The sequence below is a fragment of the Corynebacterium sp. HMSC078H07 genome (assembly GCF_001812805.1).
Taxonomy (GTDB): domain Bacteria; phylum Actinomycetota; class Actinomycetes; order Mycobacteriales; family Mycobacteriaceae; genus Corynebacterium.
Genome location: NZ_KV810511.1, coordinates 1 through 55,392, shown reverse-complemented (window position 1 = coordinate 55,392; position 55,392 = coordinate 1). Strand labels below are relative to the sequence as shown.

The window sequence follows — 55,392 nt, the reverse complement described above, 5'->3', positions numbered from 1 at the left end:
CGCGCGAGACGCTCACGCGCGAGACGCTCACGCGTCTCGCAGTGAGAGTTGGAATCGCGAAGCTGGGCGCATCGCGTCCAGTTCGCATAGCGAAGTGGTTGTGCCGCTATTCGTCAGCCCTGGCCTGTTGCTCGACCGCCTTGCTTCCCATTCCGACAATCCATCTAACCCACAGCACCGAAAGGTGCTTCCACCGCTGGGAGAGTCCCTAGCGGACATCGTGTCCCGACGTTTCCAGGAGGTGGCTCATGCGTAGCCTCATTCTCATCGCTCTTGCGGGTGCCGCTGCACAGCTCGTTGATGGCGGTATCGGCATGGGTTTTGGCGTCACCTCTACGACAATCTTGCTCCTTGCCGGCCTTGGGCCAGCAACGGCGTCGGCCGTAGTCCACACCGCGGAATTGGGAACCACCCTCGTCTCCGGTATCAGCCACTGGCGTTTCGGCAACGTGCACTGGCCAACGGTGCTCAAGTTGGGTGTCCCGGGTGCCATCGCAGCGTTCTTGGGGGCGACGGTGTTGTCCAACCTGTCTCTGGAATCCGCAGTACCGGTTACCTCCACCATCCTCCTTATTCTGGGTATTAACCTGGTGTGGCGTTTTTCTCGCCGTCGCCCGAAGAAGGCTTCAACCGCGCGGCCGCATTCCACCCCGTTTCTTACCGGACTAGGTATTGTCGGCGGCTTCGTTGATGCCTCCGGTGGCGGCGGTTGGGGGCCGCTTTCTACGTCGACGCTTATGGCAGTCGGCCGTGAACAGCCGCGTCGCATCGTCGGCACGGTGACCACCGCGGAATTCCTCGTGACATTCGGTGCGACCGCCGGATTCATCGTGGGCCTGTGGCACGAAATCGTGGCCAATGCTGCGGCTGTGGTGGCGCTTCTTATCGGTGGCATGATCACCGCACCTATCGCGGCGTGGCTCATTTCCCGCATCAACCCGACACTGCTGGGCGGCCTCGTCGGTACGGCTATCGTCACACTCAACGTGCCCAAGGCAATGGGCTGGGCGCTGCCGCACGGAGTGATCGTGGGCCTACAAATCGCCTCACTGGTGGTAGGCATTACCCTCACCGTGTGGTCCAATCGCCGCCGCAAGCGCGATGAGCGCGAAGAGAACTACGAAGGCCACCACTCGAGTCCGACGCGTGGTGGCAGCCGCGTCGTGAGCTCCACAGAGCCGACTGGCTCTGAAGACACGGCAGAAACGGCCCGCGTCGGGGCGTCGGCTGCACGCGCGGATTAGAGTCCGGCGACCTCGCCGATAACGATGACTGCCGGCGGTGCCACGGACTGCGCCTCCATCGTGGCGCCGAGCTCGGCCAGCTCACACCTGAAAGAACGTTCCTCAGCTAGTGAGCCTTCTTGGATGATGTGGACCGGGGTGTGGGGGCTTAGGGAGGCGTCGATAAGCGCCGCGGCAATCGCTGCGGCGTTTTTGACACCCATAATGACCGATAGCGTCGCCCCAGAGCGGGCAAGAGCTGCCCAATCCACCAGGGACTTAGAATGACCCGGCGGGAGATGGCCTGAGACTACCGTGACGGCATGTACCATGCCGCGATGCGTAACGGGAGTGCCCGCCAGCGCCGGCACCGCCACGGCGGAGGTTACTCCGGGGACGACCTCCACGGGCATGCCAGCCTCCGTGAGCGCGGTCAGTTCCTCGAATCCACGGCCAAAAACGTAGGGATCGCCGCCTTTAAGCCGCACCACGCGGCGGCCTGCCTGGGCCTGTTCGAGGAGGATCTCGTTGATTCGCTCCTGTGCAACTTGTGTGCGGTAGGGGATCTTGGAGACGTCGATAAGCTCCTTGGCGTCAACATCGCACAGCTTGTCCAACTGTGCGGTGGGGCCGAGGTGATCGGCCACAATCACGTCCGCAGCCTGCAGAGCCTGCATACCGCGCACCGTGATGAGGTCCCACGCGCCCGGGCCACCACCGACGAGGACTACCGGATGAATGCTCATGATCCCTCATCCTAGCTATGCTCGAGCCCATGACTTCCTATGACCCCGAAACCGTGCGCTTTTTCGACGTCGCCCACGAAGGCGCTCAAGCCCGCCTCGTAGCCTCCGCCGTGCCAGACCTTGCCCGGGTAGTGAGCGGCATGCGTCCGCGTTCCCTCGTTATCCTCGCTGCGGACCAAGTGTCCCGGGCCGCTGCGCATGTGGCCGTGGGGCTTGCGGAGCCAGCGGACGTTCCCATTGTGGTCAGCGAATCACTACCGCGTTTCATCGGTGCTCTCGACGTGGTCGTCGTGGCAGGGGAAAGCCCGTGGGCAGAACGCGCGTTGCACGACGCCGCACGGCGCGGCGCCACCACCATTTGCCTCAACGAAGTTGAGGACGCCCCTGACGACACCGTGGTGATAGACCAGCTGCCCACGGCAGAGGGAGTCTCCCCAGTTCGGGCTATCGTGGCGCTTCATGCGGTACAGGCGGTGCTGAGCGAGGACCCGGAGCTGGTCGCGCGCCGTCTGGAAGACGTGGCGGAAGCCGTGGATCGGGAAATCGAAGCACTGTCCCCGCAGCGAGATTCCACCACGAACCCAGGCCGTGCCCTGCGCGAGTTTGCGGAGGGTGGCCGCGTGGTTCACAGCAGTGGTCCGGACCCCTATGCCTTCTCTGAGGAGCGAACGCGCGTGCATCTAGGCGCGCTCGTTGCCCGCATGGCAGGCGCTATCTGGGCAACGCATGGGCTGGGTGGCTCGGTCGTGGATGCGGAAGGCCTCGGGCCGATTCTGGAGGACGCGCCGACTGATATCTTCCACGACCCCTTTGAAGATGGGGAGCCTTTGGTACCCTTGAAATTAATTTTATGGGGACAGGAAGAGGCGAACCTGCCCCATTCATTCGCTGCGGCGAGCGCCGACCCCTCCAGTGGGGATCTGGCCGGCGCGCTGCAGTTGATTACGCGGAGTTACGCCGCGACCGCCTATGACGTGAAATAGAGGATATCGATGAAGCTGCTCGAGAGCGCTGCCCGCAACTATTCCTGGGGTTCGCGCACACTGATTCCTGCCCTCCTGGGAGAACCTGAAACGCAGAGCCCCGTAGCGGAGCTGTGGTTTGGTGCGCACCCAGCTGACCCATCCACCGTGGACGGTGAACGTCTCGATGACATCATCGCGGCGGACCCAGCGAACCAGGTTGGCGCACGCGTGGCAGACGAGTACGGCGAAAACCTGCCCTTCCTGCTGAAGATTCTTGCCGCGGCTGAGCCGCTATCTTTGCAGGCGCACCCGTCGAAGGCGCAGGCGGAGGAAGGCTTTGCGCGTGAAAACGCGGCAGGTATTGAGCTGACAGCCCCCAACCGCAACTACAAGGACGATAACCACAAACCTGAGCTCATCGTGGCGCTGACAGAGTTCTATGCCATGGCAGGCTTCCGTCCTTTGGAGCAGACCCGCCGCCTCTTCACCGCGCTGGAGTGCCCCGAGCTTGACCACTACGTCAGCATGCTCGCGGATGACCCGGAGGCAGAAAGCGATAACCTGCGCGCGCTGTTCACCACGTGGATTACCATCCCGGGCGCTAAGCGCAAGGAGCTTATCGCTGCCGTCGTCGCTGCTGGTGAACGCCTCCGCGACCAAGGCACAGGCGAGGAGTGGATGGGCATGGTTATGGATACCGTGGCCGCACTCAACGAGCAGTACCCCGGCGATATCGGCGTGCTCGGCGCGCTGCTGCTGAACCACATCGTGCTGCAGCCGGGCGAAGCGGTGTACCTCAACGCTGGCGAGCTACATGCATATGTCTCGGGCCTTGGCGTGGAGATCATGGCCAATTCCGACAACGTTCTGCGTGGCGGCCTGACACCTAAGTTTGTGGACGTTCCGGAGCTGGTCAAGGTTCTGACCTACTCCGCCGCACAGGACCCGCGAGTGCCGCAAGTAGATCAATCAACACAAAGCCACGTCCACGGTGCTCAGGCATGGTCTTATCCGGTGCCGATTGAGGAGTTCGCGCTGGACCGCGTGGAATTGTCCGGTGACGACTCAGTGGACGTTGATTTTGACGGTCCCGTCATCGTGCTCTGCACCTCCGGCGCCGTTGATGTCAACAACGAGCACGGTGAAAGTGTGGCGCTCAGCGCCGGCCACGCCGCTTGGCTTCCTGCCGGCGACCCAGTTGCCACTGTGCGTGCTGCGGAGAACGGCGCTGCGCAGGTGTTCATCGCCCGCGTATAAACACGGCGATTAAGCGCGGAGATTACTCAAAATCTGCGGCGGCGGCGTTAAGCGCGGCCTGACAGCCCTGACAGTTCTTCCGGGGAGGAGGGCAGTTCCGGTGCCGCTGGAGCCTCGGCCTTCACGGGAGCTTTGTCCGCACCTGAGTCCGTTCGCGCACCTTCCGGGTCCGTGGACGCAATCCTGACGGATGGTTCCTCGTTCGCCGGCTGTTCCGCAGTGAGGGCGTCTGCTGCGGGGTCCTTCGCGGCAGGCTCAGCTGGTTCTGGCTGCTCAGCAGCAGGCTCCTCGGCTGCCGGGGCACCGTCGGTCGGAGCAGCGGGCTTGGGTGCCTCGTTAGTACGGGAGGCGTCTTGTTCACGCTCGCGTTCCAGCTCAGCGAGCTTATCCGCAATCTCCTGTTGCGCCTCTTGCGAGTCTTGAGCCTTCTCCTGCTCGGCAGTCGGTTCCCTGAACCTTACATCGCTGTGCGGTTCTTCCTGAGGCTTTGGGGCCTCCTGGGCGAGGCCCGCTGGCTGCGTGTCCCGAGAGTTTTCAGGGGCATCCGGAGCGTGGGTGTGCTCCGGAGCAGTGGACACCTGGGGTTCCGCGCTGCCAGGCTCAGCGCGGTTGTTGTGCTGCGCATCCGGCGCATCCTGCGGAGATGCAGTGTGCGGCGCTGGCTGAGCGGTGGGCTCAGTGCTCGGGGTGCCGTTATTGGTGGAACCTGGGGTCTGTGCGCCAGGCGAGGAAGTAGCACTAGCAGCAGCAGAAGATTCCGGTGAGCTATTGGGTACCTGCGGATAGTTCGTAGCCTGGGACTGCGCAGTGTCCTGAGGTTGCTGATTGTGTAGCGACGAGACGTTATCCGGGCGGTAGACAGCTGTGGGTTGAGCAGGCTCCGTGCGGTCCAAGACAGCGTTTGGTGCCAAGTAGGGATCTTCTGCGGGGGCTGCAATCTGCTCCTGGGACGTCTTCTGCTGCGGGGCGGAGGACGTGGTGGTGTAGGAATGCTCAGAAGAGGAAGTCTGCGGCGCCGAAGAACTGGTCTCAGCCGTGGCTGCCGAAGGTTCTGTGACAACGGAGTTCGGGGCGCTCGTGCGCCAGACCACCGTGCCAATGGCAACAGCGAGAAGGAGACCGGCCGCAATAAATACGAGGACTCGGCGTGGGGTGCTGGTCATCCTGAATCTCCTTTCCTCGCACAAGGTCACAAGTCGGTAACAACGATAGCATGAAACCTGGTGAACCCAAGGATTCACCTTATAATCCCTGCTCGTATACAGGCTTTTGACAGAAAAGTGCAGGCGGGCTTGTGCTCGCCGGTGCAGAGTTGTGCACTACCGTGGCCCTAGACACGGAACTGCGGAGACCTGCGTGACACTGTCCAAAGAATGGTAAAAGTGGGTAAGAGACCTCACCTAGCGGTGTGGTGCCGTGCCGGCGCCCTACGACCCCACAGTTTCAGATTTCAGCATCAGACATTAGGTAAAAGGAGAAACCAATGAGCTCATGGGATGAAGATATCTTCACTGACGAGGCTAACGTCGAGTTTCTTGACGAGCTGTCAGCTCTCGAAGACGAAGAGATTGTGGCTGCAGTCGATGATGCCTGCGCGCTAGCGGTCTCCGGTGAAGACCAGACCGAAGAGGAACAGCGCAACGCACTGGCAGCCGCCACCATCGCCGCCATCTGGGCAGGCGCTCCCTTCAGCGCCGGCGAAGTTGTGGAGGATTACCCCTTCATCCGCGACCTCGCAGGTTCTGGGAGTGAAAACCTCCACGAACATGCTTTGGAGCTGCTCGAAGGTGTCGAGGAAGACTATGATCTCGAAGCCTTCATTGAGGCACTGTCCTAGACATCCGTTGTTGAGGTCCGTATAGGTATGTGCGGACCGTTCATTTTTTAAGAGTTGTCACTCAGAGGGTTTCACTCAGCATGCTGATTAGTATTGAGGGCATTGACGGCGCCGGGAAAAACACCGTCACCCAACGCCTGCGGAAGGAACTTGACTGTGAGGTCTCAGTCATGAGCTTCCCGCGTTATGAGGACTCCATTCACGCGCAGCTGGCGCAGCAGGCGCTGTACGGAAAGATGGGTGATCTTACCGATTCTGCCTACGGCATGGCCACGCTGTTTGCGCTTGACCGCTTTGGCGCCAAAGAGCAGCTTCTCGTTGCCGCAGAAGACACGAGTTCTCTGCTTATCCTCGACCGCTACGTGGCTTCCAATGCTGCATACTCGGCTGCCCGAGTGGGCGAAGAATCCGTCGTTGACTGGATTTATGAGCTGGAGTTTGAGCGTTTGGGTTTGCCGGTTCCGCAACTGCAGATCTTCCTCGATACCGACGTTGCCGTCGCTGGCCAACGTGCCGTAGCCCGCGCTGCCGACGATGATTGCCGCACCCGGGACCGATATGAGCGCGATGCCGGGCTGCAAGCCCGCACGGCGGCAGCCTATAGGCGTCTCGCGCAGCAGGAGTGGGCAGGACGGTGGATCGCCACCGCGGATGCCGATATGATTATTCAATCTGTCAAGGACCTCGTAGGAGAACAGTAACGTGGCACCGAAAATCTTGGTTGTGGATGATGACCCGGCAATTGCCGAAATGCTCACCATCGTGCTTGAAGCCGAAGGATTGGAGCCTGTAGCCGTTAATGACGGCAATGAGGCCATCCCGGCTTTCCACGACCATGACCCAGACCTCATCTTGCTGGACCTCATGCTGCCGGGCATGAATGGTGTGGATATCTGCCGTGCCATCCGTACCGAGTCCTCCGTGCCGATTGTCATGCTCACCGCGAAGACGGACACCGTCGACGTCGTACTGGGCTTGGAATCGGGCGCGGATGATTACATCACCAAGCCCTTTAAACCGAAGGAGCTCATTGCCCGTATCCGCGCGCGGTTGCGCCGTTCGGATTCTTCCTCCGGTGAGATGATTGAGGTCGGGGACTTGCTTATCGACGTTCCCGAGCACACCGTCACCCGCAAGGGTGGCGAGGAAATTTCCTTGACCCCGCTGGAATTTGATCTCTTGCTGGAGATGGCCCGTAAACCTGGCCAGGTCCACACCCGTGAGGCTTTGCTGGAGTCCGTGTGGGGCTACCGCCATGCCTCCGATACTCGCCTCGTCAACGTGCATGTGCAGCGCCTTCGCGCGAAGATCGAGCACGACCCAGAAGACCCGCGGATTGTGCTCACCGTGCGTGGTGTGGGATATAAGACCGGCAAAGTCGGCGAGTAAAGGACAGCCGTTATTTTTGATGGGTTGAGGCGAGTCAGGGATGGCGTCGTCGAGCGCTGGCGTACATCCCTGCAGACACGCGTCATCGGCATGATGCTCGTGGCCTCTGCGGTGGTCATGCTGATTTTGGCGTACGCGCTGGTGTCGGTGTTGACGCAGCAGCTGGTAAGCCAGAAGGAAGAGACTGCTCTGCAGGAGCTCGACCGTGCGCGCGTGGCCGTGGAGCAGCAGATTGATGCCACGGGTACCGCAAACTCGACGCAGGTGCGTATCAACTCAGCGCGCGCAGCATTGGGGCAGATGTCGGCGCAACAAAACGACGCCCAAGCGGTCTACGAACCCGTTGTGGTGGTGGACAATCCTGATGGCACGGCGACAACCTCGCCGGAGGGCTACCGCATCCCAGATGGAATGCGTGAGCTCGTGGGCCAAGGGCAAATCGTGCAGCAATACGCCACCGTGGACCAACAATCGGGCGCGACCTATAACGCGCTGATGGTCGGCACGCCCATCGAGTGTGATATTCCGAATACGCAGGTTTACCTCGTGCTCTCGATGGAATCAGAGGAATCCACGATGGCACTGATGCGCGGTTTGCTCTCCGCTGCCGGCGTGGTCGTTGTGGTGCTGCTCGTGGGTATTGCATGGCTAGCTACCCAGCAGGTTATTACCCCGATTCGTTCTGCCTCACGTATTGCACAGCGTCTTGCCGCCGGCCACCTGCGCGAACGCATGGTGGTTAACTCCGATGACGAGATGGGCCGCCTAGCCTCCTCCTTCAATGACATGGCCGACAAGCTATCCAAGCAGATTGCGCAGCTGGAGGAATACGGTGACCTGCAGCGCCAGTTCACCTCGGATGTCTCCCATGAGCTGCGTACGCCGTTGACCACAGTGCGCATGGCCGCCGATGTCATTGCTGCTGATGCCGATGATTTCAACCCCTACACCAAGCGCTCCGCAGAGTTGCTCATCAAGGAGCTGGATCGCTTTGAAGAGCTCTTGGCGGATCTACTGGAGATTTCGCGTCACGATGCCGGCGTGGCGGACCTGTCCACCGCGTCCATTGACATCCGCTCCTGCATTGATTCGGCGATGAGCCAAGTGGAGCACTTGGCAGAAGAGCTTGGCGTCGAGGTCCGCATCAACGCACCAGCGGAGCCGGTGGCAGTGGAGTGCGATTCGCGCCGAGTTGAGCGAGTCTTGCGCAACTTGTTTGCCAACGCTATCGACCACTCTGAGGGAAATCCCGTCACGGTGGATGTTGCCACGACTGACGACGCCGTCGGAATCGCTGTTACCGACTCCGGTGTCGGCCTCAAGGAAGGCCAAGAGGAGCTTGTGTTTAACCGCTTCTGGCGCGCGGACTCGTCGCGCAAGCGCCATTCGGGCGGAACTGGGCTTGGCCTAGCTATTGCACGTGAGGACGCTATGCTGCACGGCGGTACTCTCGACGCCATCGGTTACTTTGGCGTCGGCTCGCGCTTCCGCCTCATTCTTCCGCGCACCCCAGGCCAGTCCATAGAGTCCGAGCCCATTGCCTTGGAAGTACCGGGAGCACCACAACCGGCGGCAGTGGAAGCTGAGGAACAGGCGGCGCTGCCGTATGGTGTGAGCGCTGCCGGCTTGGCCACGGACAGCATGTCCGGTGCAAAGAGCGCTCTGGACCGTGGTGGAAGCACTGTCACGGTGGATGCAGATTTCCCATCACACAACGATCCTGAAGTGGGCCCGGAAGAAGGCACCAAGGCCACTGGTGACGATGCTGGAATTGTCTGGCCCTCGGAACGCCAGTCCCGCCCTACAGTGGTAGAGGACGAGACGCCGTTTAACCAGGAGAACGTGCCCGATTTCGATGAGGAGGCCCAGCGATGATCCCCGCTCGTCGTATCTTGGCGGTACTCAGCTGTGTGTCGCTGACTGCTCTCGTGGGATGTTCGACGCTGCCCAGCAACACCGATCCCCAAGTCATCGGTACATTCGTCCCACACGAGCGGGCAGAGGATGCCATCGTGGAGCCGCGCACTGATAGCGACCCGGACCTGCTCATTCGTGACTTTTATTCCGCTGCTGCTATCCCGGCAGGTAATTATGCCGCTGCGCGTACCTTCTTGGCCTCCGATATTGCGAATACCTGGGACCCCACTAATACCGTCTTGGTTGTCGATTCCATCGACCTCGTGACCTCCAAGATGGAAGATGGAGCGCTGGAGTACTCGGTTCGCGGCAATATTATTGGCCGCCTCGCGGATGGCGGCGCCTATGTGCCCGATAACTCGCGGATTGAGGCGACCGTCCGCCTGCGCCAATTCGATGGGCAATGGCGGATTACGGATCTTCCCACCGGTGCCGTCATTGAGCGCACGGAGCTGCGCAACCGCTACCGCCCACAGTCCTTGTATTTCTACGATGTCACCCAACGCATGCTGGTGGCGGACCGGAGGTGGCTCTACACCGGCAGAGATTCCATCGCTGCCGAATTGGTGACGTTGCTGCTCCAGGGCCCATCCTCCGATATTGCCCCGGCTATTTCCTCCCTCGTACCCAAGGACGCCACGTTCCTTGGCCTCAATGAGGGGGTCTATGAGTTCAGTGGCATGTCAGGGATGTCGCAAGAAGAACGGTTAAAGTTCGCGGCCCAGCTGGTGTGGACGCTTAACAATGCGGAGCTGGCCAGCACCGTGCGGGCCACGATCGATGGCAGCCCCATGGTTGACGGCATGGAAGAGATGACCATCGATGACTTTGCAGAGTTTAACCCTGAGGTGGCTGCGCAGTCAGTGGCAAAGCTCTACGCCGTCAATGATGGCTCCTTGCTGGATGTTGCCTCGGACGGACCCGTGGAGCTTTCCGGGCCGGCTGGACAGATCCACGACATCCAATCTGCCGACATTTCCGATGAAGGCGTCGTGGCTGCTGTGCGCAAACGTTCTAAGGACGAGTCGCAACTGTCGATGGGCGAGATCGGCCAAGAACTCGGTGATTCCGTCACCGGGTCAACGCTCGCTCGCCCTACCTTCGAGGTGGGTGGCCAAGTGGCGTGGACCGTTGTCGATGGCGAGCATGTTGTTCGCGTGACGCGTTCGCCAGCCACTGGTGAACTCAGTACCTCGGAAGTGGATACCTCTGCCTTGGACGCTATCGATGGCGAGATTTCCGTTATTCGCCTGTCCATTACGGGCGCGCGCATCGCCATGATTATTGACGGCAGCATTTACACCGGTGTCGTCGCCCGTGCCACCTCTGGTGAGCGGCGCATCGTTAACGTCCACCAGGTTGGCCCTGAGCTCACCGGTTCGGCACTGTCCGTGGAATGGCAGGCCGATGGTTCGCTGCTGGTCGGCACTTCCGCTTCCAACTCGCCAGTATGGCGAGTAGAACAAGATGGTTCCGCAGCTACGACTTTGCCGACCGGTAACATCACCGCACCGGTGGTTGCGGTGGCCGCCTCACCCTCGACCTTGTACGTCACCGATGCGCACGCCCTCCTGCAGTTGCCGGCAGGAGGCTCGGAGAGCTCCTACTGGCGTGAGGTTGATGGTCTGCGCGGCGTGCGTTCCTCGCCCATCATTCCGCGTTAAATCCAGCCCTCTGCGTGCCTCCGAGGCCGCGGCTAGAGTAGGCAGCATGCCGAACAATTGGGGGATAGGGGAGCTTGCGGCCTCGCTCGTGGAGCTGATTTTGCCACGCCCTTGTGCCGGCTGCGGTGATGAGACCGAGGCGGGTGGGGCGCTGTGCCCGCGCTGCCAGGAACACCTGCGTGAGGTGCCGCGCCGAGTTGAGCGACCCATTCCATTGGGGTTTCCTACGTGGGCTTTAGGGCCGTATTCCGATACCCGCCGTGGCGTTATCATCGCGATGAAAGAACGCGGTAACCACGTGGTGCGTGCTCATATGGGTGCTGTGGTGGCAGCTGGTATCGATTATTTACGTGCGCGCGGCGATATTCCCGAGACAGCCCTGCTCGTCCCAGCGCCAACTCGGGCGTCCTCGGCGCGTGCCCGCGGTGGTGATCCGGTTACCGCACTGTGTGAGTCGGCAGCGTCGCGGCTTCCCGGCTGGCGCACGCTCCAGGCACTGGCTACGTCCGAATCGAGCGCGGACCAGTCGGAACTTTCCGCAGGTGAACGTGCGGATAATATGCGCGCGGCAGTGCTCCTTCGTCCCTGCGCGCAGCAGCTTCGGGGCCGCGCGGTGCTGCTTGTCGACGATGTCGTGACCACCGGTGCTACCTTGCGCGCGAGCGCCGCGCGGATTAGGGCCGTCGGGGGTGACGTGGTTGGAGCAATTGTGCTGGCAGATGCCTAGCTAGGCGCACTGGCCGGAGCGAGAAGAGGGGGCCGGTCGATCCGTTGGTTATGACCAGTGGTAGCATGAGGAGTGTCACAGGGAAGCGGATGAGAAGCCCTCATCACAGGCCTTCTCAAGGTCCGCAGAATGTGCGTCATTCAGTCCCCACGAGTAAAGGGAGGCATTTACATGTCCCAGCAGACCAACGCTCAAATCACCATCACGGGGCGTAACGTGGAAGTTCCGGAACACTTCCAGGAGCGCGTCGCCGGTAAGCTGGCCAAGATTGAGCGCCTTGATCCGACTCTGACGTTCTTCCATGTAGAGCTGATGCACGAGCCGAACCCGCGCCGTGAGTCCGAGGCTGAGCGCCTGCAAATCACTGCCACGGGCAAGGGTCATATTGCACGTGCCGAGGCTAAGGAAGACTCCTTCTACGCGGCCCTCGAGACGGCCCTGAGCAAGATGGAGCGCTCCCTGCGCAAGGTCAAGGTCCGCCGTGAGAACGTCAAGTCCGGCCACCGCGCCCAGAAGGGTACCGGCGAGATTGCCGCCGAGATGGTTGCTGAGGCTGAGGCGGCCCAGCTCACCAAGGAAGATCGCTACATCGATCCGTACGCAGAGACCGTCGAAGATGTTCGCCCGGGCCAGATTGTGCGCTTTAAGGAGCACCCGGCCACCCCGATGTCTGTCGATGATGCTCTCAGCGAGATGGAGCTGGTGGGCCACGATTTCTACCTCTTCATCAACGTGGAGAACAACAAGCCGTCCGTGGTTTACCGCCGTCATGCCTACGACTACGGTCTCATCTCTCTGACTGAGGAGAATGAAGAGAGCTAAGCTCTCGCGCCTTCCCGTCTAGTTGCGTAAGTCAAGCGCATACTGGTCGCCGAAGAGCCAAAGGCCCTCGCTGCACTGTGGACTGTGCGGCGAGGGCCTTCTTACTCTGTACTGATAGGCGGATTCCTAGAGGGAGAATTGGCTCGATAGGCGGACTTCTTGCTCGGCCACGAATTGGAGTGGAATCAGCGCGATAGCTAGCGGGGCGACGATGAGCAAATCCGTGCCGAAGTTTTCGGTTGGATGCGTATTAGGGGCGTGAGAGCTTTCAGCGATTTCTAATGCTCCGGTCATAATGGTGCTATAGAGCCACATGGCACTTCCGCCTTGTGGGGCATCGTCTTCGGCAGCAAAGGCGGCAGGGGCGGTGAGCGTGCTGACCGCCAGGGCGGTGGAGGTGGCTGCGGCTACGGCAAACCTGGAAAGCTTCATGGTTTAGTCCTTTTCGTGTAGGGCGTGGAGTGGACATTCCTCGGGACGAAGCGAGAGGAGCAAGATGAACATCGTTCACCTTTGTTAAGGAAATCGTTGTCCTCCACGGGATCGTTAACAGGGGGAACTGAGTGAACGTCGAACTCGCGGTGGAGTGGGGCAGTGTAGAGAGACTTTGGGCTAGCCCTGCAGCGAGGCTTAAAACCTAGTGAGTACAATGGCGACGAGTTAACTATATTGTCGCGACAAGAAGGACTATCTAGACGTGTTTGGACTTTCCAAGCTGCTCCGCGCCGGTGAGGGACGCACCGTAAAGCGCCTAGCCAAGATGGCTGATGATGTTATTGCCCTCGAGGATGATTTTGCCAAGCTCTCCGACGATGAGCTGAAGGCGAAGACGGAGGAGTTTAAGGAGCGCCTGAGCAAGGGCGAGAAGCTCAACGACATTCTGCTTGAGGCTTTTGCAACCGTGCGTGAGGCTGCCTGGCGCGTGCTGGATCAGAAGCACTACAAGGTGCAGATCATGGGCGGTGCTGCCCTGCACTTCGGCAACGTTGCTGAGATGCGCACCGGTGAGGGTAAGACCCTGACCTCACTGCTGCCGGCCTACCTCAATGCGCTTGAGGGCAAGGGTGTGCACATCGTGACCGTTAACGACTACCTGGCTAAGCGTGACGCGGAGATGATGGGCCGTGTGCACCGCTGGCTTGGTCTCTCCGTTGGCGTCATTCTTTCCGAGATGCGCCCGCCGGAGCGTAAAGAGGCCTATGCGTGCGATATCACCTACGGTACTAACAACGAGCTGGGCTTTGACTATCTGCGCGACAACATGGTCCGCTCGCTCGATGACACCGTACAGCGCGGCCACCACTACTGCATCGTCGATGAGGTGGACTCCATTCTTATCGATGAGGCCCGTACCCCGCTCATCATTTCCGGCCCAGTCGATGGTTCCTCCCAGTTCTACAGCGTCTTCTCCCAGTTGGCGCCGAAGATGCGTGAAGGCATCCACTACGAAGTAGACCATAAGAAGCGCACCATCGGTGTGTTGGAAGAGGGCGTCGAGTTCGTAGAGGATCAGCTCGGTATTGATAACCTCTACGCCCCGGAGCACTCGCAGTTGGTGTCTTACCTCAACAACGCGCTGAAGGCTAAGGAGCTCTTTACCCGCGATAAGGACTACATCGTCCGCAACGGCGAGGTCATGATTGTGGATGGCTTCACTGGCCGTGTCCTGGCTGGTCGCCGTTATAACGAGGGCATGCACCAGGCCATCGAGGCCAAGGAGCAGGTGGAGATCAAGAACGAGAACCAGACGCTGGCAACCGTCACCCTCCAGAACTACTTCCGTCTCTACGACAAGATTTCCGGCATGACCGGTACCGCCGAAACCGAGGCTGCCGAGCTGCACTCCATCTACGGCCTCGATGTGGTGCCGATTCCGACGAACAAGCCGAACCAGCGTATCGACCACTCCGACCGCATTTACAAGACTCAGGAGGCGAAGTTCGCCGCCGTGGTCGATGACATCTCTGAACATGTCGAGGCCGGCCAGCCGGTGTTGGTGGGTACTACGTCTGTGGAGCGTTCCGAGTACCTCTCCCAGCTGCTGAGCAAGCGCGGCATCAAGCACTCGGTGCTCAACGCGAAGCACCACGAACAAGAGGGCCAGATCGTCGCTCGCGCAGGTCGCCCCGGCACCGTGACGGTGGCTACCAACATGGCCGGCCGTGGTACCGATATTGTGCTCGGTGGTAACCCCGAAGTCATCCTCGACGAGAAGCTGCGCGAGCGCGGCCTGGATCCCTTCGAGGACGAGGAGAAGTACCAGGAGGCGTGGGACGCCGAGATTGATGCGGAGAAGGAGCGCTCCAAGAAGCTTGGCGATGAAGTTCGTGAAGCCGGTGGTCTGTACGTCCTGGGTACCGAGCGTCACGAGTCGCGCCGTATCGACAACCAGCTGCGTGGTCGTTCCGGACGTCAGGGTGACCCCGGTGAGACCCGTTTCTACCTCTCCATGCGCGATGAACTCATGGTGCGCTTCGTCGGCCAGTCCATGGAAAACATGATGAACCGCCTCAACGTGCCGGATGATGTTCCGATCGAGGCCAAGATGGTCTCTAACTCCATTAAGGGTGCGCAGGCGCAGGTGGAGAACCAGAACTTTGAGATGCGTAAGAACGTGCTCAAGTACGACGAGGTGCTCAACGAGCAGCGCAAGGTCGTCTACGCTACCCGTCACGACATTCTCGATGCCGGTGACATCAAGGACAACATCCGCTCCATGATCGATGACACCGTCTCTGCTTATGTATCCGGAGCGACGGCTACCGGCTATGTCGAGGATTGGAACCTCGATGAGCTGTGGAATGCGCTCGAATCCCTCTATGGTCCGACTATGTCGCACGAGTCGCTCGTCGACGGCACCGAGTATGGCTCCGCCGGTGAGCTTTCTGCGGAGCAGCTCCGTGACGCCTTGCTTGCCGACGCCAACTCGGAGTACGACAAGCTGGAAGACTCCGTCACCGCCATCGGCGGCGAGAGCCAGATGCGCAACACTGAGCGCATGATCATCCTCCCGATCATCGACCAGAAGTGGCGCGAACACCTCTACGAGATGGACTACCTCAAGGAAGGTATCGGTCTGCGTGCCATGGCACAGCGCGATCCTCTGGTGGAGTACCAGAAGGAAGGCGGCGAGATGTTCAACGCCATGAACGACGGTGTGAAGGAAGAAACTGTGCGCCAGCTGTTTATGTTGCGCAAGCAGTTCAAGGCTCAGGAAGAGGCTAATGCCGCTGAATCCGGCGAGGCTTAAAACCAAGCACACAACATCCTGAAAAGACGCTGCGGGGTAGGCTCCCCGTGGCGTGTTTTCATTGGAGGCACTTAGCTTTATACTGTCAGAATATTATTCGTTTCGTGTCTCGGAGGTTCTCATCATCATGCGCCGCTTCTCTATGCGAGTAGGTTTGTCCGTCTTTGCCTCCGCCACCCTGCTGGGCGGCGGCGCAGTTGCCTCCGCCTTTGAGGTAGCACCGGAAGAGCAATGCCAGCTGTCTTCCGTGCTCAGCTCTGAGGAGGGCTCCGGTGCTGAGGGGTCTGAGAGCCCGGCTGGCCTGAGCTCTCAGCACTCAGTTGCCACCGAGTGCGGTGCTATTGCCGACGCCCCAGCTGTCGCGGGCTCTTCCGACCCCGTAGCAGGTGCCGCTACCCACGCCACCATGTTCGGGGGAATCAGCTTGGCGCTTATTAGCGCCTCCGCCGCCTTCGCAGGAATTGACTGGACCCCGATCCTTATCAAGCTGGGTTCCTGGTTCTAAGCGGACTTACAGTGGGGTTCGGGGGCCCACTGTCAGCATGCGAAATGAACGTAAGTGCCGGCCGGACGCGGAGCCGGTAAAAGCGCGCTGCTGGCCGCCAATAACGGCGGAACCGAAGTATTCACCATTGGCCCGCGCATGCAAACTGCTGAGCGCGATGCGCCCGCGGCTCCTATCGGCGGGCTGAGCCTTCTTCCACGCCCGAATGTGCGTGGAGATTTCTGGCGCAAAACGTGCGCTGTCGAGATGGCTTAACGGCCGCAGGGATGCCGCAACCTCCACTACGATGACGACCAAACCGCGGATCTCCTCACGCGTCGCGAGGTCAGCGGCGGTAGGTTCGCTTTCATAGCGAATGCGCTGTGGAGCGGCGTAGAGCTGCAGATGGCTCATTCCGGGGATGGGGATATACACAAGAGCTAACCTTCCCAGCGGTGAGCGGCGCAGACAGGGGAGAGGAGAGCTGGACGCCTTTTCATTGTGCCACGCTGACAGCCTTGGCTGCTAGCTCGCTGCAGGACGCGGGTGGTAGGAGCGTTCACACTGTAGGTTCGCTATACTTTCGGACGATATACACAGCTCAACGCGAAGGGTGAAGGATAGAAATTATGCGTGGACTCATCGTTGATTTTGTAGGTGTGCTGGACGGCACCGAGGAAGACGTCAAGCGCTGGCGTGCACTGTTTGCCGCTGCCAAGTCGAATGGTGTGGCCACCGCTATTCTCTCCAACGATCCGGGCGGCCCAGGCGCTGAGCACATTCGCGAATGGGAATACCGCGGCATCGTCGACGCCGTAGTCCTCTCCGGCGAGATCGGTGCCGAAAAACCGGATCGTGCTGCCTTCCAGGCCGCTGCCGATGCTATCGATCTGCCTATTAATGACTGCGTCATGGTGGATGATTCCATCGTGAATGTGCGCGCCGCTGTGGAAAATGGCATGGTCGGTATGCTCTACACGGTCTTTGACCGCACCAGCGTTGAGGTCCAGGCCGTCTTCGACATTGAAGGTGAGTTCTAAGTGTCCTCAGACGTGCGTGTCTTCTTGCCCGCCACGTTCGCTATGCTCAGCGAGCTGGAGGAAACCGGTCAGCTCGCTGCACGCAGTGGATGGGGCTTTATGGTGACTCCGGCGCTGCGGGAGTTCTATACCGAAGGCGGAGATGAAGAGGAGATTGCTTATTCGGCCTTCCTTGAAGCCTCCATGGCCTCTCTGCGCCTGCTGGCCATTGGTGATGAGGAGAAATTCCCGCATCGCCGCGTCGTAATCTCGGTGGATGTCGATGAGTCTGTCATTACCCCGAAGCCAGATATGGGCGAGCCCGTAGTGGCACTGAACCCGGCCATCATTACCAAGGACAACCTGCAGGCGATTCACGTTGACATCGAGGAATCCGAAGCAGCTACAGCAAAGGCCATTGAGGCCATTGATAACGCCGACTTGGGCGATGAGGACGCTGAGCTCGCCGTTGGTGATGCCCTGGATAATTTCATGGCGTTCTACGACCCGACGGAGCTACCTTTCCTCGTCGAGCTGCTCTAAACTCAAGCTCATTCCGCTTTCTTCCCCCCTTGAAGCCCTGTCCAGCAGGGCTTTCAACTTTAAGGAGTTACCCCCTATGAAGGCTTCCCGTCTTTCTGCACTGATTACTGCTGCCGCACTGTCCACCGCTGTTCTTGGCGCCCCTGCCGCTGGCGCACAAGAAGCAGCCGCTCCCGTCAAGAATACGGTTGAGACGTCGCAAAGCAGCACCAACAGCACTGCATCCGATACGGAAAAGCAGGACCCGAGTCTTGCTGAGCAGCCCACCACGCCGTGGCTGCGCATCGTGGAAGGCTCCTCCCAAGGGCCGGCCGGTGTCATCATCGCGATTCTTTTCGGCATCATCAGCGTCGGTATGGCTATCTATCAGCAATTTGGGGAGTACCTGCCCAAGTTGGGCTAATTGTTGATAGTCTGCTTAGGTAAAACTTAGCTCGATCGAAAGGCTCTCACCAATGTCTTCCCCCCGTCTTCGCCGTGTGGTGGCTACCTCGACCTTGTCCGTCGCGCTTGTGGCTGGCGGTGTCGTTGCCCCGACTGCCGGTGCAGTGACCACCTCCATCAAGAACAATAAGTGCACCATCACTTTGAGCGATAAGGAATCGTCCGACCTGTCCAACGCCGAGTCCAAGGACAACGATGTGGATTCTGGCCTGCTCCAGGATGACTACGAGATCCTGCCGAAGGATGCCGAGGCCCGGGCACGTGCTGTTCAGAACCAGTCTGACGAGCTGTACCGCGACCTTGCAGATTTTGAGACTGAGGTCGAGCTTGGTGACGAAGACGCGGTAAAGCGCGCCAAGAACAACATCAAGGTAGCCGAGACCTTCCGCGACATCGCACCGGAGTACATTAAGGCGCTCAACGCGTGTGCGAAGAAGGAAGAGTTCAACAAGAAGAAGGATTCGGACGGCGACAACACCTCCTCCAACATCGATAAGGGTGGTGCAATCATCCTCGGTGTGAGTGGTGCTCTCACCATCATCCTGATGGCTCTGCGTGCTGCTGGCCCGTTCCTCAAGACTGTTCTGCCGCCTCAGTTGGCAGACATGATTCCGGCTTAAGGTTCAGGCTAAGCCCAGTCCACATTGGTGCGCAGGGCTGCTAGCAGAGTGCGGACGGCATCGCGGCGCCGAGCTGAGGCGGTGCCGTCTTCGATGTTGAGGTCCAATCCGCACTCGGGGTCGGCTGGGGGGCCGGCATGGGTACAGCCGCGGGGGCAGTCTTCGATGGCCTCCGCAAGGTCCTCAAACACCTCGATGACGTTTTCCGCATCGATGTGAGCCAGACCGAAGGAGCGGATACCGGGGGTATCAATAATCCAACCGCCGTGCGGAGTATCTCCAGAAGCAGGCAAACGCAGAGCGACTGACTGCGTCGAGGTGTGGCGGCCTTTGCCCACGGCAGAGACCTCACCCGTCTCTCGGTGGGCATCGGGGACGAGGCGGTTGACCAAGGTAGATTTGCCCACACCGGAGTGCCCGATAAGGGCGGTCACGTGGCCGTCGATAGCCTGGCAGACGTCCGTGAGGTCATCATCTACGCCGGCCTCCACGACGGTGACATTCAAGTCCTCAAATTCCTTGGCAAAAGGAGCGGGATCGGTGAGGTCGGTCTTGGTTAGACACAGAACTGGGTTAATATTGCCGGCGAACGCGGCGATGAGCGCGCGCTCCACAAAACCAGAACGCGGTGGTGGATCCGCTACGGCGGAAACGATGAGGAGACGGTCGGCATTGGCCACGACGATGCGCTCATAGGGATCGGTATCGTCAGCAGTGCGGCGCAGGACGGAGGTGCGCTCCTCTAGCTTCACGATGCGCGCGAGCGTGTCCTTCTTACCCGAGGTATCGCCCACGACGCCGACGCGATCGCCGACCTCCACGGGGGTGCGGCCCATCTCTCGAGCGCGCATGGCAGTGACAATGGGGCCATTATCGTCCAATGCGATTCCCCAGCGGCCGCGGTCCTTGGTGATGACCATGCCGAATTTGGCGTCCTTGTGCTGGGGGCGGTCCTTAGTACGCGGGCGGGAGCCCTTGCCTGGGCGAATGCGAACATCGGACTCGTCGTAACTGCGTGCGCGTCTAGCCACGGACCATGTCCTCCCACATCTGGGCAAAGCCAGGCAGAGTCTTCGACGTGCACTCGATGTCATCGACGTTCACGCCCTCGACAGCGAGGCCGATGATGGCACCAGCGGTGGCCATGCGATGATCCGCGTAGGCACGCCACGTCCCGCCATGAAGTGGGGCGGGGGTGATGCGGAGGCCGTCGTCAAGCTCGGTGACGTTGCCACCCAAGTTATTAATCTCCGCTGCGAGAGCCGCCAGACGGTCCGTCTCGTGGCCGCGCAAATGCGCGATTCCGGTCAGTGTCGAAGGAGTGGAGGCCAGCGCACACAGCGCCGCGACGGTCGGGGTGAGTTCGCCGAGATCCCCCATATCCAGGTCAACACCGCGCAGGCCAGCTGCACCTTCCTGGGGCCCGGCCACCGTGAGGTGTGGTTCCTTACGGGGAGCCTGTGGGACGTACTCGACGGTGGCGCCCATCTGCTCCAGGATGCCGCGGAAAGCATCGCCTGGCTGCGTGGTTTCCTCCGGCCAGTTCGGAATACTCACGCTACCGCCCGCAACGGCCGCGGCGGCAAGGAAGGGCGTCGCATTGGAGAGATCCGGCTCGATGTACCACTCACGGCCCCTGATGGGGCCCGGATGGACGACCCACTTGTTGTCCGCCGAGAAAGCGTAGACGCCGGCCTCACGCAGCATGGCAATAGTCATCGCAATGTGCGGCTGGGAGGGGACAGGTTCTCCCTTATGGAGCACGACGAGGCCATTGCGGTAGCGCGGAGCAGCCAGGAGGAGGCCGGACACGAACTGGGAGGATGAGGAGGCGTCGATCGTCACCTCGTACACATCCGGCACACCGCGTGGTGTGATGCGCAGAGGCACACTATCGCCTTCGACGTCGACGCCAATCTCACGCAACGCGGTGGTCATGGTGGACATGGGGCGCTTGCGGGCGTACGGGTCACCGTCGATAAGCACAGGCCCATCCGCCAAGGCGGCTACCGGCGGCAGAAAACGCATAATGGTGCCGGCCAAGCCGCAATCTACCTCCGCGCCGTGCAGCGAGCCCGGTGTGACGCGCAGGTGCGGTCCCCACTCGGAGAATCCCACGCCCATGGCTGTGAGGGCTTTCCTCATGAGGTCAGTATCACGAGAGACGAGCGGGTTGTAGATGATTGAGGCGGAGTCCGCCAACGCGGTAAGGATGAGGGCGCGGTTAGTCATCGACTTCGAGCCAGGGATCTCCTGCGTCCACGACAGGGGGCCGGTGGGTTGAGGCGCACTCCAGAAATCAGACATGTAGTCCATAATAGGGGGCATGTGCGGAAGATTTGTACTGTTTACCGAGTCCCTCCTCGACGAGGTCGGTGAGTGGGAATCCATCAAGGAGGTCCACGCGCCCGAGGGCTTGCCGCCCGCTCGCTACAACATTGCCCCAACTCAACCGGTGGCCATCGTCCGTGTTGAGGACACCACCGCGCGAGTAGAGCCGGCGCGCTGGGGACTTCTCCCTCACTGGAAGAAGGACCTGGATGGGCCACCGCTGTTCAATGCACGCGCTGAGACGGTGGCGAAGAAGCCCTCCTTTCGTGATGCCTTCAAGGCCCAACGCTGCGTTATCCCCTTGGATGGCTACTACGAATGGAAAGCAGGCGATAACCCGAAGGCGAAGAAACAGCCCTTTTACGTCACCGGTCCCGAGGGGCTGCTGTGGGCAGCGGGATTGTGGGCCACGGGCGTGGACAGGTTATCGGCCACGATGGTGACCACTGAGGCTACCGAGGAAATGGCGTGGCTGCACCACCGTTTGCCCAAGTTCCTGCGCAGGGAAGAGATTGCGCCGTGGCTCGCCGGGGAAGCCTTGCTCGAGCCGAGCACAGTCGAAGGATTCAACGCTCGTCCAGCGGATCCGGCGGTGGGAAACGTCCGCAATGACTATGCGGAGCTTATTGCCGAACAACCGCCGAGCACCTTGTTCTAAAAACTATCTAGCGTGCCTGAACTGGAATTCTTATTCGGCTAGGACGTCGGCGAAGGAGACGTCGAGGACCTGGGAGAAATCTTCGGCGTTCATTTCGATGTCGAGGCCGCGCTTGCCTCCGGAGAAAAAGATGGTGTCCCACAGAACCGCCGTTTCATCGATGACTGTGGGGAGGACGTGTTTGTGGCCGAGGGGTGAAATGCCGCCGGGGATGTAGCCGGATGACTTGGAAGCATCGGCGGGAACCGCCATGGAAGCTTTGGAAGCACCGAAGGCAGCGGCGGCCTTTTTGAGGCTGAGCTGGTGGGTTACGGGGAGGACGCACACGGCGAGCTGGCGCTTGGGGCCTTTGCCAGCGGTGAGGTCGATGACGAGAGTTTTGAAAATTCGTTCCGGCTCGACGTCGAGAGCCTTCATAGCCGCATCACCGAAATGGTCGCTGCCGCCGTCGAAGGTGGTGACGCGGTGCTCAACACCGGCTTCCTCTAAGACTTTGAGCGCGGGGGTAGCTGCATGCGGGGTCTTCTTTGCCATAGGAACCACCCTAGTCGGGGGCGCTAGGATAGTTTTCATGGCCACAGACACGACGAGCGCGAGCGAAACCTCAGAAAAGCAGCGCGAACAGCAGCGGTTGTTTGAGGAACAAGCCCTGCCGTTGCTGGACCAGCTTTACGGCGGTGCGATGCGCCTGACCCGCAACCCGCAGGACGCTGAGGATTTAATCCAGGAGACCTATTTGAAGGCCTACAGCAATTTTGGCTCCTTTAAGCAGGGCACCAACCTCAAAGCGTGGCTCTATCGCATCATGACGAATACCTACATCAACTCCTACCGCAAAGCGAAGCGCCGGCCGACGGAGTCTTCGGCGGATGAGCTGAGTGATTTCCAGCTGTACACTACTGCGGGCCATGATTCGACCGGCCTCGAATCCGCTGAGGTGGAAGCACTGAAGCAGATGCCGGACTCGGAAATTTCTGACGCCATGAACGATCTCCCCGAGGACTACCGCATGGTGGTCTACTACGCGGATGTGGTGGGCCTGGCCTACAAGGAGATCGCTGAGGTGATGGACACTCCGTTGGGGACCGTGATGAGCCGACTGCACCGTGGAAGAAAATTACTCCGCACCGCGTTGAAGGACGTGGCACGAGAAAAAGGCATTGGCCGCGACCACCCGGACATGAATTCGAAGACGGAGGAGAAGTAATGGAACGCGCAACAGGACGCAACTGCGGTGCGTGTAACTCCCCGCAGGTAAATGCGCTCTTTCGGGAGCTGCTCGATGAATCGACGAGCTACGCGCGGGCGCTGGCCATCCGCGAGCACATCGCGCAATGCGATGCATGCCAGGAGCGCCTAGAAAGCGAAGAAGTTGTGAGAGCTCTCGTTCGCAAGTGCTGTGGTGGGCAATCAGCGCCGCAGTCTTTACGTCAGCGGATTTCTGTGCAAATTACGCGTACTGAAATCACGTGGAGATAAGGGACGAAGGATAAGAGAGGATAAGCCTCCGCCTCGATGCGTCGCCTTCTACGGATACAGCAAAGGCCCGTTCCCGCCGTGTGTTCACGGTAGTGGGGAACGGGCCTTGAATGCTGACGTTATGCGTTAGGACGCTTGCCGCGGTTAGCGGACTTCTTACGGCGATCCTTGCGCTTACGGCCACGCTTGCTCATCGCGTACTCCTTCTGTTAAGGGTAAATGAACTTATTTAACTGTAGCGGCAGGGTATGCCGAAGCGGAAATCGGGGTCTGGTTAAGCAGACACGCGGGCACGGCTGCGGCTGCGGTTGCGACGCTTGATAGCGCGGCGCTCCTCCTCAGACAGGCCGCCCCAGACGCCGGCATCCTGGCCGGACTCGAGTGCCCACTTGAGGCAAGAGGACGCGACCGGGCAGCGGTTGCAGACCAGCTTGGCCTTTGCGATTTGGGTAAGTGCAGGGCCGGAGTTACCGACCGGGAAGAACAGCTCTGGGTCTTCGTCGCGGCAAACAGCTTCGTGGCGCCAATCCATGATTGAAATCTCCTAACAAAATTTTGACAGCAGTGGACTCACTAAGAACAGCTCACAGAAGTGATTCACAGCAGTGATGCACAGCAGTAAACTGCCCCGAGTGTTAGAGGGGAAGGTGAACCGGTCTGCGGTCAGTGGGGCCCTGTCTCGAGGTCGGGCCAGCGTCGCCGCCGCCATGGTTCACTTTTTGTTTACTCGGATTTTCCTCCGAGTTTCGAACTGGTTTAACAGCTCGTTGTTTTTGCTACCTGAGAATAATGACATGTTTACTCCAAGTCCGCTAGGGGTAAACGCCAAAAAGTGGCCAACGTCACTAAAATAGATGCTCCACTTCGCGCTTACGCTTCCGTCGGTGCGCTGTAAGAATCCTGTCAAAAAGTCTTCTACCTGCAGTATCGACTTTTCTAAGGTGAGTGTGGTGACCTGGATCGCGTCAAATCCAAATCTGAGGATATGCCCCCGTTATCGGCCCACCGGTTAGGTGAATGCCACGGAAAGAAAAGGAAGTAGACAGCAGAAGTAGACTAAACAGACGTGACTAAGAAGAAGAAAAACACCGGCAATCCGACGTCCTCCCGAAAGACCACCCAGGCGCAGTCGCAGGCAGCGCCGAAGGAGACCACGACTGCACGCGCGCCGCGCTCGGTTGTCGTGTCCGCTGGCATTGCTGTGATTCAATCCATCGCGGTCATCATGTTTGGCATCTTCCTTATTGTCCGCGAAGTTACCGGTGCTGAAAATACCTCGATGGTCTCCGATTCGGGCGCAGCTGGCTACGTGGGATTGGGCACGGCCATCTTCCTCTTCATCGTCTTCGGCTTCGTCATCGTGGCCTCGCGGGCCTTTGTGAAGGGGCGGCGCTGGGGGCGCGGAGCCATTGTTCTCGTTGAGTTCATCTTGGCGGCGATGGCGTTCCAGATGTTTAGCGGCGGATCCCCGGTCTTGGGTGCTGTGACCCTGGCCAGCGCGGCCGTTGTGCTCTACCTTCTCATGGCGGTGCCGGAGACGGCGCAGTGGGCAGAACGCAACTTTTAAGGATCCGTTTTACGTAGAAGCCCGTCAGTGCCGGCCGTGCTGTATGGCGGCAGTGGGTGTATGACTAGTCGGCCTTGAGCGCCACAGCCGTGTCGCCGCGTTGCTCAATAATCACTGTTCCTGCGAGCGTTAGCGAAATGGGGCCGGTGTAACCTTCGCGGTCCACGGGGATGGTGCGCTCGGTCTGACCGCTCGACCAATTCACCACGTCGATGCCTTCCTCAGTGGGGGCCAGGAGGCGTTCATCAAGCGCAATGCCGGTTCCTACAGCGTTATCCAGCACATGGTCTACCTTCAACTCAGTTGGGGTAAACAGGTAAAGGCGCTCACCATCAAACCAGGTCATGTGATGAGGGAGATCAGCGACGGCCGGTGCAAAGGGCGAGGCCGAATCCGTGATGGCCTGGGACGGTTCGACGTCCGTGGTGGATAGCTGCTCGCCATTAAAGTTGTAGGAGACAATGCGTGGTGAACCTGTGGGCAGGTAGACCGCGGCGGCTTCCTGTCCGAAGGCGACCAGCCGTGCGCCCGGATCATTAATCTCAATGTCCTTTGTAATTTCCGGCTTACGCGAGTCCTCCGGGGTAGCCTCCTGAATGCGCAGCCAGGTCGACGCGGGGGAATCAGGGCAAGACTCGGTAACGGCGAGTGTTTCGGTACGCGTCAGAGCAGAGGAAATGGCGCAGTCTTCGTGAGGCTGCATATTGGGCTCCTGCTTGGCGTCCACATCGCCGTATTCCACCGTGCGGACCAAATCTGAACGCCAGAGTTCGATGCGTTCGGTAGAGACAGTTCCTATCCGGTCATTAGAGGAAATTGGGACGACGTCCTCAGGGCTGCGTGCGCTGCGTGTATCTGAGTACTCGCCCGAAGCAGCATCAAGCGCTACGACATCACCGCAGCCCACACCCGTCCGATAGGAAGCTACGATCTTGTTCCACGCTGTGCCCAGTGAACACAGGTCGGCATCACGGCGCTCGTACGTCCATACCGTGTCACCTGCGGCATTAGTGGCGGTGAGGGTATCGCCCTCGTGTGTCACCACGAGCCCCTTCGACGACACTGCCCGCGTCTGACCTGGCACCAAGGTATTGGGCAATGAGAAGGACTGGGTCAGGGTAGAAGGTATGGAAGAGAGAGTTTCCGGGTCAGTATCGACAGCCGATTCGACGGCTGGGGTGAGCTCCGCTTTGTGAATCGGGGCGGTGACAAACGCGCCACCAATGGCGATGGCGCACACCGCGCTGATGACACCCACGGCCTGCCAATCCGCCTTAGAGGAACGCAGAATCGGGGCTTTCTGTGAAGGCTTTGAAGCCTTCGAAGCCTTCGAGGCCTTCTTCTGCGGCTGCGCGGAGCTGTTCTCCTGTGCCTCCGAGCTCATCGGCGTCCTCCTTGGCGGGTCGTGCGGGTTCGAGTGCGGGTACGGGTGCGGCGGGATGCGCGTGCGGAATCAGCGGCAGTGCGACGATTCGAGCTGGACCGGCGCGGTGCGCCCAGCACCTTGGTGGGTGGTCCGACGGATTCCTCAACGCCTTCGGGAATATCGAGGGCGGCGGCAAGCTCCGGCGAGGTGCTAAACCACTGGGGCGGTTCCGGCTGGTCCAAATCGAGCTCATCGTTGATGATCTGCCATTTGCTCAGCTCATCGTAGCCCACGAGGGTGACAGCAGTTCCAGTATGTCCCGCACGACCAGTGCGGCCGATGCGGTGCACGAACGTCATGGGATCATCAGGAACCTGGTGGTTGATAACGTGCGTGACGTCATCGACGTCGATACCGCGCGCGGCGACGTCGGTAGCCACTAGGATGTCCACGGAGCCCTCGCGGAAAGCAGTAAGGGAGCGCTCGCGCGCAGACTGATCCATATCGCCATGGACCGCGCCGACGCTGAAACCGCGCTGCGCCAGCTCATCTGCTACGGAAGCGGCCGCACGTTTGGTGCGGGTAAAGATAATGGTCCGTCCGCGTTCTTCTGCCTGCAGGATGCGGCTCAACACCGCAACTTTATCCATGCGGTGAGCCTGGAAGGTGATCTTGCGGGTAGAAGAGTGGGTCTGCTGATCGTCTCCGGATTCGGCGCGAATATGGACCGGTTTGGTGAGGAAGGTACGCGCCAGCGTGACGATGGGACCCGGCATCGTGGCGGAGAAGAGCATGGTTTGGTGCGGGTTTCCGTGCAGGAGCGTGAGGATCTTTTCGATATCCGGCAAAAAGCCCAAGTCCAGCATTTCATCTGCTTCATCGAGGACGAGGACACTGACCTTGTCAAAAGACAGGTGCTTCTTCTGGCACAAATCGAGAAGGCGCCCAGGCGTGCCGACGACCACATCGGCGCCGGCCTTAATCCGTTTAATCTGTTCCTCGTACGGCCGGCCGCCGCACAGCGTGATGACGTTGAGCGGCAAGTTAGCTGCGGCTACCTCGAGGTCACCACTAACTTGGATAGCCAACTCGCGCGTCGGAGCGATAACCAGCGCTCGGGGAGTGCCATCGAGTTCTGGGATATCGGCATCATCAAAGACCCGATCCAGCAGTGGGACGCCAAAGCCATAGGTCTTGCCCATACCGGTGCGGGCTTGGCCAATGAGATCCTGGCCGCTGAGCGCGATGGGAAGAGTCAGTTCTTGGATGGCAAAAGTGTGCGTGATTCCACGCGCGGCCAAAGCATCGCAGATTTCTGCGGCGACGCCAAGTGCGGCAAAGGTGGGCGATTCACTGTTATTCCCGCGCTGATCGCGGGAAGCGTTCGAGGATTTCGGGGAATGCACACCTTGATAGTAGAGGACGTAGCTATAGTGGGGCCATTAGAGCGCCGGAGCACGGGTGCTAAAACGCGCCTCTTCGGCAGGACGTTGAAGAATTATCGAAGGAGCATGCACAGCATGGACATCAAGTTTGGATTCGCCGATACCGCCCGCGAGCTGGTTATTCACGCTGAAGGTGACCAGGAAGAGCTGACTAAGACGATCAATGGTGCTTTGGCGGACAACTCCACTCTCGAACTGGAAGACGCTAAGGGGCGTAAGTTCATTGTGCGGACGGACCGCGTCGTCTACGTCGAAATCGGCACTGCCCGCGCCCATACCGTGGGATTCGCGGGTTAAGTACGCACGAGCTTCGCCAGCGGGTAGCCTAAATGGCCATGGACAATCCCGCGCACAGTGATCAGCGCCCGCAGCAGCATTCCCCGCACACCTCAGCGCTGACGCGTTTTGCACGCGACTACGGCTGGTGGCGGGTCGTGGCAATCCCCGTCATGGTTGTCATCACGGTCTGGGTTCTCGTTGATGTGCTCCGCTCGCCGTCAGCAGAGTCGCCTGAACCGACGGCAGGGGAGGAGCAGGCAACGAGTAGTGTTGCTGCCACTACATCCGCACGGAAGGGGCCCGACCCGGCAAACGCCAGCGCCGTTGAAGCAGCTAAGGATGAGCTTCCCGCAGGCGGGACCTTCACTGAGCAGGGCGAGGAAACCTACCGTGACGCCGGCCCGTCGACGATGCATGCGGGCAAGGGCGGAACACAAACCATCCGGTTCTCAGTCGAGATTGAAGATGGCGTGGATACTTCCACTTATGGGGGCGACAGTGCTGTTGTCGCGCTTGTCGACGCCACCCTGGCCGACCCCCGCGGGTGGACCGGCGCTGGGAACTACGAGTTCATCCACGTGAAAGCCGATGACAACCCAGATACTCATATCCGCCTTACGTCGCTAGGCACGACCGCAAAACTGTGCGGCGCGCAGTTACAATCAGAGACTTCCTGCCACACGACAATTACGGGCGAATCAGCGGTGTATCTCAATGAATCGCGCTGGGTACGCGGTGCAGTTCCCTTTGAAGGCGATTTAGGAAACTACCGCCAGTACCTCATCAATCACGAGTTCGGCCACGCTATCGGCTATGCCTCCCACCAGCCGTGCGGTGGCGATGGCAAACTTGCACCGGTCATGATGCAGCAAACACTGAGCCTGAACAATGCTGAGCTTTATGCCAAGGATTCGGAAGAGGTTTATCCGGACGAGGATGTGACGTGTGAGCCCAACCCGTGGCCGTATCCCATCTCAGCCGACCACGATCACGCTAAGCCGGAATAGCCCGACGAGAAAGACGAAGACGTACTCATGCCGCTGCCTCCCGAACCCGTTCTAGCCACCTTTAACGCTGAAACCCGACCCCGCTGTGTGACGGGCGGGTTGATGGGGTCTGCCTGGGATAATGGCATCCTCGTTGGGGATGTTGTCTTTGCTGAGGCCCGCGAATGGTCCGGCTGGTCTGCCAAAGTGCGTGACAAGCTCAGCGTCCCAGGGGTACGAATCGCTCGTCCTGTTCTGACCACTGATGGGCGCTACACTGCCGCCGGCTGGAAGGCTACGCAGTTCGTGCCTGGGCAGGTGCGTGGGCGTATTGATGAAGCGGTGCAGGTAGCGCTGCGGTTGGATAGCGCTCTCGCCACTATGCCGCTGCCGAGCCTGGGCCAGCGTGACGATATCTTTGCCCGCGCCGAACGTGCCGCGTGGGAGGAGACGGGCGAGGCATATTCCGATGAGGAGCTTTCCGAGCTTCCCCTGGTAACTGCGCACATGGACGTGCTGGGCACCACGATTTTTTCTGGGGCGAATCCGCCAGCACTAACCGATATCGTCCCTTCCGCGGCACCGCGCCCACAGGGCTGGTCTGCGGCAATAGCGATGGTGGACGGATTGATTGCGGATGCCGTTGATGCAGACATCTGTACTCGTTTTGAGTCGATTCCTGGTGTACACCAGCTCCTGCTGCGTGCGGTGGCCTACAGGCGATATGTGAACGTGCTGCACCCGAACTCCAAATCAACCGTTCGTTCGAACATTGAAAAGGTGGAAGAGTCCCTCGTGTCCGCCGCATCTGACAGACTATAAGGCGTGAAATACAGCAGCCAGTCCACCGCCCGCGCCGGCGTTATCCTTCCTCCCTCGCCCGACGTCCGCCTAGTTCCCCGAACTCGGAGCGCCACTCAGCGCTCCTGGTACGTGCCGCTGCCGAAGGAAGGCACGTGGCGCGTTCTGGGCACTGCAGGTTCAGGGGTGTCGAGCCTGCTTATCGATGTTGTCTTAGAACAGCTCACTAGCGGTGCTGATGCCTCCGGCATTCTCGTTGTTGCGCCGTCGAAAGAATCAGGCTCATTGCTGCGCCGTGAACTGGCTGAGCATCTCGATGATTATGCGGCACAGGCTTCCATGGTGCGCTCTGTGCACTCGTTGGCGTTCGCGTTGCTCCGCCGCGGCAGTGAAGAGGAGCTGCGGCTGATTACCGGTGCGGAGCAGGACGCTGTCATCCGGGAGCTACTGGCGGGCCATGCGGCGGATGGCCGTGGTTCGTGGCCCGCGGAGATGCGCCCGGCGCTGGAGTACGTCGGCTTCGCGCGGCAGTTGCGTGACTTGTTACTGCGCGCGATTGAACGCGGGCTTGGTCCAAATGACTTGGAAGAACTTGGCTCCCGCTATCAACGTCCCATGTGGTCTGCCGCGGGTGATTTCCTCCGTGAGTACGAGCGCACCCAGGCTCTTGCTGGTTCTCATTCTTACTCTGCAGCGGAACTAGTCAGCCAGGTTCTCTTGCGCCCCGAATTGCTGCAGGATCACCCATGGCACACCATCGTGGTGGATGATGCTCAACTGCTCGACCCTACCTCCGGACAGCTCATCTCTGAGCTAGCCACAACTGCCCGGCTGACCGTAATCGGCGGTGACCCAGATCAGGCAGTATTTGCGTTCCGCGGCGCCAATTCTGAATTTCTCACCTCGTGGGAAGCAGAAAATGAACTGCACTTAGAAGTACCGCACCGCAAGCCGTCACCTGCTTGTGTAAGCGTTGTTGACTCCCGTGGAACCCTGCGTGATGTTCTGGCTAATACTGTCCGTCGCCGCCACCTCGAGGACGGCGTGAGCTGGCGTGATATTGCAGTCATTGTGCGTTCTGCGGGAGACATTGGTCCAGCCCGCCGGAATTTGCTGGCCGCCGGAGTTCCGGTGCATATCAATCCAACAGATGTGGTTCTGGCAGAACAGCGCTTGGTCAAAGCCGTCTTGCTGGCGTTGCGTGCACTAGAAACCGATCTAGATCCGGTGGAACTTGAGGACCTTATTACTGGTCCCGTGGGTGGTGCCGATCCAGTGACCCTGCGCCGCCTTATCCGCGGCTTGCGCCGATGGAAGCCGGAGCAGCGTGGCATGGACACCTTGCGCGAGTTGCTTGAGGGCGATGTGCCTGACTTCGACAACCTCCTTACGGAACGCGAGGAAGCCATTCTTGCCCGCATTCGTGGCGTCCTGTCTGCTGGCCGCGAGGCTCTTCGTGCAGGAGCTGCTGTGGAGGAAATCCTCTGGGAGGTGTGGCAGGCTACGGGGCTCGATACCCGCCTCCAAGCCGCAGCCCTGCGCGGCGGCGCCGCCGGTTCCCAAGCGGACCGAGATCTAGATGCCATGATGGCTCTCTTCGATGCCGCTGGTGACTACGCCGAACGCCGCCCTTCTGCGTCGTTGGAGTCCTTCATCCTCCACATCACCGAACAAGAGCTCCCCACCGGCGTGCGTGATCGCCGATCTGCTCTGCCAGATGCCGTGGAGATTCTCACCGCGCATGGAGCTGTTGGACGGGAATGGGACACGGTCATCGTTGCGGGTGTCCAAGAAGGCGCGTGGCCCTCAGTGGGGGAGACCGGCTCCCTCTTCGGACAGGAGGACCTCATTGACCTGCTGGACCGCGACATCACGCCGGGCACACCGGTAAGCCATGTATCTGGTCGTTTAGCGGAAGAACGCCGCCTCTTCCACGTGGCTACTACTCGTCACCGCCACCGTTTGCTGGTTGTCGCGGTGGATTCTCCAGAAAGCGATGAAGTGGAAGAACCGTCCCGCTTCATTGAGGAGTTCTTGTCTGCCGGTGGCGTGGATGTACCCGGTGCACAAGCGCGCCGGGAAACCAGTCAGCGTTGGGCACGGCAAGCATTGCCGCGCGAGTTAGGCCTTGACCTTCCGGAGACAGGTTTGGTAACCTTACGAGGTGGTGCCGACATTGATGAGGAACTGGATCCGCTGGAGGTCTCAGTGCTCTCAGTCTCTTCCTTCGTGGCACAACTGCGTCGCTGCGCTACCGAACCAGAATCTGGTGAGGCAGAGCGTTCTCAGGCGGTTCGGCAGCTTGCGCGCCTCGCGGAAGCCGGTGTTCCCGGGGCACACCCGGATCAGTGGTGGGCTGCGCGCTCGGTGGCGTCTGAACAGCCGCTGACCGGTTCTAACAGCTTGTCGCCTTCCCGCGTGGAGGCGCTCATGGCCTGTCCACTGAATGCAGTTTTGGGCAAGCTCGCTGAAGAAGAGACAACAAATATCAACCTTGTACGTGGCAACCTTGCCCATGCCTTCCTCGAAGCATTAGGTCGCGGTGTTGAGCCAGGAACAGCGAAGAAACTCGTGGTAGAAGCCTTCGCGACGATGCTCGATGGCCCATTGTGGCGCCGCGATGCTGAGCTCGCTGATTTCGAGCGCCTCATCGACCGTACCCATAGCTGGTCGCTGTCCACCACGTTGGAACCGGTCGGTGTCGAGGTCCCCGTATCCGTCGACATTTCCCCGGAAGTGACTATCCGCGGGTATATCGACCGGCTCATGAAAGAAGGCGATGAGTACGCCGTTGTCGATCTCAAGACGGGTTCGCAGGCAGCAACGAAGGAAGCCGCACGAGACAACACCCAGCTGCTGACTTATCAGTTAGCTCTTGCCCACGGAGAACTCGTCACGGAGGACTCTGCTGATGAGGAACATGTAAAGGAAATTCGTACTGGTGAAGGTGTACCCCGCGCTACGAGCCGGTTGGTGTATCCACGCACCACAACAGCAAGCGTGACGGAACGCGTACAGACAGCTAAGCCGCCAGAGGAACTTGAGGAGTTTGCAGCTCAGCTGCCAGCCCTCGTCGCTGAATTGCGGGGGCCAGGCCTCACTGCCCGCGAGAATGACGGCTGTGATCGTTGCCCTATCCGCTCCATCTGCCCCGTCATGAACGAAGGAGGTCTGGTGACCAATGCCTAATCACCCTCAGAACCCCACTCACCACTTCAGCCCTGAGGAACTGGCTACCGCCTTAGGCAAGCCTTTTCCTCCTACTGAGGAACAAGCTGCCGTCATCGAGGGCCCACTTGGGCCCAAGCTCGTCGTTGCCGGTGCTGGCGCGGGCAAGACCGAGACGATGGCCTCACGCGTCGTGTCCCTAGTCGCCAACGGCCTGGTGCGTCCTGAGGAGGTCCTCGGATTGACCTTTACGCGTAAAGCGGCACAACAGCTCGAGCAGCGTATTCGCCGACAATTGTTGACGTTGCGCTCTTCAGGCATCCTTCGCCCCGGCAGCGCTGCTGCCGAAGCCGTGGAAAATATCGTGCCAAAGGTGTCCACCTATGACTCCTATGCAGGAGACCTTGTTCGTGAATACGGGCTACTCATGCCGGTTGAGCCGAGCGTACGCATCATCACGGAGGCTGAACGTTACGCCATTGCTCATGAGGTAGTGAGTAACTACGCCGGCTCTCTAAGCACTGATCACTCAGTGGCCACGGTGACTGCCACCTTGTTGAACCTCGCGCAAACCATGGATGGCGAACTCAAGGATCCTGATGCCTTGCGTGAGCACGAAGAGATTTTCCGTAAGACTGCGGAGGACCTTGAGAAGACTCAGAAGAACGGCAAGGAATTCAGCGACAAGGTGCAGGGCTACCTAGACACGCAGCGTCTTCGCTTGGAGTATCTGCCTCTGGTGGAAGCACTCAAGAAGGAGCAAGCTGAGCGAGGAGTCATCACCTTTGGTGAGCAGATGTCTATTGCTGCGACCTTGGCAAAGAACTTCCCGCTCTTGGGCGAGCAGCAAAGCGCGCGCTACCGCGTTGTGATGCTCGACGAATATCAAGACACCTCTCACGCACAACGCATCTTGCTGCGTTCTCTTTTCGGTGGCCCGCGCGAGGGTCTGTCGGTGACCGCAGTAGGTGACCCCATGCAGTCGATTTATGGGTGGCGTGGGGCCACCGCGGAAAACCTTGCGGCCTTTGTCACCGACTTTCCACAACCGGATGGTTCGGATGCTCCGAAGGACCAGCTCACCACATCGTGGCGAAATCCCTCAACGGTGCTGGAGCTGGCCAACGATGTAGCTGCGAAGCTCTTCTCTGAAAGCCCAGGAGAGCGCCCCGTCGATGAGCTTTCGCCCAAGCCGACTGCACCGGCCGGAACCGTCGAGTTAGGCTACTTTGCCACGGAAGCAGAAGAAAGAACCTTCATTGCGGAACACTTGCGCGAGCTGTATGAGGCTACTCCCGAAGGCGAGGATTTTAGCGCGGCAGTTTTGGTGCGCACCAACAAACAATCACCGCTCATCGCGGCAGCCCTCGATGAGGTTGGTGTTCCAAACGAGATTTTTGGAGTCGGTGGCCTTCTGTGGCGCCCCGAGATTCAAGACCTCGTCGCAGTTGCAACACTGCTGGTTCGCCCCCAGGACACTACCGCAGCTTTGCGTGTGCTCACGGGGCCGATGTGTGGCCTAGGCATCGCTGACATCCAGGCGCTTCACGCACGTCAACGGAACTTGGCCGGTACTACTGATGGCCGCCTACGGTGGGAAGGGGGTGACCCGCTGGAGTACCTCACTGCTCAGGTGGAGTCCATCACTGCTGAAGGGCCGGACCAAGTATTGGGACTCGCGGACGCCCTTGCTGATCTAGGCGAACGTGAACGCTACAGCGATGAAGGCCTCGAGCGAATGGAGGAGGTCGCCGCCAAGCTGCGTTACCTGCGTACATATTCGCTAGGCAAATCTTTGAATGACATTTTTGCTGACATTGAGCTCGTCTTTGGTGTGCGCACTGAGGTTCTCGCTGCCGGAAAGCCGGGAGGAACAACGCACCTTGATGCCTTTGCTGACCTCGTAGCCGGTTTCCATGGAGATAGTTTGGCCGCGTTGCTGGATTACTTCGAGCTGGCCAAGGAAAAGGAGGACGGACTCGCCTTGGGCGAGGTGCCGGTTGTGCGCAACCGCGTACAGATTATGACCGTGCACAAAGCTAAGGGCCTGGAGTGGGAGCACGTGTGCGTGGCACATGCAGACTCCTCGAGCTACAAAGCACAGGCAGAGACTTTCCTTTCGAAGATTGAGAAGGCTCCTGGCGATGATGACTACATCGAACTGCCCGATGATGCGGTGAAGCGCTCGGAATTCGGTAAAGCCTGTGAGGCCTTCAAGCAGCTTGACCGAGAATTTCAAGCAGAGGAAGCAGCTCGTCTTTTCTACGTAGCGTTGACGCGCACAGAGTCCTCGCTAACGGTGACGGGCTCCGGTACAAACAAAGCAAAAGGTGCTAACAAGAAGGGCCCGTACTCGTATTTACAGTTACTGGCGGACAAGCACCCAGAACTTGTTGTCCACTGGGAGGTACCGGCTCTTCCCGTCGAGGCTGAAGAAGACACGGAGCGTGAAGCTCACTTCCCGTCGCTGACTCCACAACCACAGGCCGTTGATGCTGCCGCTGCGGTTCGCGCCGCACTGACGGAGCTTCCAGCATTGCGTGATGGCGAGACGTTCGAGCTGTGGGAACAAGAGGCAAGCGCACTTATTGAAGAGCACAAGGCGCTGCAAGCTCCCGTGGTCGATGTTGAGCTTCCGAGCGAGTTGACGGCCTCCGACATGGTGGCCATGTCGGCTGACCCAATTCAGTTTGCACGCCGTCAGCGTCGCCCCATTCCCTTCAAACCAAATTCCTACGCCAAACGCGGTACCGCCTTCCACGCCTGGCTCGAAGACCGCTTTGGCGCACCGGCGCTCCTGGGTGAGGATGAACTACCGGGCTCCCACGATGAGCCAGATCATGACCTCGAATCCCTCAAGGAGGCGTTCTTGGCTTCCGAGTGGGCGCAGCGCACCCCAGCGCACGTTGAGGCACCTTTTGAAATCACCATCGGTGATTCCGTTGTGCGTGGGCGCATGGACGCGGTATTCCAGCAGCCCGACGGAACCTGGCTCATCGTTGACTGGAAGACAGGTCGGCGTCCCCAGGGCGCTGCGCTGACCTCAGCGCAGATCCAGCTTGCTGTTTACGCAGAAGCATGGCGCCGTATCCACGGTGTCGACTCGGTCCGTGCAGCGTTTTTCTATGTGCATGAGAACTTCCTGCTAGAGCCGGAAGACTTGCCTACTGGCGCTCGCCTCGCCGAGCTTCTGGACTCTGCAGTTTCCACCCCGCCCGGGTTAAGTCTAAGGTAGTCTCACGGTACATTCGCTCCATTTAAGGGAGGTTGGCGCTTAGTGGCCAAGCACTTAGGCAAACGCTTGAAATCGCGTTTCTTGCCGCAGATTGAGTTAACCTCGCAGCCTGACCATGCGTTGATTGACGTCATTACTCTCCCGCGTACGGAGAGCACCAACCCGTGGAAGCAACTGGCTCGCCGCGTCCTGTGGGCTTTTGGCCTTCTCGTCTTCGTCACTATCGTCGTCTTCTTCGACGGCGGTGGTTACAGCGAGGACCTGTCGCTGCTCGATGCCGCGTATTATTCGGCGGTCTCGCTGACCACAGTGGGCTATGGTGACATCGTTCCCGTTACTCCGCAGGCGCGTTTCATCAACCTTGCCATTGTTACCCCGGCCCGCCTGCTCTTCCTTGTCTTGTTGGTCGGAGCGACCTTGTCGGTGCTCACTGACCGAGCCCGTCGCACATTTGAAATCCAGAATTGGAGAAAGCAATTGCGTAACCACACTGTCGTTATCGGCTATGGCACGAAGGGCGCCGGTGCGGTGTCCGCTCTTATCGCGGACGATGTTCCTGCCTCCCAAATCGTGGTCGTCGATACCAACCGCGCAGCACTGGCTAACGCTGAGCACCACGGTCTTGTGACCATCTATGGTTCCGGCACCAAGCAGGATGTTTTGCGCATCGCCGGCGTGCAAAATGCCTCTTCCGTTGTTGTGACTCCCTCCACAGACGATACCGCGGTGCTGTGTACGCTTTCCGTGCGCGAGCTCAACCCCAAGGCTAAGGTTGTGGCTTCCGTTCGTGAATCCGAGAACCGACACCTTCTTTTGCAATCAGGTGCTGACTCAGTGGTGACCTCTGCTGAGACTGCGGGCCGTCTGCTTGGACTTGCCACCGTCACACCGACGGTGGTGGAGATGATGGAAGACTTGCTCTCCCCGAACGAGGGATTCTCCGTTGCTGAGCGCGCTGTGCGTGAGTTTGAAGTTGGGTCTAACCCGCGGCACCTTGCGGATATTGTGCTGGCGGTCCTACGCAATAACGAGCTACACCGTGTTGATACCGCCGATGCTTACGCCCTCAAACCAGGTGACCGCCTGCTCTATATCAAGCACGAAATGCAGCAGGCCATTGATGACACCGATGAGGACGAGGACGACGACAAGTAATGTACCTGCCAGTCACCGAGACCGGCCGCATCCCAGTTGATGCCCAAGGCCAGCCAGTCCTCGTGGCAGAACCTGCCGGTGACATTCTCGTTGAAGCCGGCGACGTTGACGCCTTCTTACTGGATACAGCAGCTGCCGAGAAACTCGGCACGTTGCAGGATGCCACGTTCTTCAATGGCCAGAGTGACATCCTCAAAGCCGTGCATGTGATCCGGAATCGTCGTGAAGCGCGCTTTGACCCACGCACGGGTGAGGAACTGCAGTATCCCGCTCCCGGCGTGGTGGGGCGCGCTGGTGACCGCTATGTCTTTCCCCGTCTTGACCCAGCGGTGATCGGCATTATTCACCACCCAGAGTCGGAGCGCATTCTTTTGGCGCGTAACCGCCACCGGCCAGGATTCTTCTCACTCATTGCCGGCTACGTCGAACCGGGCGAAACCCTCGAGGACGCCATGGTGCGCGAAGCGCTTGAGGAAACCGGTCGCCGTCTGCACTCGGTGCGGTACTGGGGCTCCCAGCCGTGGCCGCCCAGCGGGTCCCTTATGGTGGGCTTTTCTGCCGTCACGGAGGATGTCGAGGCCGTGTGCGATACTGACGAAGAGCTCGCAGAAGTACGGTGGGTGTCCCGCGCTGACCTGCCGAGCATGACCATTGCCCGCAAGGGCTCAATTGCACACACGATGATTATGGAGTGGTTCCACGGTGATGAGACCGGATCTGTCCCTGCTCGATGAGGACCAGCGTGCCGCCGCTACGGCGCCACGCGGACCGGTATGCATCCTGGCGGGCGCAGGTACGGGTAAAACCCGCACGATTACCTACCGCATTGCCCACATGGTGGACCAAGGCTTTGTCAATCCTCAACGAGTTCTCGCTGTCACCTTCACCACCCGTGCGGCGAGTGAGATGCGCGAGCGGCTTAATCAGATGGGTGTTGGGGGAGTGCAGGCCCAAACCTTTCACGCCGCGGCGCGCCGTCAGCTGAAGTATTTTTGGCCGCAAGTAGCAGGGGACTTGCCGTGGCAGCTCATTGATAACAAATTCAGCCTCGTGGGGCGCGCCGTGCGTTCACTGGGACTGGACAACACCAAGGACACTATTCGTGATTTCCTGGGGGAAATCGAGTGGGCCAAATCATCGCTCATTGGCCCCGAGGGCTATCCGGGCGTTATCGAGAGCACAGACCGCGAAGCTCCGGGTGATCCGCAGGCTGTCGCCGAAGTTTTCCGCCGCTATGAGGACATGAAGTCCACCCCGGATCTCATGTACCTCGATTTTGATGACCTTCTCATGCACATTGCCGGGGCTATTGAGAATGTGCCATCGGTAGCGGAAGTATTCCGTGAGCAGTACCGCACGTTTGTCGTGGATGAGTACCAGGACGTCACTCCACTGCAGCAGCGTGTGCTTGAAGCCTGGCTGGGGGACCGTGATGACCTCACAGTCGTGGGCGATGCCAACCAGACCATTTATTCCTTTAATGGCGCTTCACCGGAGTACTTGTTGGACTTCTCCCGCACGTACCCGCAGGCCACCATGATTAAACTGCAGCGAGATTACCGCTCCACGCCGCAGGTTACGCAGTTGGCTAATGAGGTCATTGCAAAGGCCACCGGACGTGCCGCCGGTACCCGGCTGGAGCTGCAGGGCATGCGCGAGCCCGGTCCGGAGCCCACCTTCAAGGCTTATGAATCTGAGGAAGTAGAAGCCAAGGAAGTCGCGGGCCAGGTACTGACCTTGCTTAACCAGGGCGTAAAAGCTTCCGAGATCGCCATCCTCTATCGCATCAATGCGCAGTCGGAACAGTTTGAACAGGCGCTTGCCGACGCCGGAATTGTCTACCAAGTGCGCGGTGGTGAGGGTTTCTTCCGGCGCCCCGAAATTTTGGAAGCTATCCGTGTACTCATCGCTGCGTCGCGCCGCGATGACCTCCCGGCGGATCCGGTTGCCGTTGCCCGCGCAGCCTTCGTAGAGCTGGGCCTGACGGCTACAGAACCACAGGGCGCTCAGGCGCGCGAGAGGTGGCAGTCACTGAGCGCACTCGTGGATCTCATCGCCCAGATCGTGGAGGACCACGAGGGCATTGATCTCAACGGCGTGCTGGGAGAGCTTCACCGCCGCTCAGAAAACAAGCACAACCCCACCATGGAGGGGGTTACCTTGGCCACCATTCACGCTGCTAAGGGCTTGGAGTGGGATGCGGTCTTCCTCGTCGGTCTTACCGAAAAGCTACTGCCCATTAACCATGCCATCAAGGCTGGCGATGAGCAGGTGGAAGAGGAACGCCGCCTGTTCTACGTGGGCATTACCCGTGCCCGCGAGCACCTGGCCCTGTCGTGGGCGCTAGCAAAGACCACCGGTTCGCGGGCATCGCGCGAGCGGACCCGTTTCCTCGACGGCCTCGTGCCGGGCATTGAGGAAAGCGAGTCGAACAATCGCCGTTACCGCCCGCGGCGCTGCAGGGTCTGCTCCAGCGAGCTCACCAGCCCTGCGGAAAAGGTATTGGGCCGCCACGAATGGTGCGAGTACGAAGGAGACGAGGACGTCTTCAACGCTCTGAGGTCATGGCGCGCCTCGGTGGCCAAGGACTCTAAAGTCCCTGCCTATGTCGTCTTTTCTGATGCCACCTTGCAGGCCATCTCGGAGGCACTTCCCTCCACTGAAGCCGAGCTGCTTGATGTCTCGGGCGTAGGCCCGACGAAACTGGAGCGCTACGGCGCGGAGGTTCTGCAGATTATCGCTTCAACACGCTAAGCACACTTACGCGCACAACAAGCGAGCAGAAGGCTTTAGCCTGAACAATACGGGCAGCGCGGATGTTCCAGCACGAAGCGGTGTTGTTCCATGCCGTAGAGATCAATCTCCTTGAGCTCCCCGGCAAGTGGCCGTGCTGTCGGAGCCCCAGGTGGGGAAGGTCTGCCCATGAGTCGGCGAATGGTGACCACCGCATGCATCACAACGGCGGTGCGCACTACGGGATCCCCTGGCCGTACGGCCGCATCTGCTCGCTGTGCCACCTCATGCCACTGCGCATCAGCATCAATACGGTGCAGGTGCGCGCACATGGGACAAGGACCTGCACCATTGACACGCGCCGGTCCAATGATGCCCCGGGCATCCAACATGGACACCGGCAACCACGTCGCCTTACTTCGCTGGAGCGCCTGCGCCCATTCCACGGCACCACCGAGCATGTCCACCGCCACGATAGGAAGATAGCCCGCCACGTTGTCGATGTAATCGGCGGCCGATTCGGTGTGGAGGGGAGTGCGGGGTTGGAAGTGGTCGCTCATCAGGGCATCGCGCAGCTCATCGGCCAACACTGAGTTGCCCAGCACCGCGATGCGTTGGAGTCGTGGCTCTGGCCACAAGATGTTGTAGCTTATAAGGTCCTCGACAAGACTGCGCGCAGCAGCAGGTGATAGCCCTGTACGTGCAATCAAATTCTCAATCGTCTGCCTGGTCAGCGGTATCCGTAGACGGTTGAGCACACCCGCCAATTGTGGGTGCGCCTCCAGCACCCCGACGCGCGTGGCGTCCATTCCGCATTGCACCATTCCCGGCTCGCGTTCGAGAACGACCACGTCTGGCGCCAACATATAGGTTTGTGCTGCCATATTTTTCTCCCCCGTCGCGCGGCATCCCTCCTAGCCGCGGTGGGTCTCTATTGCACCACAGGTAGAATGCCCTGTCATGTCGAGTAACCCCGAAGTCCGCGTCATTCGCTCAGCACGGCGCCGGCGCACCGTTCAAGCCCGCACTGTCGACGGCGTGCTGGAAGTACGTATCCCGGCATGGATGTCGGCGGCGGAGGAGGAGAAGGCCGTAGCGGACATCGTGGCAAAGGTGCAGAAGAAGCACTCATCGGCGCAGCTTTCCGACGCCTCCCTCCAAGCCCGCGCCCGCTCCCTTAATGCGCGTTTTCTCGATGGCCGCGCGACTGTGGGTTCTATTCGCTGGGTAAGCAATCAAAAATCCCGTTGGGGCAGTTGTACTACCTCAACGGGAGATATTCGCATTTCGGACCGGTTACAAGATGTACCCGAGTACGTTCTCGACGCGGTCATTATCCACGAGCTGACCCACACCTTCATTTCCGGTCATGGCCCGGAATTTTGGGAATGGGCTGATCGTGCGCCCAAGGCGGAGCGCGCCAAGGGCTATTTGGAGGCCTATCAGCGCTTCCGCTAATCCTCGCGGGAGTCCTTGCCGTCGGCGTCGTCACCGTCGGCGTCGTCTTCGCCCTTGTTCTCGTCAGAATCCTCGCTCTCCGCGTCAGTGTCCTGCGCAGAGTCATCGTTCTGCTGCTTGAGCATTTCCTCCAGCTTGGAGAATTCCTCTTCAAAGCCTTCGTCGGTGCTGTCATCGAGCAAGCCATCGATGAAGGAGGCAGGGTTGTCGATGTGCTCTGCAGTCGGCAGCAGGTCTGGGTGATCCCACGCGGAATCGCGCTTGTCTGGGCCCACGGCCACGGTGGCGCGGCGCCACAGCTCGGCAGCCGCCTCCACCTTCGGGGCATTGAGCTCAATGCCGACGACCTGGGAGAAGGCCTTTTCTGCAGAGCCGCCGGTGGAGCGGCGGTGTGCCCACGCCTCATTCATCGCCTGCGTCGACGGAATGCGCTCACTCAGGGCCTCAGTAACCACGTGCTCGACCCAGCCTTCGACGAGTGCCAGAAGGGTCTCCAGACGGGAGGCCGCGCCAGCGTTGCGCGAGGTGATGCGCGGGGAGAGGTCCATGCCCTGCAGTTTGCCCATCGCATCCTGAATAGCTTGCGGGTCACCGGATTCCAGGTTGAGCTCGCGTGTAGCTTCCTCAATGTGGGAAGTGTCGATGACCAGGCCCATGGCGTACTCCTCGACGGAGGACACCAGGCGTTCGACCAGCCACGGCACGTGCTTGAACAGGCGCTGGCGGGCAGCCTCACGGGCGCCGATGTAGACGAGCACCTCCTGGCCCGGAACGTTGAGGTTGCGGGCGATGGCCTGAATATTGTGCGGCAGGAGGGCCGTGGTGCCAGCGGGGGAGACCGGCAGGCCAAAGTCGGAGCCAGTCAGTGCCTGGGAGGCGAGGTCACCAAGAGCGTGGCCCAGCTTCATACCGAAGTTCATGCCGGACATCGAATTCATCATCGAGGTCATGGGGCCCATCATGTCGCGGGCTTCCTCCGGCAAAGACTCGAGCTGTGCGTTGTTCATGTGCTCCGCCACCGGGGTGACCATGCGCTGCCACATCGGCAGGGTTTCCTCGAGCCACTGGGCAGAGTTCCATGCGGTCACGGTACCCGAGGCCGTGGGAAGGTAGGTGGCGTCATCAAGCCACAGCTCGGCCAAACGTACCGATTCTTGGACGGCGGTGCGGTCTTTGTCGTTGACCTCTTTATCACCGGAGATCTGCTGCAAGGAAATGCGCTTGGCCAGGTCATAGTTGACGGGGCCAGCGCCTTCCGGGGAGTTCATGGAGGAACCCATACCGGATAGCATCTGACCAAATTGGTTGAGAAGATCGCCTAGGCCACCGCCACCGCCAGCGCCACCCGCGCTGAAGCCGAAGGCGCCGAACGGGTTCTGGTCGCGACGATCTTTGTCGTCGTCATCATCATTGTTGGGGAAGGAAAAACCGAATCCGTTGCTCATGCGCCCCAATCTACCGGTTTCCAGGTCACGGATTCTAGGTTCTCGGCAACGCTGAGAGCGAACAGACCATCAAACGTTGTAGGCTGTTTCTCCGTGAATCAACAGCAGAACCCTCGAACTCGCCGCCTCCGCACCCTGACCTGGGGAGCGATTCCGGTGGTGCTCACGGGCGCTCTGCTCAGCGTGGACCGCATCCCGGGAACGGACATTACCCTGACGGTTCCCTATGCTGCAGAAGGTCCGGGGCCCGTCGTGGACACGCTCGGTGAGGTTGAGGGTATGCAGGTCGTCGACGTGGAGGCGCCGGAGACGTATCAGCCCACCGGCCAGCTCAACATGACGACGGTATCGGTGCGCACCAACATGACGATGGCGCAGGCGTTGGGGCGTTGGCTGTTTACGGATGACACCCTCGTGCCTATCGAAAGCATCATCCCGCAGGGCAAGACCGATGAGGAAGTACAGGAGGCGAACCAGCAGGCCTTTACCCAGTCTGAGTCTGCTGCCACCGTCGCCGCCATGGACTACCTCAACGAACCCGTGCGTATCGAGGTAGCGCAGGTGCTTAACGACGCCCCCGCGGCCGCCACGCTTCACGACGGCGACATCATCACCGCCGTCAATTCCGAACCCGTCACCGAACCCGGCGAGGTCCAAGCGAAAGTCCGGGGCCTGTCTCCCGGCGATGACGTCACGCTCGATATCACCCGCGACGGCAAGGAGCGCACCGAGAAAGTCACTCTCGGCGCTCACCCAGAGGACAAGGACATTCCGCTTCTTGGCATCCTCATGACGTCGGTTCCCACCGAAGACATCACAGTGGATTACAACCTGCAGGACATCGGTGGTCCTTCGGCTGGCATGATGTTTACGCTGGCGGTGATTGACAAGCTCTCCAGTGAGGATCTCACGGGCGGAAAGTTTGTCGCTGGTACCGGCACTATCGGTGAGGACGGCGAGGTCGGCCCCATCGGCGGTATCGTCCACAAGGTTCACGCAGCGCAGGAAGCGGGTGCCGAGCTTTTCCTCGCGCCAGCCGATAACTGCGCCGAGGCAGTCAGCCGAGATACCGAGGGCATGGTGGTGGCCAAAGTTCACACACTGGATGATGCCATCGAGGCGATGCAGGACTTTGCCGACGGGAAGCCCGTCGAGACCTGCGAAGGCTAAGTACGTAGGACTAGCACTGCCCAAACTCGCCGCCCAGAGTGGAACTCGTTCACACCCAAGATCCGTAGCGCCGTTCAATGAAGTCGAGCTAAACCCAAGACGCTTCAGACATTACAGGGTTCAATAATGGGATTCCTAAGGCATTGGCAGCTATGTTAATATTGCAGCGGTTTCTTTTCTAGAAGCACACGCTTTTTCATTCAAGAACGCGTCTCATCGAATTCGAAGGTACGCAATTAACCCTCTGTCGAATTTAAGGATTCTTTAATAATGATTAAAAAGATTGCCACAGGCATTTCGGCAATTGCTCTTGTTGCTACCCTTGCGTCATGTTCATCGGAGGAAAAGCTTCAGGAAGTTGACGTTAATGGACTTACCATTTCTGCAGCTTGTGAAAAGGTTCGAGAAGCAGGCTGGAGAGTGGATGCAGTGCAAGGGACGGAGAACGACCAAGAATCGTCTGATTGTTCCGACAGCGAACGCAAAGTGGCGGAGGCATGGTTTTCTGATGAAACAGTGACCCTGTACTTTGCAAACGCCCCTGTTGCAACTGCCGAAGAAGCCCCCATCGATGAATCACCTGTAGAAGAAGAAACCCCCGCCGAGGCTCCCGCCGCTGAAGACGGTTCTCAGGAAGGTTCCACTCATGGTTACCAAGCCATCTACGACGAGTATTCTGCTCGGCTTCAAAACGAATGCCCTAACCTCTCTATGACCGAATGTGCAGAGCTCTCGAACGAGGGAATCTCCGAGATGGCGAAATATATGTATACCGCCAAGGGCAAGGATGGTCAGTACCAGACCTATGAGGAGTGGTCACAAAAGCTATACGACGTTTACATGTCAGTTCAGCTCTAATTAAGCAGAGTGACTTCTGGACTTGCCCCGAAAGTTGGACTGGTTTAATTTGAGGCAGTTGGAGGCTCAAGAGTCTGATTCCGGTATTGCTTCAGAGTTAGGCCCTTGAGTCGCTTTTGGAACCGTTCGTTGTTGTACCAGTGAGTGCAGTCATTGATCGCGTTGTAAAACGCCTCCAAGCTGGTGAATGTTTTACCGTTGTGTAAATGAACTCAATTGTGAAACGAACCCGGTATTCATCTGGGCAAGTTCGGAACTTTTGGCAGGTAGGGCAGTTTCGAGTGCCTCTTGTCGAGCCCCGGTCCTGCGGTGACATCAATGGGCGGGCAAGCCCGCCGGCGCCTGTGAAGGATCGGCCGCACCTCAACTCACCAGGGCAGCGGTAAAGAGTGAGCCTAAACCAGGCCCAGCTCCTTGAGGCGCTCCTCCGGATCATCCTGGTCAGTGGAGATCATCTGCTGCATGATGAGGCCTTCGTCGTTATCCACGACGGTAAGGATGGCAGTGTTGCCCAGCATCGACCAGCCCACTACGCGGTTGCCGCTGTCCTCAACGACGCGCGAGCTACGCAGTTCCGTGAGCACCTGGGTGGTCTGGGAAGCCTTGGCTTTCGACTTGAAGAACTGGAATTGGCCCACCTGGGAGCCAGAGCAATTGAAGGAATCCGTCACACCGTTCGGGTCGCAGCGGTCAAACTCCTCAAAGATCTCCTCGGGAACCAAGCCGCCGAAGATGGCATAGGCTTTGTCAACCGAAGCCTCAAACTTCCCGTCCGATGCGGAGCTCGGTTCAGCGGAGTCAGACTCGTCCGAGTCAGCGGAGTCGGATTCTGACTCAGAAGCCGACGCATCCGCCGCCGAGTCCTTGGAAGACGTGGTTTCTTCAGCAGAGCTGGTCTCGCTTTCCTCTTCGGACGTCGAGGTCGCGGCCGCGGAGTTGGGCGCCTCTGCGTCTGTGGAGACAACAGGTGAGCTAGCCGGCGACGGCTCGGGGGATTCTTTATCCCCACATGCGCTTAAAAGCGCGCCGGCGGCGAGCACGGCTGAGGCAGCGGCGGTGAGGCGGGTGGTCAAACGCACGGTGGGGTGGCTCCTCTACGTAGCGGTACTGCTGAAAAACTCGATAATGCTTAATGCTATCTGCCCAGTGTAGACGATTAAATAACCTCGTCTGGATCCTGCTCCAAACCGTAGCGCAGGGCAGCGATGACGCCCGGTGCTACGTTCGGCCCTCCGCGCAGTTGAATGTCGTCCTCGGCGAAGGGGCCAGCTGCTTCCAGCTCTTCCTCCGTGGGGCGCAGCTGCAGGAGGGTCAGCTCAGCGCCGTCCGAGCCGTCCTCGCCTACGCCGTCGCGCAGGACACCGGAGAAGAGGCGGGCCGGGTGGGCGTCGCCAAGCGCGGCGTCCTCCGTGTCTTTAAACATGATTTCTTGTGCCAGGATGACTCCGGCAATCTCGCGCGGCCACGCCAAGCGCGCGACGTACTCGGCTAAGTGCTCCGAGCCGGGCTCAATGCCCTCCGGTAGCTCTTGGACGACCAGAGTAAGCGGCGACTCGTCGTCCACATCACCCAACTGGGCAGCGACTAGCTCGGTCGGCACAAGCGCAAACAGAGTCGGTGGGGCATCCCAGCCCTCGGCATGAATGAAGTCGACGGCCTCGCGCATCGCCTTGTTGAGCGCGCGGTTGGCAGCTGGCTGGGAATTGGGTTGGGAACTCATAAGCGTCCTTGTTCGTTGACGGTGGTAGTGCTTCTCTAGACTAGAAGCTTGATACCTCTATATTCGCACGAGACCTGATTGGAGCTGGAGTTGGCTTCCGGACTGAACCGACCCACCGCCCCGATGAAACGTCCTCCCAGAGTGCTCTCCTGGGTCGTCGCCATCATCGCTGTCCTCTTGTTCATCGGCCCTATGTTCGTGGGCTTCTACACGGACTGGAAGTGGTTCGGCGCGATTGATTACCGCGGGGTCTTCACCAAGACCCTGATTACCCGGATCATCCTCTTCGTAGTCTTCGGACTCGTTGCCGCCGCTATCACCTACGTCGCCGGGCTATTGGTATGGCGTGGCCGGGGTAGTTCGCTAGACATGGCTGACTTGAACTCGCCGGTCTACCAGTACCGCAAGTCCATTGAAAGCACCATGGGGGTCTTCCTCAAGACCATCCCGGTGCTTATCGGTGTCGTCTCCGGTCTGCTGGGCCAGGCCAACTGGCGCACGGTCATGCTCTTCCTCAACTCGCATGACTTCGGATTCAATGACCCGCAGTTCAACCACGACTTGGGCTTCTACGCCTTCCGTCTGCCGGTGTGGTCCATGCTGGTCAATGCATTCTCGATGCTGTTTGCGGTGTGCTTCCTCATCGCGCTGGTGGGCCACTACATCCTAGGCGGAATCCGTATTGGTAACCGTGCTGCTGGTGTTCGTGGTTCGCTGTCGAAACCTGCGCGTACCCAACTGGCAGTGACCGCCGGTATCTGGATGCTGCTGCAGGTGGCTGGCTACTGGCTGGAGCGCTACCAGCTGCTCTACAACCAGCACTCACTGTTCACCGGTGGTTCTTATACCGATATCAACGCCTACCTGCCGGCAAAGATCATTCTCATGATCATCGGCATCTTTGTGGCGGTGGCGATCTTCTCCGCAGTGGTGATTAAGGACCTGCGCATCCCGGGTCTCGCTGTGGTGCTCATGGTGCTGTCCGCGCTGGTCATTGGTCAGGGCTGGCCGCTTATCATGGAGCGCTTCTCCGTCAACCCGAACCGCCAGGCAAAAGAAGCTGAATCTATCTCCCGCAATATCGAGTCCACCCGCTTTGCGTATGGGCTTACTGAAGACAAGGTGACCTACGAGGAGAACTGGGGAGCAGGAGACGTTTCTGATGACAAGGTGGCTTCTGATGACTCCACCATCTCTAACCTCCGCCTGCTGGACCCAGACATTCTGGCGCCGACGTTTACTCAGATGCAGCAGCTGAAGAACTTCTATGGCTTCCCGGAGACTCTGGCGATGGACCGCTACGAGATTGACGGCGAAATCCGTGACTTCGTTGTGGCTGCCCGCGAGCTGGATCCCAATGAGTTGCAGGAAAACCAGCAGAACTGGATTAACCGCCACACCGTGTATACCCACGGCAACGGCTTCATCGCAGCACAGGCTAACAAGGTGGATGAGGTAGCCCGCGATGCAGGTTCTGCTCGTGGTGGTTTCCCCATCTTCACGGTGGCTGACCTGCAGACTCAGTCCGGTAAAGACGCTGAGGGCGAGGGTGAGACTCAGAACGCTGAAGAATCCTTGGGCATCAAGGTGGACGAGCCCCGCATCTACTTTGGTCCAGTGATTGCGGGTGCGCGCGATGGCATGGACTACGCCATCGTGGGCAAGACCGGTGACCAGCCGGTGGAGTATGACACCGATACCTCCACGTACACCTACGAAGGTACTGGCGGTGTGGATATTGGCAATATCGTTGACCGCACTGCCTTTGCCCTGAAGTACCAGGAGCTGAACTTCCTGCTGTCCGAACGCGTCGGCTCCGAATCCAAGTTGCTCTATGACCGTGACCCGCGTGAGCGCGTGGAAAAGGTCGCCCCGTGGCTCACTACGGATTCCTCCACCTACCCGGCTGTTATCGATGGCCGCATCAAGTGGATCGTGGATGGCTACACCACACTAGATTCCCTCCCATACTCGCAGCGCACTTCACTGACGGAGACCACCCAGGACACGCAGAATCCCAACGGCACCACGCAGCGCCTAGTCAATGACCAGGTGGGCTACATCCGTAACTCGGTCAAGGCGACTGTCGACGCCTACGACGGCACCGTCGATCTCTACGAGTTCGACACCGAAGACCCCGTTCTTAAGGCCTGGGAAGGTGTTTTCCCGGGCGTCGTCAAGCCAGAGTCGGAGATTTCCGACGAGCTGCGCCAGCACCTGCGCTACCCGGAAGACATGTTCAAGGTGCAGCGCAACCTGCTGGCCAAGTACCACGTGGATGACCCAGGCGTGTTCTTCAACAACGATGCCTTCTGGTCTGTACCGGAGGACCCGACCGCCGGCGAGTCCCAGGGCCTGAACCAGCCGCCGTACTACGTGCTGGCCTCAGATCCGGAGACCAACAAGCCGAGCTTCCAGCTCATCACCTCCTACCGTGGTCTGAACCGTCAGTTCCTCTCCGCACACATGGCGGTGTCCTCTGACCCCGACACCTACGGTGACATCACCGTGCGCGTGCTGCCGACGAACACCCAAACCCAGGGCCCGAAGCAGGCGCAGGACGCCATGATGTCCTCCGACCAGGTGGCTCGTGACCGAACATTGTGGCAGGGCTCGAATGACCTGAAGAACGGTAACCTGCTGGCGCTGCCGGTGGGCGGGGGAGAGATCCTCTACCTCGAGCCGATTTACTCGCAGCGCAAGGGCCAGGAATCCGCGTTCCCGAAGCTGCTGCGCGTGCTCGTATCCTACAAGGGCCGCGTGGGCTATGCCCCGACAATTGGTGAGGCCCTGGAGCAGGTCGGCATCGACCCGAAGGCTGCCCAGGACATCACGGAGATCGAGGGCGACACGGGCGAGAAGACCGACAAGGATGACAAGGAGAAGTCTGACGGCGACCAGAAGGACGCCAAGGATGACAAGGATTCTGAGGCATCCGGACCGGCTTCCGCTCCGAAGGCATCCAGCGAAGGCGAAGCCATCGACGCCATCAACAAGGCTCTCGACGGCGTGGACAAGGCCAAGGGCGGCTCCTTCGAGGAGTACGGCAAGGCCCTAGACGAGCTGGACAAGGCAGTGGAGGACTACCGCTCGCTGCAGTCCCAGTAAGTCGAAACCAGCGCCGGGAATCAAGCCTGGCGCCTCAGTGTGAAATGGCGCCTGCCCAGGGGATTTGGGTAGGCGCCATGGTGTCTGTATAGTTACATCCGTCGCCAGCACACGGGATAGTGTGCAGAGCGCTTGATGTTTGGAAGTACATCTCGACGCGGGGTGGAGCAGCTCGGTAGCTCGCTGGGCTCATAACCCAGAGGTCGTCGGTTCGAATCCGGCCCCCGCTACCAGCTTCCAAGCCCCTACCAGTGGAAACGCTGGTAGGGGCTTTAGTTATTTCTCTTAAGGAGCCCGGATTCGGGGGGTTAAGGGGGGTTAAGGGTCAAAAAGTGTGTCTGGCTCGGCGTGTCGCTGGGGCTAGATTTGGCCTTTTTGGATGCCGATTGAATGGGTGTAGTTGGTGTCGATAGCGTTGTCGTAGAGGGCTGGTCGTCCTGTTTCGTGGTCGGCGTGGTTCTCGTTGTGGGTCAGGGTTTGTACTTTGGCGAGTTGGTCCTGTCCCCAGTTGGATTGCCTGGCGATTTCTACGGGATCGTCGGGCAGTTCAGTTTTTAGGTAGAGCCACCACTCCAGCATTCGGCGTTGGTGTTCTCCTCGTCGTCCGCGATGAGCTCGTGCTAGTAGCTTCAGCTGGGAGTTGATTCCGCCTTCAAGGCTGTTGGTGGTGGCTTTGATCCGGTTAGTATCAATGACTTCTTCGGGCGGGTTGAGATAGACAAACAGCAGGTTGCTGCGCCAGAGGTGGTTGAGACTGTTGTAGGCCTTGCGCACGCTGGCATGAGTCCAGGTGTGAGTCCAGCGACCGGTGACTTCGAAGCACTCCAATCAGCTACACTGACCCGAGCAGCATAGCTAACCCCCGACGTGTCTACTTTCCGGGGGTCAGGCCCGGCAGGGCGCTGATGGGCAAGACGACGTACCGCGTCGCCTTTGAACCGGGGCTCGACGAGAATGTCCACGCTGCGGTCATCGGCATCGCTATCGCGCTGGATATGCGCAGAGAGAAGATGCGCGACAGCTAGGTGCGGGATACGTCACTTGGCGAGCGGGGTGGGGCGGTTGGTGCTACAGTGAGCGCTGTCTGAGAACTATCTGAGAGGACGGCACTGTCATGCGCATTTCCCGTAAGCCCTTGTCCCTGATCGCCGTGTGCGGCGCCGCAGCAATCGCTCTGGCAGGCTGTTCCGAGCCGAGCACCGATGACTCTGCCGCAGGCGGAAACGGCGACAGCACCGCAGAAAAGTCCGGCGAGAAGACCGTCATCACCGTCTACACCTCCGAGCCGGAGGAGAAGGTCGATGAGATCAACCAGGCGTTCACGAAGGCGAACCCGGATGTCGAGGTCGAGGTCTACCGTGCGGGCACTGGCGATCTGAAGGCGCGTATCGACGCGGAGAAGTCCTCCGGCAAGGTCGAGGGCGACATCATCTGGGCCGCTGACGCACCGACCTTTGAAGGCTTCAAGTCCGAGGACCTGCTGGCCAAATTCGATGATGTGAAGACGGACGGCGTGCTCGAGGAGGTCGTCGACGCTGACGGCTTTTATGTGGGCACCCGCCTCATCCCGACGGTCATCGCGTACAACACCGATGTCGTCGACCAGGCTGATGCTCCGGCCTCCTGGGCGGACCTGACGGACGAGAAATTCATGGACAAGATCGTCATGCCGGACCCGGCTGTCTCCGGCGCCGCGGCATTCAACGCGACGGTGTGGATGAACAACGAGAAACTCGGCGAGACCTGGGTGGAAGACCTGGGCAAGAATAAGCCGATGATCGCGGCCTCCAACGGCCCGACCTCGCAGGAGATCGCCGGCGGCGGCCACCCGGTCGGCGTCGTCGTGGACTACCTGGTGCGCGACCTGGCGGCGAAGGGCTCTCCGATCAAGGAGGTCTACGCCACCGAGGGCTCCCCGTACATCACCGAGCCGATCGCCGTGTTCAAAGATTCTGAGAAGAAGGAAGCAGCCCAGCGCTACATCAACTTCATCCTGTCGGAGGAAGCGCAGAAGATCGCTGTCGAGCAGAACTACCTGCCGGTAATCGACTCCGTGGGCACCCCGGGCGGCGCACCGAAGCTCGAGGAGATCGAGCTCATGTCTGTCGACGATGAGACTCTGTCGAACGACCGCGAGCGTTCCGTCGAGTTCTTCCAGAACGCAGTCAAGTAAATCAGCGGGAAGACTGTCCCCAGCCTTCCTCTAAATCTGTCACGGTCACTCAAACGGGACGAGTCGAAACATAGTGGGCACACGTATTTCTTCCGGCGGCGTCGCTTTCGCACGGCTGGGCATCTGGCTGCTGGCGGCAGCGATCTTCATCGCGCCGCTGGCAATGGTCATCTCACTCGCGCTCGGTGGCAACCAGTTTCCGGTCTTGGTGGAGCAGGGCCTAGCCACGGCGACGTGGAATTCGGTGTACACGACATTGGCGTCGTCGATAAGCGCTGTGCTCGTTGGAACCGCTGTCGCGGTCCTGCTGGAACGAACCGATATTGCGGGCGCGGGCACGCTGCGGCTGTTTCTGCTTTCGCCGCTGCTCGTGCCGCCGTTCGTTGGCGCGATCTCGTGGCTGCAGCTCTTCGGGCGTAATCAAGGGCTCAACGCGGTGTTCGGGCGCCCGCTGTGGGACATGTACGGCGCCGACGGCATCATTTTCCTGATGATGCTGCACTCGTACCCGCTGGTGTACGTGATTGTGGCGGCGGCGCTGCGGTCGATTCCGTCCGACCTGGAGCTCGCCGCACGCGTCGGCGGGGCCGGCACGTGGACGGTGCTGCGCACGGTGACGATTCCTTTGCTGGGCCCGGCCTTGCTGAACTCTTTCACGCTGACGGCGGTGGCGAACCTGGCGGATTTCGGCATTCCGTCGATTATCGGTTCGCCCGTGCGCTTCGAGACGCTGGCCACGATGGTCTACCGTTTCATGGAATCCGGCACGGTGAGCAATCCGCTGCAGGTGGTGTCCACCGTGGGTGCTGTGCTCATGCTGTTGGGCATCGGCGCCGTCGTGGCGGACTACCTGGTGTCCAGGCGAGCGTCGTCGACGGTGAGCGGCGGCGGGACGATGAAGCTCTCGCTCGGCAACGCGAAGTGGCCGGCGACCGTGGTGACGTGGATCATCGCATTGGCGATCACCCTGGGGCCCGTGCTGGGTTTGGCGCGTCGCGCGTTCCTGCCTGCCCCGGGCGTGCCGCTGACGTGGGAGACGATCTCCCTCGACAATTTCTCGCGCACGCTGGCGAATCCGCGCGTGCAGGAAGGCTTCATCAACTCGGTGACCCTGGCCGCCGGGGCGGCGCTGCTGTGCGGGCTCTTCGGCTGGGCGATCGGGCTGTTGGTCACCCGCACCCAAGCGCGGTCGAATACGGCGCTGAGCTTGGTCACCCTGCTGCCGTCGGCGCTGCCCGGATTGATCATCGGCGTCGGCTGGGTGATTGTGTCGCGCTACACGGACATGTACAACACCCGCTGGGTGATTCTGTTCGCCTATGTCTGCGCGTTCACGTCCATGGTGCTCCAAGCAGTGCGCGCGCCGTTGCGGAAGGTTCCGGCGGCGGTGGAGGAGGCCGCGCAGGTTTCTGGTGCGGGTCGGCTCCGTGCGATGTGGGATACCTCTGGCCGGATGGCGTTGCCCGCGGTCGCCTCGGGCGCTGTACTCGTCGCAGTGACAGCCGTGCGCGAGCTGACCATCTCGATCCTGCTCGTCGCTCCCGGCACGACCACGATCGGTGTGCAGCTGTTCAATTTGCAGCAGTCCGGTAATTACAACCAAGCCTCCGCACTCGCGCTCATGTTCGTGGCGATCGGCATCGCCGCCCTCGCGCTGACCGTGCGCAATCCCGCTAAGGAGTCATGATGAGCGACATCGATATCGTCAACCTCGGCGTCACATTCCCGGACGGCACACGCGGCCTTAACGACATCACGCTGCACATTCCCAGCGGCGAATTCGTCGCGCTCGTCGGACCGTCAGGCTCGGGAAAGACGACGCTATTGCGCACCATCGCGGGATTTATCGACCCGTCCGAGGGCACCATCGCGTTAGGCGGTGAGGACGTCTCGGCAACACCGCCGGAGAAGCGTCACATGGGCATGGTCTTTCAGCAGCATGCCGTCTGGCCGCACATGAGCGTCGCGGACAACGTCGCGTACCCGCTGCGCCGCGCGGGTGTGAAGCGCAGCGAGGTCGCCAGCCGCGTAGAGCGCACACTTGAGACCGTCGGCCTCGCGGGGTACGGAAAGCGCAAGCCGTCGACGTTGTCGGGCGGCCAGCGGCAGCGCGTGGCGCTCGCCCGCGCGATTGTCGCGGAACCGCGCGTTTTGCTTCTCGACGAAGCACTGTCCGCCCTCGACGAACCTTTGCGCGATGCGCTGCGCCGCGAGATCGTCTCGCTGACCCGCAACAATGAGCTGACCACGGTGCATGTCACGCACGACCGGAAAGAAGCCATCGCGATCGCTGACCGCATCGCTGTGCTGCGCGACGGAACACTCGAGCAATTCGACGCGCGACACGCAGTGGTCACCCAGCCCGCAAGCGCATGGGTGGCATCGTTCATCTCCGACGCCACGCTTCTCGACGGCACGGTGCGCGGGGGAGAGGTGGTCGTCGATAAGCCGGCTCTGACGTGGAAGCGTGGCGAGGTGAGCTCCATCAGCGACGCAGGAATGCTTGACGACGGCGCGGCGGTCACCGTCGCTGTCCTTCCCGATGCAGTCAACGTCGTGTCCTCCGCTGAAGGCGATGTGGAGGCGACCGTGACATCCGTGCTGTTCGAGGTCAGCAGCTATTCGGTGAATCTCGAGGCTGGTGGCGTGGAATTTCGAGCCCGCATGGCGGCTGATCCGAAGCCTGAGGTCGGCGATACCGTTGGCCTGCGCATCACCACTCCGTTGGTGTACCCGAAATAGATGTTCTGACCAGCCGATTTGGTTCTTTTCCGACTGTCCTTTAAATTTATCAAGTCGCAATCAACAGCGAACGCGCCCCGTTCGTCTAGCGGCGTAGGACGTCGCCCTCTCACGGCGGTAACACGGGTTCAAATCCCGTACGGGGTACAAAGAAATACCGAAATAGTCCGGCACCACGCAGTCTTCACGGCTCAGTGGTGCCGGACTTTTTGGGTTTGCGGTCGGAAATCGGGAAACCTAGGCTGAGCGTCGAGCCAGGCTTCAATGTCGCTGACGCGGTAGAGGATCTGTTTACCAGACTTGAAGTAGCGAGGACCACGACCCTCAGCACGCCAATTACACAGGGTGCCACGCGACAAGCCGAGCATCTCAGCGGCGGCAGTAGGTTTCACGGCAAGACGGGGGATATCTGCACGAGTACTCACGATTAACTCCAGACATGAAAAATTCACCCCAGCCGGCACCGTTGTGCTTAGGGGCTACTTCATGTCCGGTTCTAAATCGTTATTCCGCTTACTTCGAGGACGGGACCTCGCTGGCGATACCCAGAAGGCTGGTAACCATTCTAGCCCATTTGTCAGATGCGAGTTTTTGGTACCGGTGTTCTG

The 55,392-nt window shown here is 60.0% G+C and carries 51 protein-coding genes, 2 tRNA genes and 2 pseudogenes; 37 read left to right on the top strand and 18 right to left on the bottom strand.

The genetic code is table 11. From position 1 onward, the window contains the following. Positions 1 to 248 precede the first annotated feature (248 nt). Complete coding sequence (locus HMPREF2875_RS10195; protein ID WP_070672852.1) at positions 249 to 1,244, top strand: sulfite exporter TauE/SafE family protein; 996 nt, start codon at positions 249 to 251, stop codon at positions 1,242 to 1,244. On the opposite strand, the gene cobA is transcribed toward HMPREF2875_RS10195, so the two are convergent. Further along, positions 1,241 to 1,969 (bottom strand): uroporphyrinogen-III C-methyltransferase, encoded by a 729-nt coding sequence (cobA, locus tag HMPREF2875_RS10190; protein WP_070672850.1) that lies wholly within the window; start codon positions 1,967 to 1,969, stop codon positions 1,241 to 1,243. The genes HMPREF2875_RS10195 and cobA overlap by 4 nt on opposite strands. 29 nt (positions 1,970 to 1,998) lie before the next feature. Between cobA and HMPREF2875_RS10185 the strand changes: the two genes are divergently transcribed. Beyond that, entirely contained in the window at positions 1,999 to 2,952 is a 954-nt protein-coding gene (locus HMPREF2875_RS10185) for an exopolyphosphatase (protein WP_246817091.1), read from the top strand. Positions 2,953 to 2,961: 9 nt separating this feature from the next. After that, complete coding sequence (manA, locus tag HMPREF2875_RS10180) at positions 2,962 to 4,191, top strand: mannose-6-phosphate isomerase, class I (protein WP_070672846.1); 1,230 nt, start codon at positions 2,962 to 2,964, stop codon at positions 4,189 to 4,191. Between the two features lie 47 nt (positions 4,192 to 4,238). Here manA and HMPREF2875_RS10175 read toward each other — a convergent pair whose 3' ends face one another. Then, entirely contained in the window at positions 4,239 to 5,354 is a 1,116-nt protein-coding gene (locus HMPREF2875_RS10175; protein ID WP_070672844.1) for a hypothetical protein, read from the bottom strand. A 320-nt stretch (positions 5,355 to 5,674) separates the two neighbouring features. Between HMPREF2875_RS10175 and HMPREF2875_RS10170 the strand changes: the two genes are divergently transcribed. The 7 genes from HMPREF2875_RS10170 to hpf all read left to right on the top strand — a co-directional run bounded on the left by HMPREF2875_RS10170 (position 5,675) and on the right by hpf (position 12,547). Further along, positions 5,675 to 6,028, top strand: a complete 354-nt coding sequence (locus HMPREF2875_RS10170) for a DUF4259 domain-containing protein (protein WP_070672842.1) — start codon at positions 5,675 to 5,677, stop codon at positions 6,026 to 6,028. Positions 6,029 to 6,108: 80 nt separating this feature from the next. Next, entirely contained in the window at positions 6,109 to 6,729 is a 621-nt protein-coding gene (locus HMPREF2875_RS10165) for a dTMP kinase (RefSeq protein WP_070672840.1), read from the top strand. 1 nt (position 6,730) lies between these two features. Beyond that, positions 6,731 to 7,417, top strand: coding sequence for an MtrAB system response regulator MtrA (mtrA, locus tag HMPREF2875_RS10160; protein ID WP_070672838.1), 687 nt, complete (start codon positions 6,731 to 6,733; stop codon positions 7,415 to 7,417). A 69-nt stretch (positions 7,418 to 7,486) separates the two neighbouring features. Continuing rightward, positions 7,487 to 9,292, top strand: a complete 1,806-nt coding sequence (gene mtrB, locus HMPREF2875_RS10155) for an MtrAB system histidine kinase MtrB (protein WP_305764046.1) — start codon at positions 7,487 to 7,489, stop codon at positions 9,290 to 9,292. Beyond that, entirely contained in the window at positions 9,289 to 10,998 is a 1,710-nt protein-coding gene (gene lpqB / locus HMPREF2875_RS10150) for an MtrAB system accessory lipoprotein LpqB (protein ID WP_070672836.1), read from the top strand. Before mtrB ends, lpqB begins: the two co-directional genes overlap by 4 nt. A gap of 46 nt (positions 10,999 to 11,044) precedes the next feature. Next, positions 11,045 to 11,725, top strand: coding sequence for a ComF family protein (locus tag HMPREF2875_RS10145; RefSeq protein ID WP_070672834.1), 681 nt, complete (start codon positions 11,045 to 11,047; stop codon positions 11,723 to 11,725). 171 nt (positions 11,726 to 11,896) lie between these two features. After that, on the top strand, positions 11,897 to 12,547 hold the full coding sequence (gene hpf, locus HMPREF2875_RS10140) for a ribosome hibernation-promoting factor, HPF/YfiA family (protein WP_070672832.1): 651 nt from the start codon (positions 11,897 to 11,899) through the stop codon (positions 12,545 to 12,547). A 126-nt stretch (positions 12,548 to 12,673) separates the two neighbouring features. Here hpf and HMPREF2875_RS10135 read toward each other — a convergent pair whose 3' ends face one another. Further along, positions 12,674 to 12,979 (bottom strand): hypothetical protein, encoded by a 306-nt coding sequence (locus HMPREF2875_RS10135; RefSeq protein ID WP_070672830.1) that lies wholly within the window; start codon positions 12,977 to 12,979, stop codon positions 12,674 to 12,676. Between the two features lie 265 nt (positions 12,980 to 13,244). Here HMPREF2875_RS10135 and secA point away from each other — a divergent pair, with 265 nt between their 5' ends. Further along, the gene (secA, locus tag HMPREF2875_RS10130) at positions 13,245 to 15,797 is read left to right on the top strand and encodes a preprotein translocase subunit SecA (RefSeq protein WP_070672828.1); all 2,553 of its coding nucleotides are present in this window, start codon (positions 13,245 to 13,247) and stop codon (positions 15,795 to 15,797) included. A gap of 127 nt (positions 15,798 to 15,924) precedes the next feature. Continuing rightward, a complete protein-coding gene (locus HMPREF2875_RS10125) occupies positions 15,925 to 16,302 on the top strand; it encodes a hypothetical protein (RefSeq protein ID WP_070672826.1) in 378 nt (125 codons plus the stop codon). 6 nt (positions 16,303 to 16,308) lie between these two features. On the opposite strand, the gene HMPREF2875_RS10120 is transcribed toward HMPREF2875_RS10125, so the two are convergent. Then, positions 16,309 to 16,716: a hypothetical protein gene (locus HMPREF2875_RS10120; RefSeq protein ID WP_070672824.1), complete on the bottom strand. Its 408-nt coding sequence runs from the start codon at positions 16,714 to 16,716 to the stop codon at positions 16,309 to 16,311. A 194-nt stretch (positions 16,717 to 16,910) separates the two neighbouring features. Here HMPREF2875_RS10120 and HMPREF2875_RS10115 point away from each other — a divergent pair, with 194 nt between their 5' ends. From HMPREF2875_RS10115 to HMPREF2875_RS10100, 4 genes are all read left to right on the top strand, one after another. Next, on the top strand, positions 16,911 to 17,321 hold the full coding sequence (locus HMPREF2875_RS10115; RefSeq protein ID WP_039674214.1) for an HAD-IA family hydrolase: 411 nt from the start codon (positions 16,911 to 16,913) through the stop codon (positions 17,319 to 17,321). Positions 17,322 to 17,333: 12 nt separating this feature from the next. After that, positions 17,334 to 17,843: a DUF6912 family protein gene (locus HMPREF2875_RS10110; protein WP_039674388.1), complete on the top strand. Its 510-nt coding sequence runs from the start codon at positions 17,334 to 17,336 to the stop codon at positions 17,841 to 17,843. Positions 17,844 to 17,919: 76 nt separating this feature from the next. Continuing rightward, positions 17,920 to 18,246, top strand: a complete 327-nt coding sequence (locus HMPREF2875_RS10105; protein ID WP_070672820.1) for a hypothetical protein — start codon at positions 17,920 to 17,922, stop codon at positions 18,244 to 18,246. A gap of 52 nt (positions 18,247 to 18,298) precedes the next feature. Beyond that, positions 18,299 to 18,907, top strand: a complete 609-nt coding sequence (locus HMPREF2875_RS10100; RefSeq protein ID WP_070672817.1) for a hypothetical protein — start codon at positions 18,299 to 18,301, stop codon at positions 18,905 to 18,907. 8 nt (positions 18,908 to 18,915) lie between these two features. Here HMPREF2875_RS10100 and rsgA read toward each other — a convergent pair whose 3' ends face one another. Both rsgA and aroA read right to left on the bottom strand, forming a co-directional pair. Beyond that, positions 18,916 to 19,938, bottom strand: a complete 1,023-nt coding sequence (rsgA, locus tag HMPREF2875_RS10095; RefSeq protein ID WP_070672813.1) for a ribosome small subunit-dependent GTPase A — start codon at positions 19,936 to 19,938, stop codon at positions 18,916 to 18,918. After that, a complete protein-coding gene (gene aroA / locus HMPREF2875_RS10090; protein WP_070672810.1) occupies positions 19,931 to 21,235 on the bottom strand; it encodes a 3-phosphoshikimate 1-carboxyvinyltransferase in 1,305 nt (434 codons plus the stop codon). Before aroA ends, rsgA begins: the two co-directional genes overlap by 8 nt. Between aroA and HMPREF2875_RS10085 the strand changes: the two genes are divergently transcribed. Next, positions 21,234 to 21,896, top strand: coding sequence for an SOS response-associated peptidase (locus HMPREF2875_RS10085; protein ID WP_070672807.1), 663 nt, complete (start codon positions 21,234 to 21,236; stop codon positions 21,894 to 21,896). The two genes, aroA and HMPREF2875_RS10085, sit on opposite strands and share 2 nt — an antisense overlap. A gap of 30 nt (positions 21,897 to 21,926) precedes the next feature. On the opposite strand, the gene ybaK is transcribed toward HMPREF2875_RS10085, so the two are convergent. Next, the gene (gene ybaK, locus HMPREF2875_RS10080) at positions 21,927 to 22,430 is read right to left on the bottom strand and encodes a Cys-tRNA(Pro) deacylase (RefSeq protein WP_070672804.1); all 504 of its coding nucleotides are present in this window, start codon (positions 22,428 to 22,430) and stop codon (positions 21,927 to 21,929) included. A 37-nt stretch (positions 22,431 to 22,467) separates the two neighbouring features. Here ybaK and HMPREF2875_RS10075 point away from each other — a divergent pair, with 37 nt between their 5' ends. Continuing rightward, positions 22,468 to 23,103, top strand: a complete 636-nt coding sequence (locus HMPREF2875_RS10075) for a sigma-70 family RNA polymerase sigma factor (protein ID WP_070672801.1) — start codon at positions 22,468 to 22,470, stop codon at positions 23,101 to 23,103. Beyond that, positions 23,103 to 23,375, top strand: a complete 273-nt coding sequence (rsrA, locus tag HMPREF2875_RS13305) for a mycothiol system anti-sigma-R factor (RefSeq protein ID WP_083311909.1) — start codon at positions 23,103 to 23,105, stop codon at positions 23,373 to 23,375. Before HMPREF2875_RS10075 ends, rsrA begins: the two co-directional genes overlap by 1 nt. 119 nt (positions 23,376 to 23,494) lie before the next feature. Here the strand turns inward: rsrA and HMPREF2875_RS14170 are convergent, their stop codons facing one another. Beyond that, entirely contained in the window at positions 23,495 to 23,569 is a 75-nt protein-coding gene (locus HMPREF2875_RS14170; RefSeq protein WP_100227335.1) for a 50S ribosomal protein bL37, read from the bottom strand. Positions 23,570 to 23,649: 80 nt separating this feature from the next. Continuing rightward, entirely contained in the window at positions 23,650 to 23,907 is a 258-nt protein-coding gene (locus HMPREF2875_RS10070) for a WhiB family transcriptional regulator (protein WP_070672799.1), read from the bottom strand. Between the two features lie 534 nt (positions 23,908 to 24,441). Here HMPREF2875_RS10070 and HMPREF2875_RS10065 point away from each other — a divergent pair. Continuing rightward, positions 24,442 to 24,942, top strand: coding sequence for a hypothetical protein (locus tag HMPREF2875_RS10065; protein WP_070672796.1), 501 nt, complete (start codon positions 24,442 to 24,444; stop codon positions 24,940 to 24,942). 64 nt (positions 24,943 to 25,006) lie between these two features. Here the strand turns inward: HMPREF2875_RS10065 and HMPREF2875_RS10060 are convergent, their stop codons facing one another. Then, positions 25,007 to 26,326 (bottom strand): Rv3212 family protein, encoded by a 1,320-nt coding sequence (locus HMPREF2875_RS10060; protein WP_083311908.1) that lies wholly within the window; start codon positions 26,324 to 26,326, stop codon positions 25,007 to 25,009. Continuing rightward, on the bottom strand, positions 26,323 to 27,714 hold the full coding sequence (locus HMPREF2875_RS10055; RefSeq protein ID WP_070672794.1) for a DEAD/DEAH box helicase: 1,392 nt from the start codon (positions 27,712 to 27,714) through the stop codon (positions 26,323 to 26,325). The genes HMPREF2875_RS10060 and HMPREF2875_RS10055 overlap by 4 nt, the downstream gene beginning before the upstream one ends. A 114-nt stretch (positions 27,715 to 27,828) precedes the next feature. On the opposite strand from HMPREF2875_RS10055, the gene HMPREF2875_RS10050 reads away from it, so the two are divergent. Genes HMPREF2875_RS10050 through HMPREF2875_RS10015 form a run of 8 tightly spaced genes read left to right on the top strand, consistent with a single transcriptional unit; the run spans position 27,829 to position 40,131 of the window. Next, complete coding sequence (locus HMPREF2875_RS10050; protein ID WP_039674240.1) at positions 27,829 to 28,050, top strand: DUF3107 domain-containing protein; 222 nt, start codon at positions 27,829 to 27,831, stop codon at positions 28,048 to 28,050. Between the two features lie 32 nt (positions 28,051 to 28,082). Then, complete coding sequence (locus HMPREF2875_RS10045) at positions 28,083 to 29,039, top strand: DUF3152 domain-containing protein (protein WP_070672791.1); 957 nt, start codon at positions 28,083 to 28,085, stop codon at positions 29,037 to 29,039. 27 nt (positions 29,040 to 29,066) lie between these two features. Further along, positions 29,067 to 29,840, top strand: a complete 774-nt coding sequence (locus HMPREF2875_RS10040) for a hypothetical protein (RefSeq protein ID WP_070672788.1) — start codon at positions 29,067 to 29,069, stop codon at positions 29,838 to 29,840. A gap of 3 nt (positions 29,841 to 29,843) precedes the next feature. Beyond that, positions 29,844 to 33,008, top strand: a complete 3,165-nt coding sequence (locus HMPREF2875_RS10035; RefSeq protein ID WP_246817090.1) for an ATP-dependent helicase — start codon at positions 29,844 to 29,846, stop codon at positions 33,006 to 33,008. Further along, complete coding sequence (locus HMPREF2875_RS10030; protein ID WP_070672784.1) at positions 33,001 to 36,222, top strand: ATP-dependent helicase; 3,222 nt, start codon at positions 33,001 to 33,003, stop codon at positions 36,220 to 36,222. Before HMPREF2875_RS10035 ends, HMPREF2875_RS10030 begins: the two co-directional genes overlap by 8 nt. A 42-nt stretch (positions 36,223 to 36,264) precedes the next feature. Continuing rightward, positions 36,265 to 37,377, top strand: coding sequence for a potassium channel family protein (locus HMPREF2875_RS10025; RefSeq protein WP_070672782.1), 1,113 nt, complete (start codon positions 36,265 to 36,267; stop codon positions 37,375 to 37,377). Beyond that, on the top strand, positions 37,377 to 38,111 hold the full coding sequence (locus tag HMPREF2875_RS10020) for an NAD(+) diphosphatase (RefSeq protein ID WP_070672779.1): 735 nt from the start codon (positions 37,377 to 37,379) through the stop codon (positions 38,109 to 38,111). Before HMPREF2875_RS10025 ends, HMPREF2875_RS10020 begins: the two co-directional genes overlap by 1 nt. Further along, positions 38,080 to 40,131, top strand: coding sequence for an ATP-dependent DNA helicase UvrD2 (locus HMPREF2875_RS10015; protein ID WP_070672776.1), 2,052 nt, complete (start codon positions 38,080 to 38,082; stop codon positions 40,129 to 40,131). The genes HMPREF2875_RS10020 and HMPREF2875_RS10015 overlap by 32 nt, the downstream gene beginning before the upstream one ends. A 35-nt stretch (positions 40,132 to 40,166) precedes the next feature. Here the strand turns inward: HMPREF2875_RS10015 and HMPREF2875_RS10010 are convergent, their stop codons facing one another. Beyond that, positions 40,167 to 40,994: a hypothetical protein gene (locus tag HMPREF2875_RS10010; RefSeq protein WP_070672773.1), complete on the bottom strand. Its 828-nt coding sequence runs from the start codon at positions 40,992 to 40,994 to the stop codon at positions 40,167 to 40,169. Between the two features lie 76 nt (positions 40,995 to 41,070). Between HMPREF2875_RS10010 and HMPREF2875_RS10005 the strand changes: the two genes are divergently transcribed. Beyond that, complete coding sequence (locus HMPREF2875_RS10005; RefSeq protein WP_070672770.1) at positions 41,071 to 41,568, top strand: M48 metallopeptidase family protein; 498 nt, start codon at positions 41,071 to 41,073, stop codon at positions 41,566 to 41,568. Here the strand turns inward: HMPREF2875_RS10005 and HMPREF2875_RS10000 are convergent. Next, positions 41,565 to 43,013, bottom strand: a complete 1,449-nt coding sequence (locus HMPREF2875_RS10000; protein WP_070672767.1) for a zinc-dependent metalloprotease — start codon at positions 43,011 to 43,013, stop codon at positions 41,565 to 41,567. The two genes, HMPREF2875_RS10005 and HMPREF2875_RS10000, sit on opposite strands and share 4 nt — an antisense overlap. 93 nt (positions 43,014 to 43,106) lie before the next feature. Between HMPREF2875_RS10000 and HMPREF2875_RS09995 the strand changes: the two genes are divergently transcribed. Continuing rightward, positions 43,107 to 44,183: a YlbL family protein gene (locus HMPREF2875_RS09995; protein ID WP_070672764.1), complete on the top strand. Its 1,077-nt coding sequence runs from the start codon at positions 43,107 to 43,109 to the stop codon at positions 44,181 to 44,183. A 270-nt stretch (positions 44,184 to 44,453) separates the two neighbouring features. Continuing rightward, a complete protein-coding gene (locus HMPREF2875_RS09990) occupies positions 44,454 to 45,041 on the top strand; it encodes a hypothetical protein (RefSeq protein ID WP_070672762.1) in 588 nt (195 codons plus the stop codon). A gap of 44 nt (positions 45,042 to 45,085) precedes the next feature. Here the strand turns inward: HMPREF2875_RS09990 and HMPREF2875_RS13300 are convergent. The 3 genes and pseudogenes from HMPREF2875_RS13300 to HMPREF2875_RS09980 form a co-directional block, all read right to left on the bottom strand. Beyond that, positions 45,086 to 45,247 (bottom strand): annotated as a pseudogene (locus HMPREF2875_RS13300) (IS3 family transposase); the annotation flags it as partial. 189 nt (positions 45,248 to 45,436) lie between these two features. Beyond that, positions 45,437 to 46,120, bottom strand: coding sequence for a beta-N-acetylglucosaminidase (locus HMPREF2875_RS09985; RefSeq protein ID WP_070672761.1), 684 nt, complete (start codon positions 46,118 to 46,120; stop codon positions 45,437 to 45,439). 77 nt (positions 46,121 to 46,197) lie between these two features. After that, complete coding sequence (locus tag HMPREF2875_RS09980; RefSeq protein ID WP_070672758.1) at positions 46,198 to 46,761, bottom strand: PPA1309 family protein; 564 nt, start codon at positions 46,759 to 46,761, stop codon at positions 46,198 to 46,200. A gap of 123 nt (positions 46,762 to 46,884) precedes the next feature. Here HMPREF2875_RS09980 and HMPREF2875_RS09975 point away from each other — a divergent pair, with 123 nt between their 5' ends. Both HMPREF2875_RS09975 and HMPREF2875_RS09970 read left to right on the top strand, forming a co-directional pair. Next, positions 46,885 to 49,869, top strand: coding sequence for a UPF0182 family protein (locus tag HMPREF2875_RS09975; protein WP_070672755.1), 2,985 nt, complete (start codon positions 46,885 to 46,887; stop codon positions 49,867 to 49,869). 156 nt (positions 49,870 to 50,025) lie between these two features. Further along, positions 50,026 to 50,102 (top strand) — tRNA-Met (locus HMPREF2875_RS09970). A 127-nt stretch (positions 50,103 to 50,229) separates the two neighbouring features. On the opposite strand, the pseudogene HMPREF2875_RS09965 reads toward HMPREF2875_RS09970, so the two are convergent. Then, positions 50,230 to 50,667, bottom strand: a pseudogene (locus HMPREF2875_RS09965) (IS256 family transposase); the annotation flags it as partial. Between the two features lie 316 nt (positions 50,668 to 50,983). Between HMPREF2875_RS09965 and HMPREF2875_RS09960 the strand changes: the two are divergent. The 4 genes from HMPREF2875_RS09960 (at position 50,984) to HMPREF2875_RS09945 (ending at position 54,931) form a co-directional block, all read left to right on the top strand. Beyond that, positions 50,984 to 52,042, top strand: coding sequence for an ABC transporter substrate-binding protein (locus HMPREF2875_RS09960; RefSeq protein ID WP_070672752.1), 1,059 nt, complete (start codon positions 50,984 to 50,986; stop codon positions 52,040 to 52,042). Positions 52,043 to 52,205: 163 nt separating this feature from the next. After that, positions 52,206 to 53,729, top strand: coding sequence for an ABC transporter permease (locus HMPREF2875_RS09955; RefSeq protein WP_141754618.1), 1,524 nt, complete (start codon positions 52,206 to 52,208; stop codon positions 53,727 to 53,729). Then, positions 53,729 to 54,784 carry an ABC transporter ATP-binding protein gene (locus HMPREF2875_RS09950; protein ID WP_070672749.1) on the top strand — a complete coding sequence of 352 codons (1,056 nt, stop codon included), beginning with the start codon at positions 53,729 to 53,731 and terminating at the stop codon, positions 54,782 to 54,784. The genes HMPREF2875_RS09955 and HMPREF2875_RS09950 overlap by 1 nt, the downstream gene beginning before the upstream one ends. 74 nt (positions 54,785 to 54,858) lie before the next feature. After that, a tRNA-Glu gene (locus tag HMPREF2875_RS09945) sits at positions 54,859 to 54,931 on the top strand. A 44-nt stretch (positions 54,932 to 54,975) separates the two neighbouring features. Here HMPREF2875_RS09945 and HMPREF2875_RS13295 read toward each other — a convergent pair. Further along, positions 54,976 to 55,176 carry a helix-turn-helix transcriptional regulator gene (locus HMPREF2875_RS13295; RefSeq protein WP_256389713.1) on the bottom strand — a complete coding sequence of 67 codons (201 nt, stop codon included), beginning with the start codon at positions 55,174 to 55,176 and terminating at the stop codon, positions 54,976 to 54,978. Positions 55,177 to 55,392 lie beyond the last annotated feature (216 nt).

Coding starts and splice junctions, on each gene's coding strand:
- HMPREF2875_RS10195 (WP_070672852.1), top strand. CDS start 249: ATGCGTAGCCTCATTCTCATCGCTCTTGCGGGTGCCGCTGCACAGCTC.
- cobA (WP_070672850.1), bottom strand. CDS start 1,969: ATGAGCATTCATCCGGTAGTCCTCGTCGGTGGTGGCCCGGGCGCGTGG.
- HMPREF2875_RS10185 (WP_246817091.1), top strand. CDS start 1,999: ATGACTTCCTATGACCCCGAAACCGTGCGCTTTTTCGACGTCGCCCAC.
- manA (WP_070672846.1), top strand. CDS start 2,962: ATGAAGCTGCTCGAGAGCGCTGCCCGCAACTATTCCTGGGGTTCGCGC.
- HMPREF2875_RS10175 (WP_070672844.1), bottom strand. CDS start 5,354: ATGACCAGCACCCCACGCCGAGTCCTCGTATTTATTGCGGCCGGTCTC.
- HMPREF2875_RS10170 (WP_070672842.1), top strand. CDS start 5,675: ATGAGCTCATGGGATGAAGATATCTTCACTGACGAGGCTAACGTCGAG.
- HMPREF2875_RS10165 (WP_070672840.1), top strand. CDS start 6,109: ATGCTGATTAGTATTGAGGGCATTGACGGCGCCGGGAAAAACACCGTC.
- lpqB (WP_070672836.1), top strand. CDS start 9,289: ATGATCCCCGCTCGTCGTATCTTGGCGGTACTCAGCTGTGTGTCGCTG.
- HMPREF2875_RS10145 (WP_070672834.1), top strand. CDS start 11,045: ATGCCGAACAATTGGGGGATAGGGGAGCTTGCGGCCTCGCTCGTGGAG.
- hpf (WP_070672832.1), top strand. CDS start 11,897: ATGTCCCAGCAGACCAACGCTCAAATCACCATCACGGGGCGTAACGTG.
- HMPREF2875_RS10135 (WP_070672830.1), bottom strand. CDS start 12,979: ATGAAGCTTTCCAGGTTTGCCGTAGCCGCAGCCACCTCCACCGCCCTG.
- HMPREF2875_RS10125 (WP_070672826.1), top strand. CDS start 15,925: ATGCGCCGCTTCTCTATGCGAGTAGGTTTGTCCGTCTTTGCCTCCGCC.
- HMPREF2875_RS10115 (WP_039674214.1), top strand. CDS start 16,911: ATGCGTGGACTCATCGTTGATTTTGTAGGTGTGCTGGACGGCACCGAG.
- HMPREF2875_RS10105 (WP_070672820.1), top strand. CDS start 17,920: ATGAAGGCTTCCCGTCTTTCTGCACTGATTACTGCTGCCGCACTGTCC.
- HMPREF2875_RS10100 (WP_070672817.1), top strand. CDS start 18,299: ATGTCTTCCCCCCGTCTTCGCCGTGTGGTGGCTACCTCGACCTTGTCC.
- HMPREF2875_RS10085 (WP_070672807.1), top strand. CDS start 21,234: ATGTGCGGAAGATTTGTACTGTTTACCGAGTCCCTCCTCGACGAGGTC.
- aroA (WP_070672810.1), bottom strand. CDS start 21,235: ATGCCCCCTATTATGGACTACATGTCTGATTTCTGGAGTGCGCCTCAA.
- ybaK (WP_070672804.1), bottom strand. CDS start 22,430: ATGGCAAAGAAGACCCCGCATGCAGCTACCCCCGCGCTCAAAGTCTTA.
- HMPREF2875_RS10075 (WP_070672801.1), top strand. CDS start 22,468: ATGGCCACAGACACGACGAGCGCGAGCGAAACCTCAGAAAAGCAGCGC.
- rsrA (WP_083311909.1), top strand. CDS start 23,103: ATGGAACGCGCAACAGGACGCAACTGCGGTGCGTGTAACTCCCCGCAG.
- HMPREF2875_RS10070 (WP_070672799.1), bottom strand. CDS start 23,907: ATGGATTGGCGCCACGAAGCTGTTTGCCGCGACGAAGACCCAGAGCTG.
- HMPREF2875_RS10060 (WP_083311908.1), bottom strand. CDS start 26,326: ATGAGCTCGGAGGCACAGGAGAACAGCTCCGCGCAGCCGCAGAAGAAG.
- HMPREF2875_RS10050 (WP_039674240.1), top strand. CDS start 27,829: ATGGACATCAAGTTTGGATTCGCCGATACCGCCCGCGAGCTGGTTATT.
- HMPREF2875_RS10045 (WP_070672791.1), top strand. CDS start 28,083: ATGGCCATGGACAATCCCGCGCACAGTGATCAGCGCCCGCAGCAGCAT.
- HMPREF2875_RS10040 (WP_070672788.1), top strand. CDS start 29,067: ATGCCGCTGCCTCCCGAACCCGTTCTAGCCACCTTTAACGCTGAAACC.
- HMPREF2875_RS10030 (WP_070672784.1), top strand. CDS start 33,001: ATGCCTAATCACCCTCAGAACCCCACTCACCACTTCAGCCCTGAGGAA.
- HMPREF2875_RS10020 (WP_070672779.1), top strand. CDS start 37,377: ATGTACCTGCCAGTCACCGAGACCGGCCGCATCCCAGTTGATGCCCAA.
- HMPREF2875_RS10010 (WP_070672773.1), bottom strand. CDS start 40,994: ATGGCAGCACAAACCTATATGTTGGCGCCAGACGTGGTCGTTCTCGAA.
- HMPREF2875_RS10005 (WP_070672770.1), top strand. CDS start 41,071: ATGTCGAGTAACCCCGAAGTCCGCGTCATTCGCTCAGCACGGCGCCGG.
- HMPREF2875_RS10000 (WP_070672767.1), bottom strand. CDS start 43,013: ATGAGCAACGGATTCGGTTTTTCCTTCCCCAACAATGATGATGACGAC.
- HMPREF2875_RS09990 (WP_070672762.1), top strand. CDS start 44,454: ATGATTAAAAAGATTGCCACAGGCATTTCGGCAATTGCTCTTGTTGCT.
- HMPREF2875_RS09980 (WP_070672758.1), bottom strand. CDS start 46,761: ATGAGTTCCCAACCCAATTCCCAGCCAGCTGCCAACCGCGCGCTCAAC.
- HMPREF2875_RS09975 (WP_070672755.1), top strand. CDS start 46,885: ATGAAACGTCCTCCCAGAGTGCTCTCCTGGGTCGTCGCCATCATCGCT.
- HMPREF2875_RS09960 (WP_070672752.1), top strand. CDS start 50,984: ATGCGCATTTCCCGTAAGCCCTTGTCCCTGATCGCCGTGTGCGGCGCC.
- HMPREF2875_RS09955 (WP_141754618.1), top strand. CDS start 52,206: ATGGTCATCTCACTCGCGCTCGGTGGCAACCAGTTTCCGGTCTTGGTG.
- HMPREF2875_RS09950 (WP_070672749.1), top strand. CDS start 53,729: ATGAGCGACATCGATATCGTCAACCTCGGCGTCACATTCCCGGACGGC.